Origin of the sequence: Solibacillus silvestris (genome assembly GCF_051967575.1) — a bacterium.
Classification (GTDB): Bacteria; Bacillota; Bacilli; order Bacillales_A; family Planococcaceae; genus Solibacillus; species Solibacillus silvestris_B.
Window position 1 is genome coordinate 1 of the sequence record NZ_JBQCJW010000028.1, and the last position, 46,304, is coordinate 46,304.

The 46,304-nt window shown below is 39.5% G+C and carries 44 protein-coding genes, 3 tRNA genes and 1 other annotated feature; of the genes, 31 read left to right on the forward strand and 16 right to left on the reverse strand.

The features are described 5' to 3' along the window. Positions 1 to 81 precede the first annotated feature (81 nt). The 3 genes from ACTHOQ_RS14655 (at position 82) to ACTHOQ_RS14665 (ending at position 366) form a co-directional block, all read left to right on the forward strand. Positions 82 to 156 (forward strand) — tRNA-Gly (locus ACTHOQ_RS14655). A gap of 5 nt (positions 157 to 161) precedes the next feature. Beyond that, positions 162 to 235: transfer RNA gene (locus tag ACTHOQ_RS14660), tRNA-Cys, on the forward strand. Positions 236 to 284: 49 nt separating this feature from the next. Continuing rightward, a tRNA-Leu gene (locus ACTHOQ_RS14665) sits at positions 285 to 366 on the forward strand. A gap of 344 nt (positions 367 to 710) precedes the next feature. On the opposite strand, the gene ACTHOQ_RS14670 is transcribed toward ACTHOQ_RS14665, so the two are convergent. Next, positions 711 to 2,375 (reverse strand): ABC transporter substrate-binding protein, encoded by a 1,665-nt coding sequence (locus tag ACTHOQ_RS14670; RefSeq protein ID WP_440496893.1) that lies wholly within the window; start codon positions 2,373 to 2,375, stop codon positions 711 to 713. Positions 2,376 to 2,467: 92 nt separating this feature from the next. On the opposite strand from ACTHOQ_RS14670, the gene ACTHOQ_RS14675 reads away from it, so the two are divergent. The 3 genes from ACTHOQ_RS14675 (at position 2,468) to ACTHOQ_RS14685 (ending at position 5,568) form a co-directional block, all read left to right on the forward strand. After that, positions 2,468 to 3,658 carry an MFS transporter gene (locus tag ACTHOQ_RS14675; RefSeq protein WP_440496894.1) on the forward strand — a complete coding sequence of 397 codons (1,191 nt, stop codon included), beginning with the start codon at positions 2,468 to 2,470 and terminating at the stop codon, positions 3,656 to 3,658. A 178-nt stretch (positions 3,659 to 3,836) separates the two neighbouring features. Beyond that, the gene (nagB, locus tag ACTHOQ_RS14680) at positions 3,837 to 4,568 is read left to right on the forward strand and encodes a glucosamine-6-phosphate deaminase (RefSeq protein WP_440496895.1); all 732 of its coding nucleotides are present in this window, start codon (positions 3,837 to 3,839) and stop codon (positions 4,566 to 4,568) included. 88 nt (positions 4,569 to 4,656) lie between these two features. After that, entirely contained in the window at positions 4,657 to 5,568 is a 912-nt protein-coding gene (locus ACTHOQ_RS14685; RefSeq protein WP_440496896.1) for a S66 peptidase family protein, read from the forward strand. A gap of 259 nt (positions 5,569 to 5,827) precedes the next feature. Here ACTHOQ_RS14685 and ACTHOQ_RS14690 read toward each other — a convergent pair whose 3' ends face one another. Together ACTHOQ_RS14690 and ACTHOQ_RS14695 are read right to left on the reverse strand one after the other, a co-directional pair. Further along, positions 5,828 to 6,337, reverse strand: a complete 510-nt coding sequence (locus ACTHOQ_RS14690) for a hypothetical protein (protein WP_440496897.1) — start codon at positions 6,335 to 6,337, stop codon at positions 5,828 to 5,830. A gap of 11 nt (positions 6,338 to 6,348) precedes the next feature. After that, entirely contained in the window at positions 6,349 to 7,038 is a 690-nt protein-coding gene (locus tag ACTHOQ_RS14695; protein ID WP_440496898.1) for a B3/B4 domain-containing protein, read from the reverse strand. An 89-nt stretch (positions 7,039 to 7,127) separates the two neighbouring features. Here ACTHOQ_RS14695 and queG point away from each other — a divergent pair, with 89 nt between their 5' ends. Together queG and trmL are read left to right on the forward strand one after the other, a co-directional pair. Next, positions 7,128 to 8,258 (forward strand): tRNA epoxyqueuosine(34) reductase QueG, encoded by a 1,131-nt coding sequence (queG, locus tag ACTHOQ_RS14700; protein ID WP_440496899.1) that lies wholly within the window; start codon positions 7,128 to 7,130, stop codon positions 8,256 to 8,258. 20 nt (positions 8,259 to 8,278) lie between these two features. Then, the gene (trmL, locus tag ACTHOQ_RS14705) at positions 8,279 to 8,752 is read left to right on the forward strand and encodes a tRNA (uridine(34)/cytosine(34)/5-carboxymethylaminomethyluridine(34)-2'-O)-methyltransferase TrmL (RefSeq protein WP_440496900.1); all 474 of its coding nucleotides are present in this window, start codon (positions 8,279 to 8,281) and stop codon (positions 8,750 to 8,752) included. A 41-nt stretch (positions 8,753 to 8,793) separates the two neighbouring features. Here trmL and ACTHOQ_RS14710 read toward each other — a convergent pair whose 3' ends face one another. Together ACTHOQ_RS14710 and ACTHOQ_RS14715 are read right to left on the reverse strand one after the other, a co-directional pair. Further along, entirely contained in the window at positions 8,794 to 9,561 is a 768-nt protein-coding gene (locus tag ACTHOQ_RS14710; RefSeq protein ID WP_440496901.1) for a sporulation protein, read from the reverse strand. Positions 9,562 to 9,670: 109 nt separating this feature from the next. Further along, entirely contained in the window at positions 9,671 to 10,558 is an 888-nt protein-coding gene (locus tag ACTHOQ_RS14715; RefSeq protein WP_440496902.1) for a VOC family protein, read from the reverse strand. A 369-nt stretch (positions 10,559 to 10,927) separates the two neighbouring features. On the opposite strand from ACTHOQ_RS14715, the gene ACTHOQ_RS14720 reads away from it, so the two are divergent. Continuing rightward, a complete protein-coding gene (locus ACTHOQ_RS14720; protein ID WP_440496903.1) occupies positions 10,928 to 11,104 on the forward strand; it encodes a multidrug ABC transporter ATPase in 177 nt (58 codons plus the stop codon). A 56-nt stretch (positions 11,105 to 11,160) separates the two neighbouring features. Here ACTHOQ_RS14720 and ACTHOQ_RS14725 read toward each other — a convergent pair whose 3' ends face one another. Next, positions 11,161 to 12,777: a long-chain fatty acid--CoA ligase gene (locus ACTHOQ_RS14725; RefSeq protein ID WP_440496904.1), complete on the reverse strand. Its 1,617-nt coding sequence runs from the start codon at positions 12,775 to 12,777 to the stop codon at positions 11,161 to 11,163. 339 nt (positions 12,778 to 13,116) lie between these two features. Between ACTHOQ_RS14725 and ACTHOQ_RS14730 the strand changes: the two genes are divergently transcribed. Further along, a complete protein-coding gene (locus tag ACTHOQ_RS14730) occupies positions 13,117 to 13,947 on the forward strand; it encodes an aldo/keto reductase (RefSeq protein WP_440496905.1) in 831 nt (276 codons plus the stop codon). 28 nt (positions 13,948 to 13,975) lie between these two features. Then, the gene (locus tag ACTHOQ_RS14735) at positions 13,976 to 14,527 is read left to right on the forward strand and encodes an acyl dehydratase (protein WP_440496906.1); all 552 of its coding nucleotides are present in this window, start codon (positions 13,976 to 13,978) and stop codon (positions 14,525 to 14,527) included. A 651-nt stretch (positions 14,528 to 15,178) separates the two neighbouring features. Here the strand turns inward: ACTHOQ_RS14735 and ACTHOQ_RS14740 are convergent. The 3 genes from ACTHOQ_RS14740 to ACTHOQ_RS14750 are packed head-to-tail and all read right to left on the reverse strand — an operon-like array spanning position 15,179 to position 16,965. Beyond that, positions 15,179 to 16,009 (reverse strand): RluA family pseudouridine synthase, encoded by an 831-nt coding sequence (locus tag ACTHOQ_RS14740; protein ID WP_440496907.1) that lies wholly within the window; start codon positions 16,007 to 16,009, stop codon positions 15,179 to 15,181. Between the two features lie 58 nt (positions 16,010 to 16,067). Next, positions 16,068 to 16,538, reverse strand: a complete 471-nt coding sequence (locus ACTHOQ_RS14745; protein ID WP_440496908.1) for a thioredoxin family protein — start codon at positions 16,536 to 16,538, stop codon at positions 16,068 to 16,070. Position 16,539: 1 nt separating this feature from the next. Beyond that, complete coding sequence (locus ACTHOQ_RS14750) at positions 16,540 to 16,965, reverse strand: disulfide oxidoreductase (RefSeq protein ID WP_440496909.1); 426 nt, start codon at positions 16,963 to 16,965, stop codon at positions 16,540 to 16,542. Between the two features lie 124 nt (positions 16,966 to 17,089). Here ACTHOQ_RS14750 and ACTHOQ_RS14755 point away from each other — a divergent pair, with 124 nt between their 5' ends. The 5 genes from ACTHOQ_RS14755 to ACTHOQ_RS14775 all read left to right on the forward strand — a co-directional run bounded on the left by ACTHOQ_RS14755 (position 17,090) and on the right by ACTHOQ_RS14775 (position 22,410). Continuing rightward, positions 17,090 to 18,631, forward strand: coding sequence for a GNAT family N-acetyltransferase (locus ACTHOQ_RS14755; protein ID WP_440496910.1), 1,542 nt, complete (start codon positions 17,090 to 17,092; stop codon positions 18,629 to 18,631). Positions 18,632 to 18,730: 99 nt separating this feature from the next. Beyond that, positions 18,731 to 19,234, forward strand: coding sequence for a sigma-70 family RNA polymerase sigma factor (locus ACTHOQ_RS14760; RefSeq protein ID WP_440496911.1), 504 nt, complete (start codon positions 18,731 to 18,733; stop codon positions 19,232 to 19,234). Beyond that, entirely contained in the window at positions 19,234 to 20,514 is a 1,281-nt protein-coding gene (locus ACTHOQ_RS14765; protein WP_440496912.1) for a DUF4179 domain-containing protein, read from the forward strand. Before ACTHOQ_RS14760 ends, ACTHOQ_RS14765 begins: the two co-directional genes overlap by 1 nt. 124 nt (positions 20,515 to 20,638) lie before the next feature. After that, complete coding sequence (locus ACTHOQ_RS14770) at positions 20,639 to 21,751, forward strand: GAF domain-containing sensor histidine kinase (protein WP_440496913.1); 1,113 nt, start codon at positions 20,639 to 20,641, stop codon at positions 21,749 to 21,751. Between the two features lie 11 nt (positions 21,752 to 21,762). Continuing rightward, the gene (locus tag ACTHOQ_RS14775) at positions 21,763 to 22,410 is read left to right on the forward strand and encodes a response regulator (protein WP_440496914.1); all 648 of its coding nucleotides are present in this window, start codon (positions 21,763 to 21,765) and stop codon (positions 22,408 to 22,410) included. Between the two features lie 51 nt (positions 22,411 to 22,461). On the opposite strand, the gene ACTHOQ_RS14780 is transcribed toward ACTHOQ_RS14775, so the two are convergent. Both ACTHOQ_RS14780 and ACTHOQ_RS14785 read right to left on the reverse strand, forming a co-directional pair. Beyond that, positions 22,462 to 23,769, reverse strand: a complete 1,308-nt coding sequence (locus tag ACTHOQ_RS14780) for a hemolysin family protein (protein ID WP_440496936.1) — start codon at positions 23,767 to 23,769, stop codon at positions 22,462 to 22,464. A gap of 522 nt (positions 23,770 to 24,291) precedes the next feature. After that, a complete protein-coding gene (locus ACTHOQ_RS14785; protein ID WP_440496915.1) occupies positions 24,292 to 24,501 on the reverse strand; it encodes a YheE family protein in 210 nt (69 codons plus the stop codon). A 108-nt stretch (positions 24,502 to 24,609) separates the two neighbouring features. Here ACTHOQ_RS14785 and ACTHOQ_RS14790 point away from each other — a divergent pair, with 108 nt between their 5' ends. Both ACTHOQ_RS14790 and ACTHOQ_RS14795 read left to right on the forward strand, forming a co-directional pair. Beyond that, positions 24,610 to 25,755 (forward strand): DUF445 family protein, encoded by a 1,146-nt coding sequence (locus ACTHOQ_RS14790; protein WP_440496916.1) that lies wholly within the window; start codon positions 24,610 to 24,612, stop codon positions 25,753 to 25,755. 22 nt (positions 25,756 to 25,777) lie between these two features. Beyond that, positions 25,778 to 26,122 carry a YlbF family regulator gene (locus tag ACTHOQ_RS14795; protein WP_440496917.1) on the forward strand — a complete coding sequence of 115 codons (345 nt, stop codon included), beginning with the start codon at positions 25,778 to 25,780 and terminating at the stop codon, positions 26,120 to 26,122. 103 nt (positions 26,123 to 26,225) lie between these two features. Here ACTHOQ_RS14795 and ACTHOQ_RS14800 read toward each other — a convergent pair whose 3' ends face one another. Further along, entirely contained in the window at positions 26,226 to 26,597 is a 372-nt protein-coding gene (locus tag ACTHOQ_RS14800; RefSeq protein WP_440496918.1) for a hypothetical protein, read from the reverse strand. A gap of 282 nt (positions 26,598 to 26,879) precedes the next feature. On the opposite strand from ACTHOQ_RS14800, the gene ACTHOQ_RS14805 reads away from it, so the two are divergent. The 9 genes from ACTHOQ_RS14805 to ACTHOQ_RS14845 all read left to right on the forward strand — a co-directional run bounded on the left by ACTHOQ_RS14805 (position 26,880) and on the right by ACTHOQ_RS14845 (position 35,506). Beyond that, on the forward strand, positions 26,880 to 28,382 hold the full coding sequence (locus tag ACTHOQ_RS14805) for a coproporphyrinogen III oxidase (protein ID WP_440496919.1): 1,503 nt from the start codon (positions 26,880 to 26,882) through the stop codon (positions 28,380 to 28,382). A gap of 180 nt (positions 28,383 to 28,562) precedes the next feature. Beyond that, on the forward strand, positions 28,563 to 29,975 hold the full coding sequence (locus ACTHOQ_RS14810; RefSeq protein ID WP_440496920.1) for a diguanylate cyclase domain-containing protein: 1,413 nt from the start codon (positions 28,563 to 28,565) through the stop codon (positions 29,973 to 29,975). An 18-nt stretch (positions 29,976 to 29,993) separates the two neighbouring features. Continuing rightward, positions 29,994 to 31,415 carry a tetratricopeptide repeat-containing diguanylate cyclase gene (locus ACTHOQ_RS14815; protein ID WP_440496921.1) on the forward strand — a complete coding sequence of 474 codons (1,422 nt, stop codon included), beginning with the start codon at positions 29,994 to 29,996 and terminating at the stop codon, positions 31,413 to 31,415. Positions 31,416 to 31,535: 120 nt separating this feature from the next. After that, complete coding sequence (locus ACTHOQ_RS14820) at positions 31,536 to 32,744, forward strand: MBL fold metallo-hydrolase (protein WP_440496922.1); 1,209 nt, start codon at positions 31,536 to 31,538, stop codon at positions 32,742 to 32,744. Next, positions 32,731 to 32,976, forward strand: a complete 246-nt coding sequence (locus ACTHOQ_RS14825) for a DUF3006 domain-containing protein (protein WP_440496923.1) — start codon at positions 32,731 to 32,733, stop codon at positions 32,974 to 32,976. Before ACTHOQ_RS14820 ends, ACTHOQ_RS14825 begins: the two co-directional genes overlap by 14 nt. Before the next feature lie 235 nt (positions 32,977 to 33,211). Beyond that, positions 33,212 to 34,000, forward strand: a complete 789-nt coding sequence (locus tag ACTHOQ_RS14830; protein ID WP_440496924.1) for an HAD family hydrolase — start codon at positions 33,212 to 33,214, stop codon at positions 33,998 to 34,000. A gap of 191 nt (positions 34,001 to 34,191) precedes the next feature. After that, complete coding sequence (locus ACTHOQ_RS14835; protein WP_440496925.1) at positions 34,192 to 34,407, forward strand: hypothetical protein; 216 nt, start codon at positions 34,192 to 34,194, stop codon at positions 34,405 to 34,407. 66 nt (positions 34,408 to 34,473) lie between these two features. Next, positions 34,474 to 34,914: an NUDIX hydrolase gene (locus tag ACTHOQ_RS14840; RefSeq protein WP_440496926.1), complete on the forward strand. Its 441-nt coding sequence runs from the start codon at positions 34,474 to 34,476 to the stop codon at positions 34,912 to 34,914. Between the two features lie 217 nt (positions 34,915 to 35,131). After that, positions 35,132 to 35,506, forward strand: a complete 375-nt coding sequence (locus ACTHOQ_RS14845; protein WP_440496927.1) for a DNA polymerase III subunit delta — start codon at positions 35,132 to 35,134, stop codon at positions 35,504 to 35,506. A 317-nt stretch (positions 35,507 to 35,823) separates the two neighbouring features. Here the strand turns inward: ACTHOQ_RS14845 and ACTHOQ_RS14850 are convergent, their stop codons facing one another. Beyond that, positions 35,824 to 37,083: a polysaccharide deacetylase family protein gene (locus tag ACTHOQ_RS14850; RefSeq protein ID WP_440496928.1), complete on the reverse strand. Its 1,260-nt coding sequence runs from the start codon at positions 37,081 to 37,083 to the stop codon at positions 35,824 to 35,826. A gap of 227 nt (positions 37,084 to 37,310) precedes the next feature. Next, the gene (gene serA, locus ACTHOQ_RS14855; protein WP_440496929.1) at positions 37,311 to 38,933 is read right to left on the reverse strand and encodes a phosphoglycerate dehydrogenase; all 1,623 of its coding nucleotides are present in this window, start codon (positions 38,931 to 38,933) and stop codon (positions 37,311 to 37,313) included. Positions 38,934 to 39,049: 116 nt separating this feature from the next. After that, positions 39,050 to 39,296 (reverse strand) — a binding site (T-box leader). A 376-nt stretch (positions 39,297 to 39,672) separates the two neighbouring features. On the opposite strand from serA, the gene ACTHOQ_RS14860 reads away from it, so the two are divergent. The 3 genes from ACTHOQ_RS14860 (at position 39,673) to ACTHOQ_RS14870 (ending at position 43,463) form a co-directional block, all read left to right on the forward strand. Next, complete coding sequence (locus tag ACTHOQ_RS14860; protein WP_440496930.1) at positions 39,673 to 41,319, forward strand: FAD-binding dehydrogenase; 1,647 nt, start codon at positions 39,673 to 39,675, stop codon at positions 41,317 to 41,319. 60 nt (positions 41,320 to 41,379) lie between these two features. Further along, positions 41,380 to 42,162, forward strand: coding sequence for an enoyl-CoA hydratase (locus ACTHOQ_RS14865; RefSeq protein WP_440496931.1), 783 nt, complete (start codon positions 41,380 to 41,382; stop codon positions 42,160 to 42,162). Between the two features lie 131 nt (positions 42,163 to 42,293). Then, positions 42,294 to 43,463, forward strand: a complete 1,170-nt coding sequence (locus ACTHOQ_RS14870; RefSeq protein ID WP_440496932.1) for a hypothetical protein — start codon at positions 42,294 to 42,296, stop codon at positions 43,461 to 43,463. A 51-nt stretch (positions 43,464 to 43,514) separates the two neighbouring features. On the opposite strand, the gene ACTHOQ_RS14875 is transcribed toward ACTHOQ_RS14870, so the two are convergent. After that, positions 43,515 to 43,700 carry a YhzD family protein gene (locus ACTHOQ_RS14875; RefSeq protein ID WP_440496933.1) on the reverse strand — a complete coding sequence of 62 codons (186 nt, stop codon included), beginning with the start codon at positions 43,698 to 43,700 and terminating at the stop codon, positions 43,515 to 43,517. A 196-nt stretch (positions 43,701 to 43,896) separates the two neighbouring features. Between ACTHOQ_RS14875 and yhaM the strand changes: the two genes are divergently transcribed. After that, entirely contained in the window at positions 43,897 to 44,832 is a 936-nt protein-coding gene (gene yhaM, locus ACTHOQ_RS14880; RefSeq protein WP_440496934.1) for a 3'-5' exoribonuclease YhaM, read from the forward strand. Between the two features lie 44 nt (positions 44,833 to 44,876). Here the strand turns inward: yhaM and serC are convergent, their stop codons facing one another. Then, positions 44,877 to 45,974 carry a 3-phosphoserine/phosphohydroxythreonine transaminase gene (gene serC, locus ACTHOQ_RS14885; RefSeq protein ID WP_440496935.1) on the reverse strand — a complete coding sequence of 366 codons (1,098 nt, stop codon included), beginning with the start codon at positions 45,972 to 45,974 and terminating at the stop codon, positions 44,877 to 44,879. Between the last annotated feature and the right edge of the window lie 330 nt (positions 45,975 to 46,304).

The window sequence follows — 46,304 nt, forward strand, 5'->3', positions numbered from 1 at the left end:
GGTATAGCCAAGCGGTAAGGCAACGGATTTTGATTCCGTCATGCCTAGGTTCGAATCCTAGTACCCCAGCCATTTTTATATGCGGAAGTAGTTCAGTGGTAGAACACCACCTTGCCAAGGTGGGGGTCGCGAGTTCGAACCTCGTCTTCCGCTCCAAATATGGCGGCATAGCCAAGTGGTAAGGCACAGGTCTGCAACACCTTTACCACCGGTTCAAATCCGGTTGCCGCCTCCATATATTATAGTAAATCGGTAAATCCGGTTTTTTTTATCCCTTTTGTTATGCCGGTATGGCGGAATTGGCAGACGCGCCGGACTCAAAATCCGGTTCCTTCGGGAGTACCAGTTCGACCCTGGTTACCGGTATCGTTAGGCTCTAACTAGACAAGTTTAGAGCTTGGAAAGAAAGCTTGAAACCTTTTTAAATCAACGGTTTCAAGCTTTTTTATTTTTGGGGGAGTTTTTTGGAAAGATTCAATTCGAAAATTGTGTGCATGGAAATTTTGCTTAAAAAACGCAATTTTATATTGGGCCAACCTATGAAATATACCGATTGTGTTTCTTTCATCCTCTTTGCGCAATTCTTTTATGAAATGCGTATAGGGGCTCAATATCTTCATGGGTCAATATACGAAGTGCTGCCATACTTAAACCTCACACCGATTAAGCTAAAAGGATGCGAGATTTCTTTAGTAGCAGTTCAAACATATTTAATTCACCTCTATATTCTCATTCAACAAATACATACTCCGATAATCAAGACGGCCGTTATGATCAAACTGGACGTGTTTATAAGGCGTGCCCTCCCGAATATAAAAATTATGTTGACGATGGCTTAAAAACTTTAAATTATATGTTGACTGCATATAAATTTCGATTTCTTTAAAAGCATCAAGTTTCACATATTGCTCCGAAAGAGATTGTAATTTTTGCAAAACAGCTTTTTTATCATCGGTCGATAAGAAGCTAAGCAATATACTAGGTTCGGATAAATAAATGCTTAACAGTGAGAGAAGTATATTTTTCCCTAGCGCAATTCCCCCAACAAATAAATCGATCTCTTCGTTTAACTTATTATGTGGCTCATTAAAATTAATGCACTTCAATGAGGCTTGAATACCGGCTTCCGACAGTTGCCTTTGCAATATGAGTGCTTCGCGTTCATGGTTGACTCCTTTTCGGATTTGTTGGTATCCGATGACGAGCGGTGGAATACTAATTGGAATTGGTTCGGCTTGTTTGAATATTAATTGTTCACCATTGAGCAGCCAACTATATGCGACGATTTCATTTGAATGCTCTTCTATAAATTGCTCTGGCGTGATTGCATGCCAAATCGCAGCCCGTGTCCGTTCATCGGCCAATACAGGGCTATGGCTATTTAAAGCGACATATTCAGCCCCTATTTCCTGATTGATGATTTTAAGGCTCGGGATGTGCGCTGGAAAAGGTTCATAGCGGATCCATTCATTTTGGAAGTGATCTGTATAGACGATCTCGACTAAATCAATCCAAGGGCGCGCTTTAAAATATTGTGGAAAAGTTTGAAGTTTCATCCGTTCATCATTATGCTCCAATAAAGAAAAAGGGCCACAGCCGATATTTTCTTTCCGATCTAGGGGCATAATAGCAAATCTTGCGCTCGCCAAGAAATGGGGAAGTAATGTAAACGGCTTATTTAGTGTTACGTGAATTTCATAGCGATCGATTTCGGCCAGTTTTTCAAATTCGAAAGACAGTTTGTAAAATGGAGCTGCTTTTCGTAATGAGACGACTACATCTGCAGCCGTGACTTCCTGTAAATTATGGAACAATATCCCTTTGCGCAAAATAAATTGCCAATGCTGAAAGTCTTTTGTCGATGAATGAAAAACAAGGTTTTCTTTCGGTTGACCATCTTCTCCGATTATAAATAATGATTCGTGTATTTGTTCGATGATGTGCATATCATGGCGGGAAAGCGCACGTAAAGGATCTAAACAAAGCTCGACAAAATACATCGGCTGTTTAAAAATATGAAGATTATGCTCCACTTGCAAACCGAATCGAACATTTAGCCATTGCCGGATTTGAGGGTGTGTCAATAATGACAACTGTTCGGCAAGGCGCATCGTTTCTTCGTATTTCCCTTTGGCCCAAAGTTTTTGCATTACATCAACGAGCACATCGATTTTATTGCGCAAAAGTGTAATGGACGGTTTTTTACCGCGACCCCTTAATGTTTCCCAATGGACGACGCCACACTTATCCAACAATTGAATTTGATTTTTAGCATGGCGGGTTGAACATTGCCAAATTGTCGCAAGTTCCTCAATTGTTGTTTTAGTTTTGCTGTTTTGTTCGAAGTGTTTATATAATGTTAATTCGTATAACATAATCATCCCCCTAAAAGGTGAAGCGAATTTTACGATGCTTCACTTTTTGTTCTCCTTTTATTATTTTACACTTGAAAGAGGGAGTGAGGAACATGAATTTATATGAAAATCGGACATTTCAAAAGCTTTACATGCTCAATCTTTTAAATAATATTTCAATGACGGTTTTTTCGTTTATATTGCCAATTGTATTATATGAGTATACGAAGTCAGCATTGGCGATGAGCACGATGAGAATCATGGATTTTTTGCCGAACGTATTGCTCGGTATGCTGATCGGGGTATTTGTCGATCGGCTGAACAGAAGAACGGTCATTGTATATGGAACGTTGTTTAGAACGCTTGTTGCTATTATTTTTGTTTGTATATTGACGATGACTGAGTTTACACTGTGGCATCTATATATACTGGGGTTTGTTATGTCCTCGGCGGGATATATGATAGGAAGCGCAAGCAATGCCATTATGCCGCAGTTTTTTGATAAATCGCTTATGACGGATATCCAGGCTAAGTTCGCGCTTGTGTCGACGATTGTCGCGATCATTGGTCCTGGGTTACTAGGCATGCTGCTATTATGGATTTCCAATGATTTATTTTTATGGGGCTATGTCATTATATTAATATTATCAACGCTTCTTTCGGTATTTATTGAAAAAGTACCGACACCTAGCCGACCTCAGCAAAATTCAATCATAACAGAGTTAAAAGAGGGGATTGTCGCGTTGTTTGGGAATCATTCATTGCTTCTGCAAACATGGACGATTTTCTTTTCAAATTTCGCTTCAAGCCTAATTATAGGGGTGCTTACATTTTATGCGCTGGACCAGCTGCATTTTACGAAAGAACAGTTAGGTTTGATGTTCACAATATCGGCAGCGGGCGGGCTCGTCGGTGCAAAAATCATTGGGCCATTGCGAGTCCATTATACACGCGGGAAAATCTATACATATAGCATGATTGTTGAAGTCGTTGTGCTTATTCTTTTTTATTTTGCTTCAAGTTGGGTTATGCTAGGGCTATTACTGGCAGTTCGCACAGCAATTTCGACAATGACAAATATAGTTTATTTAGCTTTGCGCCAGGAAACGACACCGAATCATTTATTAGGTCGTGTTGCTGGGACATCCTCGATGATTATGAAACTTGCATTGCCGGTTGGATTATTTATTGGCGGGATTTGGGCAGAATATTTGGCTGTAGCGCCAATTTTTCCAATAAGTGCTATAATTGTCTTATTTAATGTCGTTTTGTTATTGAAATTCAAGTTTCAGCTTGTAAAATAAAGATTTGTGAATAAATAAAGTTAAATTATACGTTTTACAAAGAAAATCTGCATTGGTTTTTATGGCGCATCGAAAAAAATTGCTATAAAATTAATAGAGTGGTGCAGCTAATTTAAATCGGAAAAGTTTTATTTAAATCATATAGGTCATGTATTTTACATGGAAAGTAGGGAAAAGAATGAATGTTTTAGCAAATTTAAAATGGATTGAAGCGAAAAGCTATGAAGAAATGTGTAAAAATGCGGCGGATATTTTTAAAGAACAGTTAAAGAAGGATCATGCGACTGTATTTGGGATGGCAACAGGAGGTACACCTGAAGGCTTTTATAAAGAGCTGGTAACGGCTTATAAAGCTGGGGAGATTTCTTTTGCGCATGCAAAATCTTTCAATTTGGATGAATATATCGGCATCAACCCTTCAAACGAAGCAAGCTATCATTATTATATGGATCATAACTTATTCAACCATATTGATATGAATCGCGAAAATATTCACGTACCAGCAGGCGATACTGCGAATTTGGAAAAAGCTGCGAAAGAGTACGATGCGGAAATTGAAGCAGCAGGGAATATTGATATCCAGCTTTTGGGCATCGGTGTAAATGGACATATCGGCTTCAATGAACCTGGGACGCCATTTACGTTGGGGACAAATGTAGTGGAACTTACACAATCTACACGTGAAGCGAATAAAGTATATTTCGATTCAATTGATGATGTACCTACACATGCCATTACAATGGGGATCAACACAATTATGAATTCGAAAAAGGTCGTCCTGTTAATATCAGGGGAATCAAAGCAGGAAGCATTTAATCGTTTGCGAAGCGGTATCATAACAGAGGATTTCCCTGCAAGCGCATTACACAATCATCCGGATGTAACGGTAATCTATACTGGCGTTAAATAAATGGAAGGGGTGCAAATGGCTGCACTCCTTTTCGTTTTCTTTAGGGTGCTATGATACAATAACGACAGAAGTGAAGGAGGTCATTATTATGAAAATTCGACCAGCAAGATTACAGCATGGCGATACCGTTGGGCTTGTTAATTTAAGCAGCCCGCTCAACATGGATATGTTGGGCGATAAATTAGCGATATTGAATGAGCTTGGATTAAAATATAAGCTTGGCGCTACAATTCAAGCATATGACGGTTATTTGGCAGGCACAGATGAAGAACGTTTAGATGATTTTCATCAGATGATCCGCGACCCAGAAATTAAGGCCGTCTTTTTAGTAAAGGGAGGATACGGCATTACAAGAATTATCGATAAAATCAGCTATCCTTTAATTGAGGACACTCCAAAAATTATATGGGGCTTTTCCGATGTGACAGCACTACATATACAAGTGAATGAGTTTTCAAATATCGTTACATTCCATGGTCCAATGCTATCAAGCCCAAGCGGCGAACTGGATGCATTATCGAAAAAAATGTTCCAGCAATTATTCCAGCCGATTGAAATACAATATACAGAAGAAATCTCCCCGCTGCGCACAATCGTGCCGGGTATGGTGCGCGGCGAGCTGACAGGCGGCAATTTGAACCGGATTGTCAGTACACTTGGGACAAAATTTGAAATCGATGTACGCGATAAAATCGTCTTGCTGGAAGATATAGGAGAATCGATTGAGCAAATCGATTTAATGCTAAATCAACTGCGTCTATCGAGAAAGCTTGAATTGGCTGCAGGCTTTGCCATTGGCGATTTTAATATGCCGGATGACAAATATTGCTATGACGATGTATTGAATGTTATAGAAGGTTATTTAAAGCCATTAAACAAACCTGTTTTGGCAGGCTTTAAAATCGGCCATTGTGAGCCGAATATCGCAATTCCGTTAGGTGTGGATGTCATTTTGGACGCCGACGAAAAAACACTGAGAATTTTGCCGGGTGTGGAATAAACGTTAATTAAATCACTATACAAGGCCGATAGGTAAGTAATATAAAAACAAAGGCACCTTTTCACATAATGTGAGCGGGTGCCTTTTAATAACGAGCGAACGAAAATCCTGAAATTACTGTAGTTGTCAGCTTTTACAATAGTTGGTCATTAGTTAAAGGTAACATTGTAACGAGTAAAAGGTCAGTAGTTTTGTGTAGTTGTCTGCCTATGCAAAATCGCTCGTTATTACCTAGTTTGGAGTCTCACCGCCCTAGGGTTCAGAAGTAATTGCTGTCATCGAATTCGATTTGTACTTGATAGTTTTTCGCGTTAATTAAATTGGAGAGTCGGTGTGCTTCCTTTTCAATTTCATTCGCGCGATTACGGTATGTCATCGGATCATACAAAGCGACACGGTAGAGCATTGTCTCACCGGAATTGTGAAAGAATGCCTCTTTTTCCTCTGTGCCCAAGCTTTTGCAAAATGAGGCTTCCGCACGTAGCTGGCTGGCCAGCTCGATTGCTTCAACAATCGGCATTTCCTCATCTTTAAAAAGTATTGTATTTTCGATATTTGCCCTATAAATGAATGCATCGAGCTTGCGGGAGTCGTAGCGTAATTGTTTTAACTCCGCTTCAAGCATTTCGAGTGTATAATCGGATTTTTTCGGTTGCTCTCCTTTTTCGACAATGGCATGTGTGAGCGAATGGATATTCGATGTACGTTCCTGGATCTTTTTTGTAATAATGCTTTTAAGTTTTACGGCTTCCGCTAAATTGATGCTCAAAATGACTCCTCCTAAAAATGGATTGATTTATTCGCCGCTGTAAGAAGATGCACTTCATATTCGCCGCCGCTTATTTGCGTAAACATTTTACCGGCGCTACTTAATAATTCGAGTGCTTCTTTACTGTCCATAGATGGACGTAAATAAAAGATCTGCAATGCATTTGACGTCTCTTCTGTTACCGCAGTCCGCTTCGAATCAACAAAAGGGCTGCCGAATGGACTGGATGCATCTTTCGAATGGACAATATTCTCCAAAGAATTATAGCGACCATTTAGACCTTCATAGCCTGTCGATGCATTGCCGATATGAATTTCGATACTTTTCCGGATATTATCCAAATCGTAAATGCCGATTGGAATTTCGTATTGCAATGAAAAGAAATTATTTAAATCGACGGCTGTATGGAACGGTGTTAAATATTGCTGTTTTGCAATTCTCCGCATTAAGCTTTCTGCAGAATGACGATAGCGGTTCGGGTCAGCACCGAAAGCCTTCCAAAGCTGTCTCCATTCTTTAATGCCAGCACGCTCCGTGACAGGCACCTCCTGCAATTCCAGAAATAAATTTTCCTGATAAAGTTGTATACGTCCTTTAATCATTTGAGGAGATTCATCTACAGTAATTTTGCTATAATGGATAAGGCCAATTTTAAATTGTTCATTTACTGAAAAAATTGCATCATCAATCGAAATGTTCACACAGATCACCTACTAAGTATTTTTAAGAGAAAAGTTTATATAGAAACAATGATTTATGTTCATTGTATCATTGGAAAGGAGTATGTGAAATGGAAGTACATCAACTTCAGGAAGATTTAATTAAATATGCTGCATCCATTGGTGTTGATAAAATCGGATTTACGACCGCTGCTCCGTTTCATGAACTGAAAAACCGTCTACGTCGTCAGCAGCAATTAGGCTATCAGTCAGGCTTTGAAGAATCGGATATCGAGCTGCGTACAGAGCCGTTAAAATTATTGGACAATGCAGAGAGTATCATTGCGATCGCACTTGCGTATCCTTCCCGAATGCAGGACGCGCCACAAGGGAAAAAAGGGGAGCGCAGGGGGATTTTCTGCCGCGCTTCCTGGGGGATTGATTATCATGCGGCGGTTCGTGAACGTCTACAGCTTATTGAGGCATGGCTGCAGCAACGCGTGCCGAATGTGAAGATGAAATCAATGGTCGATACAGGAGAGCTTGTGGACCGTGCTGTTGCAGAACGCGCCGGAATCGGCTGGAGCGGGAAGAACTGCTCCATTATTACACCCGAATTCGGTTCGTACGTATATTTAGGCGAGATAATGACGAATATTCCATTTGCCCCGGATACACCGATGGAAGATGAATGCGGGGATTGCAACTTATGTATCGACGTATGTCCTACAGGTGCAATTGTTGCCCCTGGACAATTAAATTCACAACGGTGCATCGCATTTTTAACGCAAACAAAAGGCTTTTTGCCAGACGAGTTTCGTGCAAAAATCGGAAATCGTTTGTATGGCTGTGATACATGCCAAACAGTTTGTCCGAAAAACAAAGGAAAATTAAATTGGATTCATGAAGAATTTAAGCCGGATCCAGAAATCGCCAAGCCTTTGCTTCAGCCGCTTTTATCAATATCCAATAAAGAGTTTAAAGGAAAATTCGGTCATGTATCAGGTTCTTGGCGCGGGAAAAAACCGATTCAGCGCAATGCCATTTTAGCGTTGGCCCATTTTAAGGAAGATGCGGCAATGCCTGATTTAGTGCAGGTGCTGCAAAAAGATGAGCGTCCAGTGCTAAGAGGAACGGCTGCATGGGCAATCGGGAAAATCGGGACAGATGAAGCCAAGGGGATTTTATTGGCGGCAAAAAAAATAGAGCAGGATACAGAAGTGCTGGCGGAAATAGAAAAAGGGCTAGCATTGTTAAATTAATAAGAGAGAAGGATTATTAAGTGCCAAACCATATTGTTTTATATCAACCCGAGATTCCAGCGAATACAGGGAATATTGCCCGTACTTGCGCTGGTACGAATACATCATTGCATTTGATTCGTCCGCTGGGCTTTTCAACGGATGACAAAATGCTGAAGCGTGCAGGATTGGATTATTGGGAGCATGTTAATGTTATTTATCATGATTCTTTGGAAAGTTTTATAGAGTACAGTAAAGATGGCGACGTTTATTTAATCGAGACATATAGCGACGAACCTTTTACGACACATGATTTTAGCGATATATCGCGTGATATATACTTCATGTTCGGCCGGGAAACGACCGGCTTGCCGAAAGACTTTGCAAAGGAACGGGCGAATATGTGCCTGCGTATCCCTCAAAGTGACCATATTCGTTCCCTCAATTTATCAAACACAGCGGCAATTGTCATTTATGAAGCACTGCGCCAGCAAAATTATCCCGGCTTAAAATAAATAGGGCGAGAAGCATACATCCTGCTTCTTGCCCTATTTTTTTACTTCATTTTCGCCTCGATTGCTTGGGCGAGTTTTGCTGAAATATTATCGTTTTCGAATAGTGTAATGCGAATGAAGCTTTCATCCATATCGAATGCTTCTGATAAAAATCCGCCAAGTCCGCGTGCACGACGATCGACTTGCAATAAAATTTCGATGGAGTTTGATGATTGGTCTAAAAAGACGACTTCAAGCTCATCTAGATGCCGGCGATATGTGCTGCTTGTCGGTTTAAATTCGAATTCTTGGACAATCGGTATGCGACGGCGCAAATAGGAAGGTGCCTGCTCATTGTCCACTTTACGCAAACGGAAGCCCAGATTTTGAATCGCTGTCAATACGCTGCTGGCTAAACGTGTCGGCTGAATCTCGATAAAGTCTTTATCTTTAGGGTCCACTGCATTTTTAATATCCAAGCCTGTTTGAATCCATACACGCGAGTTGCCAGTTGTTACTGGAACAACAGAAGGCAATGCGAAGGAAAATGGAACTTGACGTTTTTCGTTTGCTTGAATCATGAATGGCTCATTTAATTTGTATTCGTGCAGCATTGCTTGATCATTAATCTTTTTATCATCAATTTCGCGGATAAAGTTTGTATGAAGCGACAGATAGATTGCATCAATTTGCTGTTCTGTGCTGCCACCGGTAATTTCGACAACCCCTGTAATATTTTCATTCAAAATATATGTTGACTTGTGCAATTTTGTATCGACCTTTGCAGCACCGATACCGACAGTCGCTAAAACTTTATTAAATAGTGACAAATGAATTCCTCCGTTAAAGTTAATTAATTATTTATACGCGGGACGGAAAAGAAAGTTTCAAAAAGAGCCCGAAAAGTTTCCGGGCTCTTACTTAAGAGGGGCATTTATTTTATTCACCATCTAATGTAAATAAGATGCGTAAACCGTTTGGATCTACTGTTGAGAATAGCTGTGCACCGCCGTATGCTGGTGCTTCAGCAAAGTTTTCAACGATGAAGCCATTTGCATTTAAGCTTTGTTTCACTTCTTCAGCGTAGTGTTCGTCTTTTAGAACGATGGTAACTGATTTTAAGCCGACCATATTTTCCTCTGGAGCTTGGCCGTTATTGCTATTCCAAGTATTTAAACCGAAATGATGGTGGTATTTGCCTGTAGAGACAAAGAGCGCTTGTGTACCATATCGTGTCACAACATTATAGTCCAATACATTAGTATAAAATTGCTCTGATTTGTCTAGATTTGCTACAGATAAGTGTACATGGCCCATGACAGTTTCAGCAGGCAAACCAGTCCAATTTCCATCGGCTGCAGTCAAAATCGGCTGGAAATTAAGTTGCTCTGTCACCATATTCACTTGACCGTCATCAAACCATGTCCATTCTGATTCGTCACGGTCGATGTAAATTTCAATGCCATTGCCATCTGGATCATTTAAGTAAAGCGCTTCCGAAACATCATGATCCGCAGCGCCGAGACGTATATTTAAATTGACAAAATGCTGAACAATGTTTCCTAAGTCCTTACGAGAGGGTAATAGTAATGCTAAGTGGTATAAACCTGCAAATCCACGTTGCAGGGGCTGGGCATTCTGTATTTCGATTAAAGATACTAAAATTGTTTGCCCATCTGCTGTTAAATATGCTTCCGAACCTGTCCGCTGCAATACTTTAAAGCCTATAATTGTTGTGTAGTATTCGATTGAACGTGCCAAGTCCGAAACTTTTAGTTGTACATGAGCTGGATATAAATTAGGTTTTTTATGAAAATGTGTTGCCATCGTATATGAACTCCCTTTATGGTTATTTTTTATAATCAACTTACTTTATGTAACCAATATAGTTTATATAAGATAAAAAGTCAAATTAAAAAGACAATCGCAAAAACTGCGACTGTCTTTCAATGAAAAGCTAATTAAATTAGTTTTCTTTTGAGAATGGTTTGCCATCATAGCCAGCAGTGAAAATTGCTGTTAGAAAAGCGATGCAAACACCAAGAATTAAAATTAATTTCATGGAAGTATCCTCCTCATGTTTTTAATTATCTCTTTTTTTAGTATAGCATAAATAATGTTGATGAATACTTTATTTTATGTCAGAAATCGTTCAAAATTGGAAAAAAATAATATGGAAATATGGAGGGATTTAACATGAAAAGAGAAGAAATTGTAAACGGAAATATGGCAAATTCCATGGATGAACTAAAAATACTCGGAAAGCAAATGGAAAACCTGCGAGATGAGCAACAATTGGAGGAGACCAATCGAATTGCGGATCCGCAGCAATTTGATGAGGAAGAGGAAGTGAAGCAAGAAGGGGAAAAATAAGAGAAGGAAAATAAAAGGTGTGCACGGAATAAAAATTTCGCGCACACCTTTTGTCTCTAGCTTGATTGAACTTCGTAATCTTTCAATTCTTCGCGCAGTTTTGCTTTTAAAAATTTACCGACCGAAGTTTTTGGGATTTCATTCAAAAATACGACATCGTCAGGGAGCCACCATTTTGCAAAGTCATTTTCAATCGAATGAATAAGCTCTTCTTTTGACGCAGCTGCATCTTGTTTTAGAACGACACAGGCTAATGGACGTTCCTGCCATTTTGGGTGCGGCACTGCGATTACCGCCGCTTCGAACACTGCCGGATGTGACATTAATGCATTTTCCAAATCAACGGATGAAATCCATTCACCGCCCGATTTAATGAGATCTTTCGTACGGTCGGTAATTTTAATATAGCCTTCCTTTGTCAAAACGGCTATATCGCCTGTATAAAGCCATCCATCACGGAATGCTTCGTTTGTCCGTTCATCATTATAGTATTCAGATGCAATCCATGGTCCACGAACCCGTAATTCGCCCATTGTTTCGCCATCCCAAGGTACATGACCTTTCTCGTTTACAACTTCAGTCTCAATCAGGGAAACTGTTAGCCCTTGTGTAACTCGAATATTTAAAAGTTCCTCATCGGTATAACTGCTCATCTCTGTTGTAGGGTGCGACATACTTACAAGTGGCGATGTTTCGGTCATTCCATAGGCATTTACATATGGTACGCCAAGCTTTTCGTTGTATGCCTGTATTAACCCTTTTGGAGAAGCAGATCCACCGGAAATAATTAAGCGAGTGGAAGATAGATCACGCGGCTGCTTTTCCTGCTCTGCAAGGGCACCAAGCCAAATCGTTGGAACACCCGCTGTAATTGTTACTTTCTCCTGTTCCATTAAATCCAATATGAGACTTGGTGTCATCATCGGACCCGGCAATACGATATTTGCGCCAAAGTTAAGTGCGGCGAATGGGAAGCCCCAGGCATTTACATGGAACATCGGCACAACCGGCAATGCAGTATCGCTTTCCTTTATGCCAAATGACTCCGCCAAACCAAGCGCCAAGCTATGCAAAACGATGCTCCGATGTGTATAAATGACACCTTTTGGCATGCCGGTTGTGGCAGATGTATAGCACATCCCTGCCTGCATATTTTCATCCAAATCTGCGGGAAACTCGAAATTTTCATCGGCTTCCTGAAGCAGCTGTTCATAGCTGTGCACATTGGGGAAGCTTGATTGCGGAGCGACTGGATCATCGCTCATAACGATAATATGTTTCACTGTTTTTAAATGGCCAAGTGCGGGTTCTACGAGAGGGAATAGGTCACCATCGATCAATAGTATTTCATCTTGTGCATGATTAATAATATAAATAATATGCTCGGGGGCTAACCGGATGTTGATCGTATGCAAAATTGCGCCACTGCACGGAATCGCAAAGTAAGCTTCAAGATGGCGGTGATGATTCCATGCGAACGTGCCGACTTTCGTACCGCGCGTCATACCAAGTTTTGTTAGCGCATCAGCTAAACGGTGCGTTCTTTTTGCATAATCCTTGAATGAAATACGATGTGTCATAGTGGGGCTTGTACGCGAGATAATTTGTTTGTTCGGGAAATACCTTTGTGCGCGCTTTAAAAATCCATTCAAAACTAATTGTGTGTCCATCATAGTTTTCAGCTCCTAAACGAAAATGTAATATTAACGTTTTCTCTTGATGTTGAAAGAATTTTCTGTAAATAGAATTATACTAAACAATAAATAAACTATCTACTTTTATTTCCTTATTTTTGAAACAAAACAGCTACACTATACGTATAACAAATAATAACAATTGGATTATTCCATAAGCCTTACCGAAACAATTTTTTTTGCGGCGAGAAGTGCGGCGTTTTTTTTGTGATCGCTTGAGGGGAATTGCTGTTATATGGAGCATGGCTGTAAATAATCTGGCTTTTAATACAGCCCCAAATGCTATAATAAAAATAATATATAACCGAGGTGATGAAGATGAATCTGCAATCGAAAAAAACATTGGCAAATGGAGTGGATATGCCTTTATTAGGGTTGGGCGTTTATAAAATGACTGACCGTGACGAAACACTTCAAGCAATAACGACTGCCCTTGAGGTGGGCTATCGCGCGGTTGACACAGCTTCACTCTATTATAATGAGGAAGAGGTAGGGGAAGCGATTCGCCATTCTTCTGTACGACGTGAAGACATTTTCGTGACGACAAAAGTATGGAACAGCGACCAAGGCTATGACAGCACATTACGCGCTTTTGAAACATCCTTAAAAAAACTGGGGATGGATTATGTGGACCTGTATTTAACCCATTGGCCGGTTGAAGGGAAATACGCCGATACGTATCGTGCAATTGAACGCTTGTACGAGGAAAAGCTGATTCGTGTGCCTGGCGTATCAAATCATCATGAGCATCATTTAAAAGGACTATTGAAGAATTGTAATATCGCCCCGATGGTAAATCAGGTGGAAGTGCATCCTTATTTAAGTCAAGAGCCTTTGCGTGCGTTCTGTGCAGAGCAGCAAATTGCAGTAACGGCATGGTCGCCGCTTGGACGGGGAAATGTTTTAAATGATGATGTCATTACCCGTATCGCCAACGAGTATAAAGTATCGCCGGCACAAATCATTTTACGCTGGCATTTGCAAAATGATGTCATCGCAATTCCGAAATCAGTCACAAATTCACGCATTAAAGAAAATAGCGAACTGTACCATTTTGAATTAACGAAAGAGTCGATGCAGGAACTTAATGCATTGAATCGCAATGAACGCTTCGGACAAAATCCGGATAATTTCAAGTTTGATTTTTAACAGATTGATTACTTAGGGGAGTGAGACAATGTTTAAAAATTTTTCGCTAAGTTTATTTTTTTCAATGGCGGCAGTGACGGTTGTCATCTTCGCACCGTTTCTTATGATGTTCCACCCAATTTTCCATATGGAGTTTTTTTCCTATGATGAAGTGACGTCTTTGTTTATTCCAAACCCTGTGAATTTGCGGCTTGTATTAATCGCTTGTTTAGTTTTAGTCGTAATGCTGGGGATTCTCGCATATAAGCGCGATAAAATAATGTATGCAACGAGTGCGCTGCTATTAGTAGCAACTATTGGAATTGCATATTTGTCGACACAGAATTATTTGATGATTAGCCAGGAACAAATTGAAAGACATCATTTTTTCAATGAGCAGCAATATCGGTGGGACGAATTGGATGAAGTTGTTTTTGAATATGTTGTAGGAAGCAATAAAGGGGATTACACATTTACAGCGAAAACGGGAGAGCGTTTTGTCATTGACGAAAAGGAAGTTCATTCAACAGGGAAAAGCCAGATTTATCATTTAGCAAGGGAAAATGACATAAGCTATACTGAGCGGGAAAAGAGTAAATGAAAGAATGCGTCCAGCAACATAGTGCGGACGCATTTTTTTATTGTTAAGGAAATTTTAGATTTTGGCATGGGGGATAGCTTTGTAAGAAAGTGTTGCCCCTATCCAGGCAAACACTGTCAACTCCTCGAGCAATGAGATCGCTCCGTGCAAAAGAAGGGCGCTGAAAAACTATGGTTATTAAAAATCCAATTTCATTTTTAATAAAAGCCCCTTTCATACACATTTACTGATATAGATTTTGGCTCTTAATTAAATGATGAAGAAATAGGCGGAGTTTTTCCGGCTATTTGTGCAACGGGGCTCGTTTCGGAGTAAATAAGCGGAGATTTTCCGGTTAACCGAAGAAAAAACCCTTAAATTCAAGCTTTTCAGGTTAATAGGCGGAATTTCTCCGTTTATTTAGAACGTTTTTTCTTGCATTTTCTAAATAGGGGGAATTTTTCCGACTATTTATCAGAGTGGGCACTTGAAGTCCTTAATAAAGAAGACAGATTTTCAGTGCCCTATGCAAAAGTGATGGAACGTTTACTTTTGCGTAGGGTCCTCCAATACTTGCGGCTCACACGATGTAAGTCATTGGGTCACATCATATCATAGGGATTTCGTATTTATCACCCTTCGGAGCTGGGGAGACGCTTAAGTGCTTTTATTCTAGTCTTTTACAACAATTTGCTTATTTAAAAATGGATGCATGAATGCAAGCTGAATGGCGTGCAGGGCATAATCGCCCGATGCTGTTTCCCGTGCTCCGTACATTGTATCCCCGACAATTGGGTGACCTATATGAGCCATATGCACGCGAATTTGATGTGTGCGCCCAGTTTCCAAAACAACATGAACAATGCAAGTCCCTTTATAGCGGTTTACGACTTCGTAATGTGTGACAGCATGCTGGCCATTTGGCGCAACGACACGGCGCGTATTATGATGGCGGTCTTTGCCGATCGCTGCATTTATCGTACCGCTGTCTGTCCGCAGATTTCCCTGCACTTCAGCGGCATATGTTCGAATAATGGACTTTTCTTCAATCATCCTGTCAAAAATGGATTTCGCGATCGGGTGTTTCGCGACAAGCAATAAGCCGTTTGTGCCTTGATCCAAACGGTGCACATGCTCTGCGTAATGCCCGCCATTGTCCGCTATATGACGCATCACATGATTCATGCATGTATCGCGGTCTGTCGCCTCATTCGGATGTGTCGCCATTCCTTTAGGCTTTGATGCGATTAAGCAATGCTCATCCTCATAGCGGATTTTAATTTCACAACTATCCGTTGAGATATAATTCGAAGCCGGAATATCAAATTTAAATTCAATTTGTGTTCCTTTTTCGAATGGTTCTTTCCACAAAACCGGTTCCCCGTTTAATGTAACTGCCTTTGCCATGCGCAATTCATGGACAAGTTTTTTGCCTAATCGCCACTTATCACGCAACAATGCTTCTACGGTTTGTCCATTTTCGTTTATTGTATAGGTGAACATCAATTTTCCTCCAAATGAAAAATCGTGCTCCTCAAGAACACGATTTTATTGATAAATATTATTTTAACACAACATCGTTAAAGAATTGACGTGTTGTTTCTTCTGGTGCAGCGCCTTCCAAACGCGCGACCTCTTCGCCATTTTCAAAGTAAATCATTGTTGGAGTAGCAGTAATGCCATAAGCATCCCCGGTATCTCCAAATTCCAAAACGTTCAATTGATTTACTTGAATACCTAATTCATCGGCGATTGGCATCATTTTCGGAGTGTAGCTTTTGCAGTGCATACATTCAGGGCTGAAGAAATAGCCGACAACGCCTTCCCCGGATTCAATCTTTTCTGCCAATGCATCTGGCAAAATGATGTTTTGATAGTTTTCGTCTTTTAATAAATCAATTGTAGATTGGTTTAAGTCGTTTGTACCATAAGGGTTATCTTTTAGTTTTTCGCTGTTTTTCATATTTGTAAGTGCAATAATAGCAGCGAATAATAAAACAATTACGGCACCTACAATCGCTAGTTTCTTCATCTTATTTTTCCTCCTTTAAAACTTTCAGCATATAAAAACTAACTGCCGCAATAATGACGAAAGCAGTAAGCGCCAAAAATGGAATCGTAATAAAGCCAAGCCAGTTAATATACTGCCCTGTGCATGCCACGCGCCCGCAGGCAGGTGCTGCGTCTTGCAGAAAAATCATTTTTTGAAGACTGTAATGATATAAAGATGTTGCAGCCCCGATCGTGGAGAAAACAGCCGTTGTTAATGCAATTTTCGCATTCTTTTGGATATAGGCTACAGTGGCAATGAGAACGATTGGATACATGATGATGCGCTGATACCAGCATAGCGTACATGGTTCATAGCCGAGTATTTCAGAAAAATACAAGGAGCCGAGAGTAGCAGTTAACGATACGACCCAAATGATGAGTAGGGCATTTTCAAGTTTCTTGGACATATACTTACCTCGATATCGGATTATTTAATCTCAATTGATTATAGTTTGAATTCGAGAAAAAGTAAATTACTACGTTTATTGAGTGCTGGTAAAAGGAAAGTCTATATAGGAAGGGGGAGTTCGTATGACAGATGCATTGGACATTTCCAAATTTGAAAAACCGATGATTATACGAAATATGACGACGGAGGATATTGAAGCAATATTGGAAATACAGCGCATATCCTTTCCGGGAATGGAGCCTTGGGAGCGGGCGCATTTATATAGTCATTTGACAATTTTCCCGGAAGGACAAATTGTCGCGGAGCTTGATGGGAAGGTGATCGGCTCTTGTTCAAGCCTGCGCATTAACTTTGATGAATATGATGACCGCCACACATGGAATGATATTACAGATAATGGATTTATAACGAATCATGATCCAAACGGCTATAATTTATATGGAATTGAGGTAATGGTGCATCCCGAGTTTCGCCGCATGAAAGTTGGGCAAAGGCTTTATGAGGCGCGGAAAGATTTGGCGCGTTCGCTCAATTTAAAGTCCATAATAATTGGGGGACGGATACCGAATTACCACGTGCATTCAGATGAAATGAGTCCGCGCGACTATGTTGACGCGGTGAGCCGCCATAAAATATATGACCCTGTGCTGACATTCCAAATGATGAACGGCTTTATTCTGATGCGGATTAATCCGAATTATTTAACAGATGATGTTGCTTCAGGAAAGTATGCGACATTAATGGAATGGCATAATGTCGATTATCGTCCGCTTTCGAAGCGCCATTTTAAAACAAGCTACCCGGTGCGTATTTGTGTTGTGCAATATATGATGCGCGCGATAGATTCTTTTGAAGATTTTGCAAAGCAATGTGAATACTTTATCGATGTTGGTTCTGATGCGGGTTCGGACTTTGTCGTATTCCCGGAAATATTCACGACACAGCTGATGAGTTTTTTAAATGACAAATCGCCATCGCAATCAATTCGTAAATTGACAAAGTATACGCCTGAGTACATCGAATTGTTTACGAGCCTAGCTGTGCGCTACAATGTCAACATTATCGGTGGTTCGCATTTCGTTGAGGAAGAGGATGAGGAAATCTACAATATCTCCTATTTATTCAGACGTGATGGGACGATTGAAAAGCAGTATAAAATTCACATTACACCAAATGAGCGAAAATGGTGGGGCATCAGCAGCGGCGATAAAGTCGAAGTGTTTGATACCGATTGCGGGAAAATCGCCATTCAAATTTGCTATGATATCGAGTTCCCGGAGCTTGCACGAATCGCAACGGATATGGGCGCAAATATTATTTTCACACCGTTTTGTACAGAAGATCGTCACGGATATTTGCGTGTGCGTTATTGTGCCCAAGCACGTGCGATTGAAAATCAAATATATACCGTTATTTCAGGAACGGTCGGGAACCTGCCCGAAACGGAAAATATGGACATTCAATATGCGCAGTCCGGAATTTTCGCGCCGAGCGATTTCGAATTTGCACGTGACGGGATTGTCGGCGAAACGAGCCCTAACCTGGAAATGGTGCTTATTGGTGATGTGGATTTGGAAATTTTGCGTCGCCAGCGCCAAGACGGTACAGTAAAGCATTTAAAGGATAGACGCCATGATGTATATCGGGTTGAATATTTAAAATAAATGTTGAGGGAAATTCTGCTATTGTAAAAGATGGCAGGATTTTTTTTATTTGAACGAAATGGGTTTTATCCATGTCTAATAGGTAAGGGGGTAGCTTCAATGAATGAACAGCAATTAATAAAAAGCGCAATTGCGGGAAATGAGCAAGCGATTGTCAAGCTTTTGGAAAGCTACGAAGAAGGCTTATATAAAATAGCTTTTGCATATTTAAATAATGAGCATGATGCAGTTGATGCGATTCAGGAAATGACGTACCGCTGTCTAAAAAAGATACATACGGTCAAACAGCCCGAATATTTCCAGACATGGCTCATCCGCATTTTAATCAATATTTGCCTCGATATGAAAAACAAGCAAGCACGATATGAATTGAAAGAGGAGATAGAAATTCCAAATGATGCGGCACATCCTTTGGAGCTTGCAGATGTTATTGCCAAGCTTCCGGTCGAGCAGCAGGAACTCATTTATTTACGTTATTCTAAGGACTTGAAAATGAAGGAAATTGCCGAAATTCAGAGCGTGTCAGAAGGAACGATTAAATCTCGCCTGCATCATAAGCTACGAAAGCTTCGAAGTATTTTAGCTGAAAGAGGTGAACGATAATGGAAGACAAGCTAAAAAAATATTTAAGCACGCTTCATACTCCACATGAAGCATTAACAGCAGCAAGAGCGCGTGCACTAACGAAAAAAAGAGCAGAGCAAAAAAGACAGAGACGCTTTGTGGCATCTTTTGTGGCAGCAGCAGTTATTTGTCTTTTTATATTATCGATCCGTTTTTCGCCGACAATCGCATATGCAGTCGCTAAAGTACCGGGCCTTGATACGATTGTGGAACTCATTACCCGTAATAAAGGATTAGAAGATGTGCTGGAGCAGGGGTATAATGAAAAAATTTATGCTTCTTCTGAACAATCAGGCATCAAAGCAGTAATTGAAGAAGTAATAGCAGACGAAACAGGGATGTTCATAATGTACCGGTTAAGCAGTGAACAGGATTTGAATAAGTTTAAAGATATGCAAATTGAAGTGCTTCAAAATGGAGAGCCAGTTAAAGCAGGGGTGGCCTATAGTAATTATATTGATGAGGGAATGTATGAATTTGCAAATTCAATTGAAATTGCTTCAGACGAGGGAATGGATTATTGCGAACGGAACTTCGAAGTACGATTCATTTTAAAGGACGAAACGATCAGCGTTCCTTTCGAATTGAAAAATGAAATCAAGAAAACGAAAGTATATACAATTAATGAACAGCTGGAAATAGAAGGGCAGCGATTCACTGTAAAAGAGCTCCGCATTTCACCGCTTCGTGCAGGTGTAGTAATTGCAGTCGACCCAACAAATGACAAGCGTATATTAAGTTTTAACTCGATTGTACTACTGGATGAAAACAATGAAGTGTGGGGGAAAATATCCGGTGGAATTGTTGGATTGGGGTCGGGAGATGAGAATACGATGACCCATTATTTGCAAAGTAATTATTTTAGAGAGCCTAAGTCGCTCACGTTAAAAATAGCTGAGGTGGAAGCTTTACCTAAAGGACAGGATTATATAGAAGTTGACTTTGAGAAGCAGGAAGTCCTGTTTGCACCTGATTTTGTTGATTTATCTAAAGTGGAGATTTCACCGCTTCAATTCAAAATGCAATACAAACCAGTGAATATGGGGCATTATCGTCAGTTGTTCGGTGATGCAACGGACGCTGATGGAGAGTATATAAACGAAAAAAGCTCATCCATCTCGGGAATGGATGATTCTTATCATGAGGGGACAGTTCGCTATAACTTGCAAGGTGTACAAAACCCGATAAAAATCTATTTCAACAGCTACCCCATATTTTTGAAAGGAACGGCACAAGTGAACATTCCATTACATGATTAACCCAATTCCCGATGTATTCTGCATCGGGATTTTTCATCCAAAAGTATGAGGTATATAGCAATGCGCATTGATTTATGCTCATGTTATGATAAAGGAAAGAGTAGGATGTAAAGGACGAATGCCAATGACAAAAGACCATTCCAATATTGCGATACTAAAAGAAATTGCCGAACTATTAAATGAGGAAACCGAAATGGTTCCGATGCTGAATGGCGCGCTTTCCAAGTTTTTAAGCGGGACGAAATTCGAAACAGGCTGGATTTTCTTTATCGATGAGAAGGGGAAATCGGAGCTTGTCGTGAAGCAGAATTTGCCGGAAGCGCTCAGCTATAATGATTGCCAGCATTTAAAGCGTGGGGGCTGCTGGTGTGTGTCGCGTTTCCGCAATGATGAGCTAAATAAAGCTTCGAATATAATAGAATGCCAGCGAATAGAAGGTGCGATCGAAGCAGAAGTTGGTGATCATAACGAAATTACGCATCATGCAACGGTTCCATTGCAATCGGGTCAAGAACGCTTCGGGCTGCTCAATGTTGCATCGAAAAATACGGTCCGTTTCACCGATGAGGAGCTGGATTTACTTGAATCAGTCGCGTTTCAAATGGGCTCAGCGATTAAACGCATTTATTTAACAAATGAACAGCAGGAAATTGCCCTCGTCCAAGAGCGGAATCGGCTGGCACGGGATTTGCATGACTCCGTAAACCAGTTGCTGTTCTCTGTGACGCTAACGGCCCGTGCAGGCATCGAAATGAGTGAACAGCAGCATATTAAAGCCACATTTAAGGATATCCAGCAGCTTACACAAGAAGCATTGACGGAAATGCGCGCCCTCATATGGCAGCTGCGGCCTAAAGGGTTGGAAAGCGGGTTAATCGAAGCGATAAAAGTATATGCGGAAATGTTAAATCTAAAGCTTGCAGTCAATGTTTCAGGCGTTATTCAGTTTCCTTCCAGAATAGAAGAAACCCTTTTTCGAATTACACAGGAGGCATTAAATAATGTGCGGAAACATGCAGGCATGACAAATGTGGAAATTTACATTAACGTAACGGCTACTGATGTATTGCTCGTCGTCAAAGATGAAGGACGGGGCTTCAATATGGAGGCCCATCGCCATATTCCATCAATTGGCATGCAATCAATCATTGACAGGGCACATGCAGTAGGAGGAACAGCGGACTGGGTAAGTGAAATTGGAAAAGGAACGGAATTATTAATTCGTTTACCATATTAGGGGGGAATTCGATGATACGGGTATTAATCGCAGATGATCATCATGTAGTGAGACGGGGGCTGTTATTTTTCTTGAAAACCCAAAAGGATATTGAAGTTGTAGGCGAGGCTAAAAATGGGTTGGAGGCAGTCGAGCTTGTTGAACGGCTATCTCCGAATATTGTGCTGATGGATCTAGTCATGCCTGAAATGGATGGCATTCAAGCAACGAAAAAAATTAAAAAGAAGTGGCCGAATATAAAGGTGCTCATGCTGACAAGTTTTTCGGATAAAGATCATGTATTGCCGGCGATGGAGGCAGGCGCATCAGGTTATCAATTAAAGGATATTGAACCGGACGATTTAGTTGCATCAATACGCCAAATAATGCGCGGCGAAAATACGATCCACCCGGAAGCTACAACACAGTTAGAGGAAGGACTGCGCGAGGATGAAAAGAAGCCCCACATTTTAAATCCGCTTACACCACGCGAGCAAGATGTATTGGCAGAGCTTACAAAAGGCAAAAGCAACAGGGAAATAGCCTCTTCACTATACGTAACAGAAAAAACTGTCAAAACACATATATCCAATATTTTCACTAAGCTCCAAGTACAAGATCGCACACAGGCAGCGCTTTACGCAGTCAAGCATAATTTAACAGAAACGAATGAAGGATAACTAAAAAGAACGCCGCCTTTTAAATGGAAAAGGCAGCGTTCTTTTTGAATATTACATGTCCTCGTCCAATGCTTCAGAGACAGGGAGCTTTGTTACTTCCAAATATAAAATATGATGACCGTCCAACTCAGTCACTTTGAATCGATACCCTTCCATTTCAATCGTATCGCCTTCCTGCACATCAAAACGTTGTGTCATGAACCACCCGCCGATTGTATCGATATCTTCATCTTCAATCGTTGTCCCTAAAATATCATTCATATCTTGAATTAACATTTTAGCATCGAAAATATAATGGTCCTCAGCGATTTCTTGAATTTCAGGAATTTCATCTTCATCAAACTCATCTTGAATATCGCCGATGATTTCTTCGATAATATCCTCAATTGTCACTAAACCAGAAGTGCCGCCGTATTCATCCATTAAAATAGCCATGTGAATACGTTCATTTTGAATTTTTAATAATAAATCACTAATTGGTATTGTTTCAATAACACGAATAACAGGCTGCATATATTCTTCGACAAGCTTATCTCCATTCGCAGAGTCTTTAATATAAGCTGTCAATAAATGCTTCATGTTTACGAGACCGATTACATGGTCTTTGTCGCCATCAGTAATTGGATAACGCGTGTATTGCTCAATCCCCATTACTTCAAATACTTCGCGAATCGTTTGACCTCTTTCAATACTTATAATTTCAGTTCGAGGTACCATTATCTCCTTCGCTATCCGATCGGAAAACTCAAAAATACTATTTACGTATTCATACTCAGAGTGGTTAATTTCTCCACCTTTGAAGCTGTCCGATAAAATCATGCGAAGCTCTTCTTCAGAGTGCGCTTCTTCAGATTCAGAAACCATTTTTAAACCGAAAATCCCAGTTAATGCACGTGCCGATCCGTTTAAAGCACGGATGAAAGGGTACATGACATTATGGAAGAGAATTAATACTCCTGATAGATTCAATGTTACGGCTTCTGCTTTTTGAATAGCTAGAGTTTTTGGTGCTAATTCCCCTACGACAACGTGTAAAAACGTTACGAGTGAGAAGGCAACAATAAATGAAAGAACAGATGTGATATTACCACTTAGGCCGAAGAACTCAAATATAGGATGAAGAATAATTTCGAAAGTTGGTTCTCCAAGCCATCCAAGTCCTAATGCAGTAATCGTAATTCCAAGCTGACAAGCGGATAAATATTCATCCAAGTTGGAAATTACTTTTTTTGCCCGTATTGCGGATTTATTTCCTTCCGCCACGAGCTGGTCAATTCTTGTCGTTCTTACTTTAACTATTGCAAACTCAGTTGCAACGAAAAATGCCGTAGCAGCAATTAAGATAGCAAATGCTATCAACCTAATGGTTAGTTCGATTCCTATGTCTACGTCCAAATATATTCCCTATTTGCGGCGCAAATGAGCGTGGCAAATAAAGAGTACACCTCCTAAAAAAATTTTAATACTACAATCATAAAATATTTGCGCAAAAAAAACAAATTATGAATTTGAAAAATGAGGAAAAAAATCATTGAATAAATAAAATGGACAGTATACATAAATATGCCTTTTTATAAGTTTAAATAAACGATGTTTTTTGAGAAATTCTTTAGATTTTTTACTTAAGTTAAGGATAATAAAATTAAATCAAACCTAGTTTATGGTGAAGCATCAATTATTTAAGTTAATTTCAAGAAAATTGAAATATTAATTTAAATATGCTACTGTTAAATAGTAGATAGTGATAATTTAATAGACGGGAATGAGTAGGAAAAGCCAGCAACTATAATTTCCCTTAGCCAGCTATTGAATTATGATTAGCTCGAATCGCGCATAAAAAGGGGTGTCCGAAAATTCTTTTTCGGGCGCCCCTCTTTCCTTTTATTCATAAACATGAAAGAGCATTAATTCATGAATCATTTTTTCAATTGTCGTTTTTTGTGCATCTGAAGGACATAGACCTGTGAATTCGATGCTTCCATCTTTATAATATTCCGCTGAATAACGCTTTTGCTCATAGAAGAAACTAATGGACCAACCAGGAATTTGACTGTTTTCAAATAGTGGCTTATAGCTAAAATGTTGAATCATGAAACTTCCCTCCCCATTTAATCGTACAAGAAAGTAGCACATTGTTGCAATTTTTCTTTTATGAAATTAATAATAGAACATATACATGATGAAGAAAGAGTGAGCAAAATGGGAGAATTTATTTCGCTATTATTCCTGCTAGGTGTTGTCGGGGCGGTCGTCGGGGCTGCGACAAACTATATGGCGATTAAAATGCTATTTAGACCGTATAAACCAATTTACCTAAAAAAATGGAAGCTGCCGTTGACGCCAGGTCTTATCCCAAAGCGCCGCGGAGATTTAGCCATTCAGTTAGGAAAAACAGTTTCCGAATATTTATTGACACCGGAAACGATTAAAAAGAAATTTTTATCAGAAGAAATCCGCACAAATGTATTAACCTTTGCACAAAATAAAGTGGCAGAAGAAGTATTTACAAATGAAAAAACGATGAATGATTGGATACGATTGGCGGGTTTCACACAATTACCACAAACAGTGGAAGGGAAAGTGGATGAACTTATCCACACTCAATTTGCTTCAGTAAAAAACACATTATCAACGAAGTCAATCCGCGAACTGCTGCCAATGGATTTAGAGCCTATATTAGATCAGAAAATAGAGGAGGCAGTCGTACAGATTTTGCAAAAGGGCGAAGAATATTTTCTGTCGCCGGAAGGTACGATGACAATCAAAAATATGCTGGATGACTTCTTATCGACAAAAGGTTCATTTGGCGGCATGATTCAAATGTTTTTAGGGGACTCTTCATCATTTGTTGATAAAGTGCAGCGTGAACTTGTAAAATTTTTACAAGCACCAGGTACAGCAGCACTTCTACACCGGATTTTTACAGCTGAATGGGAGAAAATTAAAAATCGACCAGCAATGGACTTTATGAATGATGTAAACTTTGATACGATTGAAGCGAGTATCCAAAGCTATGCAAAAAATGCACTTGCTCTGGAAGCGCGCCTTGATAAAACGATTAATGACTATTGGCCACAAGGGAAAGAGTGGGCTGCAAATGACCTGCTTCCTAAATTGATGGATAAAATATTCATTGCAGCGGAAGGAAAAATCGAAGACGTACTAAAACGACTGAATTTGGCTGAAGTTGTACGCGAGCAAGTAGACTCCTTCCCAATTGCCAAATTAGAAGAGCTCGTGCTGGGCATTATTAGCAAAGAGCTGAAATTGATTACATGGCTAGGCGGTATTATTGGTGGTCTTGTCGGGATCATACAAGCTTTAATCGTCTTTATGACGAACTAAAATTAGAAAGTAGGACAATTATATGATTAATATTTATGAAGATATCAATAAGCTGCAGGCAACATTCCGCAAGACAGACGAATTTGTGAATTTACAAAAAGCAGTGGAATTAGTGCGTGAAGATGAAGAAGCAAAAGTGTTATTTACGAACTTCCGTGATGTTCAATTAAAGCTGCAAAATAAACAAAATGCCGGTGAAGAAATTTCTGAGGAAGAGTATGTATTTTTACAGAAAACAGCACAGCTAGCACAGCAAAATGTGAAAATTCTGGAAATGTTGGAAGCGGAAATGGCATTAAGCGCCGTTATTCAAGAAGTAAACCGCATTATTACACAGCCAATCCAATCTTTATACGACGGACTATAAAATAAAGGGGCCCACACTTTTGTGTGTCCCTTTTTTAGTAGTAAAAAATATAGTATTCAAGGAAATCTACGTAAGGAAAATGTATTTTTGCGGAATGTAATTTTTATAATCGGATAGTATGTTTAGGATATTTTTGTGAATAAATGCGAATGCGCTGTGAAAATTGAGGATGTGTTGTAATAATTTTGGCAATCTGCATTTCATCTGTGTACAACAACTGATATCGAAAATGCTGCATGAAAAAACGCTGGACATTTTCGTATAAATTATTTAGTGAAATAGCTCCAAATAATTCATCGCGATCGATTAGGAAAATTAGGTCACAAATAGTCGAATCATCCATATATTTAACTTCAATCGTAATGTAAAACGTCCGCTCATCACAGCGATCCAAGTCAAATTGATGAATGCTAAGAGATAGATGATCAATAATATTAGCAAAATTCGTTTTAGGCTTTATTTGGGAAAGTATCATTTTGTCACCTCCGTAAATTATTCAATTACTTAAAGTATAAAATATACTGATAACAAAGTCTAATAATAATATCCAAAAAATGTCATGTTACTACCGTTTCTATAGTGAAAACTACTCATAATCACGTATAATACACATTAATTATAATCTTCATACGTTAAAATTAGGTTAAAAGTGTGCAAAGTTTTAGCAGGATAAAACATCGGTTGTTCCTTATAAAGCATTTTTTGTTACAATGAGAGAGATTTTGCATTTATTTATATAAGAAAGTAGAGAAACAGCATGAAAACGATTCATATTAATGAGCAATTCAAAGAAGACTGGACACGTGTTCTTAATCATATAGCCAATTTATTTTACGAGGATTCCGTTATTCAGATTGGACAGGACGGTTCGGATATGTCGATTGAATTTAAGAAGGCAATCGATGAAAATTTTACGATTTCCACTTATGCCAAACTTTTAGTGGATGGTCAAGAATATACGAGTGATTATTCGATTCAGTATACGACTGAAGGCACAGAAAAAGAGCAAAACATCCGGATGAAGCGAGCACTGTCACATGTCATGCTGGATGTTCTTGAACAATATTCGGGTATGACACAGCAGTGGGGGATTTTAACAGGTGTCCGCCCGACAAAGCTTTATCATAAATATCGTAAGGCCGGCATGAATGATGAGCAGATTGCAGCGGTACTGAAAGAGGACTACCGAATTTCAGATCAAAAGATTGCATTGATGAAAGCGATTGTTGAGCGCCAACTTACAGTTATACCGGATTTGGACGAACTTGGAAAGGAAATCTCAATTTATATTGGCGTTCCGTTTTGTCCGACAATGTGTGCTTATTGTACATTCCCGGCTTATGCGATTCAATCAAATCGTAAGGCAGGTCGTGTAGAAAAGTTTATTGATGGTCTTCACATCGAGCTGCGTGAAATGGGTAAATGGCTGACAGAAAAAAATATGCGGATTACTTCTATTTATTGGGGCGGGGGAACACCTACATCTATTGAAGCACATGAAATGGACGCCTTATATAAAACAATGTTTGACGCTTTTCCAAATACGGAACTGATTCGCGAAATAACAGTGGAGGCAGGGCGTCCGGATACGATTACACCGGAGAAGATTGAAGTTTTGAAAAAATGGGGCATTGACCGGATTTCCGTCAATCCGCAAAGCTATACACAAGAAACATTAAAAGCGATCGGCCGCCATCATACTGTGGAAGAAACTGTGGAAAAGTTTTGGCTATCGCGCAATTCGGGCATGAACAATATTAATATGGATTTAATCATTGGTTTACCGAACGAAGGTATTGAAGAATTTCAGCATTCCTTGGATGAATCAGCGAAAATGCAACCTGAAAGTTTAACGGTGCATACACTTAGCTTTAAACGTGCATCAGAAATGACGCGCAATAAGGATAAATATAAAGTAGCCGATCGTGATACAGTTGGAAGAATGATGCAGATGGCAACAGATTGGACAGCTGAAAATGGCTATGTCCCTTATTATTTATATCGCCAAAAAAACATTTTAGGGAATCTGGAAAATGTCGGATATTGCAAACCGGCCGAAGAATCGATTTACAATATTGTCATTATGGAGGAAGTGCAAACGATTTTAGGCATTGGTTGCGGAGCTTCCTCAAAATTTGTGCACCCACAAACAGGGAAGATCACACAATTCCACAATCCAAAAGATCCGGCAGCCTATATTATGACGTTCGAAGAGGCGATCGCAAAGAAAATCGCAATTTTGGAAGAGCTATATTCTTAAAGTGAAGCTCCAATTAGCGGGGTCTCATCCCTTATGGATTGCTGCTCTTCAACAATCGGGTTATTGACAATTGTCTACCATCTATGCTGCATAGTTTTCCAAAGCTTGAAGATGGGAGTTTTACAGTCCGTTAATCGGGGATAAATATTGAAAAGGATAGTTTACTTTGGAGTGGATGAAATGGAGCGCGTCGAAGAATTAGAAAAAACATTGGAAGGTTTATTGCAAAAATCCCATTATCAAGATTTTTTTGTTTTAATAGATCCCGCAATTAAAATTTGTGAAATGCATGGTGCAAAAAAACAGCTTATTAATTTATTGATATTTAAGGCAAATGCATATATACGAACAGGTCAAGTTCAATCTGGATTCGAGCTTTTAACAAGTCAGGCAGTGTTCATCAATAAATACGGCACGATTATGCAAATTTTAAATTTCAAAAATGTTCGTTCTTCGCTATTAATAGCTGCTGGCTATTATGAAAGCGCAGTCGAATCATTGCTGGAAATGATTCCTTTGGCGGAACAGCTTGACCATATTAATTTACTTACGGAAATATCGAATAATTTATGCTACAGTTACTTATCTTTGGGCAATTACGAGCCTGCACTGCAATATGCGGAGCAATCGATCAAATATTTAAACAAGCATAAGCGGAAATATCGCTTTCCCTCATCATTGACGATGAGTGTCCAAAATAATTTGGCGAATATTTATTTGCATTATAATCGTTTGGAAGAGGTAGAAGAGTTAATACGCATTTTAAGTGAAAGCAACAAAAAAAATTCAAATCGCCGCCATCATCTAAATTTGCAAATTATTATTGCAAAATTTTTTGCGAAAAAAGGAGAGTATTCTGTTGCAATTAAAATGCTGGAGAAGCTTCAGAGAAAGCTTGTAGATACCGAGGATTTAGCGCTATTAAAGGATGTCCAGAAAAACCTGATAAAATATAGCAAGCAAATTGGTGATGAACAGCTCATCATCCAGAAGCAGCAAATGTTTATTAAAACATTGCTGCTTCAGCAAAAGAAAAATGTTCTGCAGCAGGCAATGCATATGGAATATACGATGCGCAAAACGGAAGTGTTCGATAGCACAAACCGCGATGCCTTAACGAATTTATACAATCGCCGCTATATGGAAGTTCAAAGCGGCAAATTACTGGAAACTGTTCCGGACAATCGTTTTATAGCGTATTTGGTTTTTGATATTGATTATTTTAAACATATAAATGATGAGCACGGACATTTAGTTGGCGATGAAGTGTTAAAAATATTAGCCGCAGAAGTTCAATTGTTTATAAAGGATACACCTGCGATATTCAGCCGCTACGGCGGGGATGAGTTCGTCATGTTTCTGCATGCGGGAACACCAGGGGAGCTGGAAGATTTTACGAAGCAATTCCATGAGTTTTCACGCAGCCTGCATTTCGAGGCAAATAATTTACTTTATCCGATCAGTATAAGTATAGGGCTTAGTATGGAACGAAAAAAAGACATTAAGAATCTTGAGCAATTATTCCATGAAGCCGATCAAGCATTGTATGAATCAAAAAATAATGGGAGAAACCAATTTACTATTTTCACATAAAAATATAGGTGATAAATTATGATAATGGTCGAATTAGAAGAACTGTTAACGACATTAAAAACGCTAAAAAGGGAAAAGCAGTTTGATGATTTTTTTGAGCTTCTCGAAAAAGCGATTGAAATTGCCAAAGAAATGAATTCCCCGCGGTATCTGATCGAGCTTAATTTAGAAAAAAGCAATGCCTATTATAGCTTGGGGAATCTGGAGTTTGCATTAAGTACATTGATGGATTATCAGAACCTCATTCAAGAAAGCAATAATCGTTTTCACTTAATGCGATTATATCAAGGGCTGGCGGAGATTCATAGTTCGCTGCAGGAGCAAGAGGAGTTTTACTTTTATTTGAATAAAGCGAAGGATTTGGCGGAGGAGGCTGCAGATCATGAAGTGCTTGCAACCCTTCACAATCATTTTGTCGTCTATTATGATCGGAAAAAGCAATACGAACTGGCATTAAAGCATGGGAAAAAGAGCTTGGAATACATCGGACAGCTTGAAAATTCCCAATCTACGGAAATTTACTTCCGCTTGCATTTAAATATAACGCAAGTATATATCAAACTGAAGAAATTGGATGAGGCCAATGAGCTGTTATACGCATTGTCCAAGCTTGTCGAAGGAAAAGCTGTCACGCGGAATTTGAGCGAATTGTATACAACAAGGGCAAAATGGTATATTGCGATGAAATATTATGAGGAAGCATATACATTACTGCAAAAAGTAAAGGCTTTGGCAATAGCAAACGAAGACTATAATTTTTTGCAGGAAGTGAACCGCAATATTGTGGAAACGGCCAATTTATTAAAAGATAACAAAAAAATTATTGAATCAAATGATGAATACATCGATTCCATCCAATTGGCGCAGCAAAAAAATTATAAAGTAAAAATCCAACAAGTCGAACTACTGCTGAGTAAAAGGAAATTTAAAGATCAAATTTATTTGGATCCATTGACAAATATCCGGAACCGAAGATATTTCGAAAAGTTTTCGCAGCAATGGCTGGACAGTGAAGAAAATCCAAAGCAGTATTATATGTATTTTATTTTCGATGCTGACCATTTCAAGCAAGTAAATGATGTGCACGGACATTTAGTAGGAGATGAAGTGATCAAAAAGCTTGCTCAAACAGGAAAAGAAATTTTATCCAATAGTGCGACGATTTTCTCCCGTTTTGGGGGAGATGAATTTGTAGGGATGGCAAAATTGCAGGATGTCCGGCAAATGGAAGAGATTATTGCCCCGCTTCATGAGGCGCTTTCTGAAATAAAGTATGAAGTGAACGGGAAAAATTATGCCATTACAGTAAGTATAGGGGCGGCTGCAATGCAATTTAAACAATTCACTTCAATCGATCAGCTAATGAAACAAGCCGATGATGCGCTGTATCATTCAAAAAGAAATGGACGCAATCAATATACGCTGAGAACCAATTTTTAACAGGCGGATTTACAAAGGCTCTTCTAATGCGAAGGAGCCTTTTTTTGAGCAAGGGATATTTTTATAATCAAGCAAACTTGTGTAAACTAATAAGAGAGAACAAGAAAAGGATTTGTCATAATGAAGAAATTTATATTGCTATTAATGACAGCTTTAATGTTAATGGCTGGATGTGAGGAAATAACAGAGCGGCCCGAACAACCGAGTGAAGGACAGAGCAAGGAGATGACTGTGCATTTTATTGATGTCGGTCAAGGGGACTCGATTTTCATACAAGCACCAGACGGAAAGACGATGCTCATTGACGGGGGCGTAAAAGGCGCAGGAAAAGAACTCGTCAATTATTTGAAAGCGAATGGAGTAGAGCGACTGGATTATGTAGTAGCTACACATCCTGATGCGGATCATATTGGCGGGCTCATTGCCGTATTGAATTCGATTTCCATAAAGGAGTTTATCGATTCGGGAAAAGTACATACGTCGCAAACTTATGAGGAAATGCTACGCTTAATCCAGGATAAAAATATTCGTTTTACCGTTCCGAAAGCGGGAGATCAGCTTACACTCGATGATGAGCTCGATATAGAAGTGATTGGGGCTGATGAAACGGCTTCCGATAACAATGATGCCTCAATTGTTTTGCGCGTTGTCTATCGCAATATTTCTTTTTTATTGATGGGGGATGCAGATCATGGGATTGAACGCGAGCTTCTGCGAAAAGGAATAGATGTGCAGGCAACCATTTTAAAAGCGGGGCACCACGGATCGAATACGAGCAGTTCGCTTGAATTTGTAAAGGAAGTAAGCCCGCTTGCAACTATACTAAGCTATGGACAGGACAATAAATACGGTCATCCACATGCTGAAGTGATTGATGTTTTACAACAGACAGGCAGCGAAATTTACAGCACTGCAGAAGCGGGGACGATCGTCGTAAAAACGGATGGTGCAACATATGGTATTGATGCACAAGAGTGGACCGGCATTGGTGCCACAAGTTCTGTTACATTGCCGAATGCAAAGAAGACAGAAGGGAAAGTGGAGCTCATAAGCAAAGACCTTCATGCCGAAATTGTAGCAATCCAAAATAATAGCAGTGAAGCGGTCAATCTACAAGGCTGGCAACTTGTTTCGATGGAAGGTAATCAAGTTTTTGACTTCCCTAATATAATCCTTGCACAAGGGGAAACAATTAATATTACAAGTGGGCCAAATGCAAAAACGAGTGCGGATTCAATTGAGTGGACGAAAAGGCAAATTTGGCTAAATAGCGGCGATGCAGCCCAATTAAAAAATGCGAAGGGGGAAATTGTAAGTGAACTACAATAAATATACGCTAGACCGGTTTGAGGGAGAGTACGCAATTTTTTTGAAACATCCTGAAGAAACGGAGCAGCTCCTCATTCACCGTACAGAAATCTCAACAGAGCTGAAAGAGGGTGATGTCGTTCACATTCAAGATGACGGCTTCGCTTATCAAATTGAGGTGCTGCACGAAGAAACAGCTAAACAAAAACAAAATGTAAATGATTTATTGCAGCAGTTGAAAAACAGGGAATAAGTTTATAATGAAAGGGTGTGTTAAAGGTTTTTTGACTTTTAACATACCCTTTTTCAATTTTTGTGGATAGGAAAGTATAAGCTGAACTATTATTATGTGCTATTTTTTTCGGCTGAAAGGCCTTATATAATCTATTCTGACTATAAAAATTCGGAAAAATCAAAAAGCAACAAAAACAATATGCTTTAGTATGGTAAAATATATATGTACATATATTAATTTTAGGAGCGTAACAATGGCAATCAAAACAATCATTTTCGATTTAGATGACACTTTATTATTCGACCAGAAATCCGTAAAAACAGCATTTGAAAAAACATGCGAATATGCAGCAGCTAAAAGAAACGTGGACCCTGGCGAACTGGAAGAAGCAGTACGTTCAGCGGCGCGTGTATTGTATGAAAGTTATCCAACATATGATTATACCGTGTTGATCGGCATTAACCCATTTGAAGGACTTTGGGGAACATTTGATGATCCTACACCACAGTTTTTGCAAATGAAAGAAATTGTGCCAGCCTATCGTGCACAAGCTTGGACAGATGGATTGGCTGCTGTAGGGGTTGAAGATGCCGATTTAGGGGCGGAACTAGGGGAGCGTTTCGTTGAAGAACGTAAAAAGTCGCCATTTTTCTATGACGATACATTTGCGGTATTGGATGAATTAAAGGGGAAGTACCAGCTCGTTCTGCTAACGAATGGTGCACCAAGCTTACAAAATTTGAAGTTGGAGATCACACCGGAAATTGTGCCGTATTTTGACCATATCGTCATTTCAGGCGACTTTGGCAAAGGGAAACCGGATGCATCCATCTTTGAATTCGTCATGGACAAAGCACAGGTGACAAAAGATGAAGCGATTATGGTCGGCGATAATTTAATGACCGATATTTTAGGTTCTTCTCGTGTCGGTATGCAAAATGTTTGGATTAACCGTGAAGACAAACGTAAAAATCCGGACATTGCACCAACTTATGAAGTGACATCATTAACAGAGTTTTTGCAGCTATTGAAAGCATTATAGTGTTAAAAATACACTACGGTAGTTTTGTGAAACAGATTAATCATGGATTTATCTTAGGATAACGACATTCAAACATATGTAAATAAAGAGTTCAAACATATTTTATATAGCAAATATGTTTGAACTGTTTTGTTGCTTTCGTATTATTAAATAAACTATATAAAATTATGTAAGAAAAGAGGTGATAAAGAATGAATAAGAAAGAGATTTCTAATCTTAAAAAATGGCGAGAAAATTATGCTGCATTAATTGTTGCCATGTCTTGTTTATACAGTGCTGTTGAAAGTTGGGGAGATAATTGGTTTATGGCAGCATTGTTATCAGCAGGGGTAATAATTTGTGGGACGATAGCCTTTTTTGATATAAAACGTATTTTAAATTTAAAGAAATTAAAATGTAATATATAAAATATACAGATGACTAAATGGCAAAAAGATCCCATACAACGCTTTGGGAATTTCAGGGGGGATTTTATGTTTGTAGTAAATGTAGAAGGGGCAATTCGTCGCAATGAGAAATGGCTTTTAATCCGCAGAAGTGAAAAGGAGGAGCATGCTGGTGGAGGTCTCTCATTAGTAGGCGGAAAGTGTGAAATTGAAGGTGATTCATCTGATATCCTGGAAAGAACATTAAAACGAGAAGTTTTTGAAGAAGTAGGTAGCGAAATTACAGGCATTAAATATGTAAATAGCTCCTCCTTCGTGACGGAATCAGGAATAAATGTAATCGATATAGTTTTCCTATGTCATCATAAATCTGGAGAACCTTACGCTAAAAGTTCTGAAGAAGTGGATGATGTTATTTGGATGACTACATCAGAGATTCTTGCACATACGGAACTACCTTTATTTCTAAAAGAAAACATTAAACTTGCAGAAAAAGTACTACAAGATAATTTGCATGTGAAATATTAGTTATACTTCATCAATTTTGATCGATCATTTTTCAGGATGGGGCTTTTGTAGTTGCTGTTAAATAAGGAATGAAGGATATTTTTTAATCAATCTTTATTCCAATGCAGAAACATTGTTAGTTTGTGCGTTTTTTACATCGGATGTCTCCAAAATAAACAATTTTCAGAAAATTTGTGATATAATGCAATATATGAAAGAAATGAAAGAGGTTTTTTGGATGGTAAATTATAATGCATGCTGCTGTGAAAATTGTGGGCGTAAAAGTGAAACAATTCAAGTGAATCCGGTGACATTAAATCATCATACGGCATATCTCTGCGTAACTTGTACACATGTATTCGCTTTACCTAAAAACAAGGACCGGTTCTTTCAGCTCGTACGCGGCAAAAAGGCGAAAAGTTCGAATAGGGAGATGCAAAAGGCCCATCAGATTTTATCGGCATTCATCGCGGCAGGGGCACTGTTTTTAGTTGCCGTTGCTGCAGCGGGAGTAGCGCAAAACTATGATTTCACGACGATTGTATTCAATGAAATACGGCTGACACCACTTAATGAACAATTGTCTTTTTTGCATTTAAAGTCATTTAATTAAAAACGGGGACTGTTGAAATTAACTTTTCAACAGTCCCTTACATCTTTATTAGGAAAGGAAATTTTAGATATTGACAGGCAAGTACAAAAGTAACAAAGCTTTGCTGCACAAATAAAATAGTGCAGCAAAACTTCTATTGCGATAAATAAATCATTTTACTTCATAAAAGGGAAGGTCTTTTGCGAGTATGCACGGCGCCTACCACGTTCCTTTATTGCTGTTGTGCGGCTTCCGCCAATAAAACACCGCAACTTAATATTTATCTAATTCTGAAGTATTTTTAAAATATATAATAAGTAATAATTAATTATCGGACACTAGCGTTTTTGTACTTCCAGTAATTCCGAAGCGGTTACAAATTCATAGCCTTGTTTTTGTAAGGCAGAAAGGATCGTATCCAAAGCATCCGCCGTTGTTTGGTGGATATCATGCATTAAAATGATACTGCCGTTTTTTGCTTGTTCATTCACCGCAAGCACGGTTTTTTCTGGATCGCGATGCTTCCAATCGAGCGTATCGATTGTCCACATAACGATCGGAACATTCAATTGATTGACGATTGTTTTATTATACGCACCATAAGGCGGACGAAAAACCGTTGCATTTTGACCGATTGCCGCGTTAATCACAGCATCTGTGGATTGAATTTGACCCTTCATTTGCTTTAATGATAACGTTGTGAGTTTTGTATGATTGAATGTATGGTTGCCGATTTCATGACCTGCTTCATACACCGTTTTTAAAATTTCAGGATACTTTTTCGCCTCTTGACCAATAACGAAAAATGTTGCCTTTGCATCATATTTTTCAAGGGTTTTTAAAATTTGCATCGTCACTTTCGGATGTGGGCCATCATCAAATGTTAAGGCGATTTTTTTCCCGCTTTTAGGCTTGGGCGGCTTTGGTGCTTCGGCTTTTTTGTCAGGAGATTTCAGTCCGCTTGCAAGCACATAGCCAGAAAGCTCATCGGTTGCGACAAACGCCCATCCTTTTAAATTTGTAAGCATTGTGACATTCGCATTTTTACGTAAAACCCCAATTTCGCCACTGGATGGGCTGGCGGCAGATCGGACGACTAAATCTGCAGAACTTTTTACTGTCATCGCTTTTGCTGTAGGCTGCACGAGTGCATGCTTATTTACAAAGCCTGCCGTATTGCCGTATTTTACGAAAACGAAGTCAGTAGAAGCAGAACCGTACACTTCTACAATACTATTTATATAAAGTTTCCCTATTATATCGCTTTGTTGTGTGTTCGTTACGCGTACAAGCGGCTCATTTTTAGCATTTACGAGCATATATTGAGGGGATGCAGATTTTAAAATTTCGCTTTTAATATAGCCGGTCGTTGTTTTGTATTGAACTTTTGTCCAATCATCCTTTTCTGAGAGAACGATGAGCGGTGTTGCTTTTGAGAGGGAAATGATCTTTTCCTGTAAAGTTTCATTGAATATGTCTGTTTCTGCCGTTGTTGTTTTTATTGTGATAGGAGTATGTGCATGAGCGCTATGCGGGCAAACTAAGAAAATAATAGCAATACATAGAATGGTAAACAATGAGGAAAATATTTTTTTCATATAGAAAACTCCCTTTAGGTAAAATTGAACGGTATAGTAAAATATTAATTAATATACCTAGTATACAATCCCATTCGCCAAACATAAATAAACGGTTCCTTAAATACTGATTTTGAACTACAAGAGAAAAGATAGTCTATTAAACTTATGCATTTCAAAAGAAAATATGTTGAAAAAATCAAAAAACACTGATGGATGGTCTTCCCATTCACCAGTGTCAGAAAAAGTTATAGAGTAATAGCTTTCACTTCATCAATATTTTCAAGCTGCGCTACGTAAATCAAATCTTCGGTCGTCACTTCATTATCCACTGCCAGCATCATAACGGCAGAGCCGCCAACTTGATCACGGCCTACTTGCATTGTCGCGATGTTAATGTCTTTTTCCGCCAATTTAGTAGCTACGCGACCGATGGAACCTGGTTTGTCCTGGTTTTTAATGTATAGAAGGTTGCCAGCCGGGATGACATCGACTACAAAGCCTTCCACTTTCACGATACGGGCACCAAGACCATTTAATAATGTGCCGGCTACTGTATGCTTTTCCGTTTCGGTTACGATTTCAACTGTAATTAAGTTTGTGAAGCCTTTTGCAGTTGTTGTTTTATGCTCGTTGATTTGCATTCCAATGCGCTCTGCCAAATAACGCGCGTTCACATCATTTACGTGAGAGCCGTGGTTTGTAGATAGTAAACCTTTAATCGCATTTGCCGTTAATGGACGCACATCGAAATTTGCCACTTCACCAGCATAAGAAATATTTAATTGCTGAATGCTTTCTTCGGTTACTTGAATAAGGAATTTGCCAAGCTTTTCTGCCAAAGCGAAGAATGGCTCCACCTGTGCCAGTTTCTCTTTCGGAATTGATGGCATATTCACGGGATTTGTTACTGTTCCCGTTTTAAAAAATTTAATAATATCGTTTGATACGTCAACTGCAACAGATTCCTGGGCTTCAACTGTAGATGCGCCTAAGTGGGGTGTTGCAATGACTTGCGGCAATGTCAGCAATTTATGATCGGTTGCCGGTTCCTGCACGAATACATCAAGCGCCGCGCCTGCAACTTTGCCATCAACGATCGCCTCATATAGATCGTCCTCGTTAATAATACCGCCGCGCGCGCAGTTAATAATGCGAACGCCTTCTTTCATAAGGGCAAAACGTTCCTTGTTGATGATGTTGCGTGTTTCAGGCAATAGTGGTGTATGGACTGTAATGAAGTCAGCTTCGGCACATACTTCGTCAACCGTCCCTTTTTTTACTCCTAGCTCTTTTGCGCGTTCTTCAGTTAAAAATGGATCATATGCGATAACATTCATGCGCTGGCCTTTTGCCCGATAAGCTACTTCAACACCGATTCGTCCCATACCGATAACACCTAATGTTTTGTTTTTTAGCTCGACACCAACATAAGATTTGCGGTCCCACTTTCCATTTTTCAATGTGTTGAAAGCTTGCGGGATAAAACGAGCGAGTGAAGTCATCATCGCAATTGTATGCTCGGCAGCAGAGTTCGTGTTTCCGTCTGGCGCGTTTACTACGATAATGCCGTGTTCGGTTGCGGCGTTTAAGTCGATATTATCAACGCCTACTCCGGCACGTCCGATTAACTTCAAGTTTTTGGCTGCTTCAATTACTTCGCGTGTGACAGTCGTCTGAGAACGGACAAGCAATACATCGACATCTTTAATTTTCGCCATTAATTCTTCAGGAGCCAAGCCTGTCTCAACAACAATATTTAAATCCAATTCTTTTTCTTGACGCAACGGGAAAATACCGTCATCACTTAATGGATCTGCAATAAATACGTTAATAGTTTTTGTCGCTTTTTCGATAACTTCTGTTGTCATAGTAAAATTCTCTCCCTTTATTTCACTTTTTTTGCTTTTTCTCGGGGCAATTTGCTGAAAAAATCTTTGGCATCCGCCAATACATAATAAAAAGCCTTCCGTCCCTTACGTAAAACGTAAGGGGCGAAAGGCATTAATTTAACAAATCGCGGTACCACCCTTTTTCGTTGACATATTTTTTCGGGAAAAATATGTTCAACCTTATCCATATGCGTAACGTGCATGTGACGGAATAGCTTACTTTAGATTTTCGGCTACTCTATTCAAGAGTGGAACTTATTTAGCGTATATACTGGTTCACACCAACCACCAGCTCTCTTTGCTATACGAAACTAAACAGCATGTCTCTATCCTTATAGTTTGTCGTGATTAAATTTGATAACATCATAAACTTGATTGTTCACCTTTGTCAACGCAATTTTCATTACTAATTAAAAAAAATTTTGCTTAATTCATATTTGGAAGGCTTTAAACGAACTATATATTATATTTCTCATGAAAACGTTCGTGTATAGGAGATTGTATGTAAGCGCTAACGATGTTGAGGTAATGCGATTTAATTGAATTTACAGAAATCTCAATCGCTGAATACTATACTGGAAAATGGAATTCCCCTAAATTGACATAATTTTGTCACAAACAGTAATTCCCCGGTATTAAGGCAAGGAAAAAAATAGAAGGGGAAATTAAAAATAAAACGAAATTGTAATACATATGTACATATAAGGGGGAGTGGAATATGCAATATGATGTAATCGTTATCGGTGCAGGGTTGGCTGGACTAACAGCGGCTTGCCAGCTTATCGATGCGAAAAAGAAGGTGCTGCTTGTCGATCAGGAACCGGCAAATTCAATCGGTGGTCAAGCGTTCTGGTCATTCGGGGGACTGTTTTTAGTCGATTCTCCGGAACAAAGAAGGTTAGGAATTAAAGATAATAAAGAGCTTGCTTGGCAAGATTGGCGCGGTTCTGCAAATTTTGACCGTTTAGAGGACGAGGATTACTGGGCATATGAATGGGCCAAAGCATATGTCGATTTTGCTGCTGGGGAAAAATATAACTGGCTAAAAAAGCATGGCATTAAATTTTTTCCGGTAGTCGGCTGGGCGGAGCGGGGCGGTTCATTGGCGGGGGGGCATGGCAACTCGGTCCCGCGCTTTCATATTGTGTGGGGAACAGGTCCTGCATTAGTGGAACCTTTCGCCAAGAAAGTGCTGCAAGCGTCCGAAAATGGGCAAATTGACTATTTGCCCCGTCATCAAGTGACAGAACTGATTGTTGCAAATAATGCGATCACAGGCATTTGCGGCAATATTTTAGAAAATAGCATCATTCGCCGTGGTGAGAAAAGCTCAAGGGAAGCAGTCGGAACATTCGAATATACAGCAGATGCAGTAATTGTAGCGAGCGGTGGGATTGGGGCAAACATAGATCTTGTAAAGAAAAATTGGCCATCAAGACTAGGTGCGCCCCCGAAAAACATGGTTGCTGGGGTTCCGGCATATGTAGACGGAAAAATGCTGGAAATTACAGAACGAGCAGGCGGGCGTATCGTCAACCGCGATCGTATGTGGCACTATACTGAAGGATTAAAAAACTGGGATCCGATTTGGGAAAATCACGGGATTCGAATTTTGCCGGGACCGTCATCGATGTGGTTTGATGCATTGGGAAATCGATTCATAGCACCGAATTTTCCGGGATTCGATACGTTAAGCACACTAGAAGCAATTCAAAAGACTGGCCATGATTATTCCTGGTTTATTTTAACGGAAAAAATTATTGAAAAGGAATTTGCATTATCAGGCTCAGAACAAAATCCGGATTTGACGAATAAAAGTATAAAAGACGTGCTAAAACGTGTTTTGCCAGGACCGCCAGCTGCAGTGCAAGCCTTTAAAGACAATGGAGAAGATTTTGTCATTGCACATAGCTTAAAGGAATTAGTGGAAGGAATGAACAGGCTTTCCGGGAGTGACTTGCTCGACTTCATGCATATTAAAGAGCAGATTTTGGCGCGTGATCGTGAAATTGAAAATGTATTTTCAAAAGATGCGCAAATTACGGCTTTGCACGGTGCGAGAAATTATATAGGAGACAAATTGATTCGTGCAGCAAAGCCTCATAAAATTTTAGACCCGTCTGCAGGTCCTTTAATAGCAGTGCGCTTAAATATTTTGACGCGAAAAACATTGGGCGGGCTGCAGACGAATTTAAATGGGCAAGTGTTAAATGACGATGGTCAACCAGTCACAGGGCTTTTTGCTGCCGGGGAAGTAAGCGGATTTGGAGGCGGAGGCATTCACGGCTATCGCTCATTGGAAGGCACATTTGTAGGGGGCTGCTTATTTACCGGGTTACAAGTTGGAAAATATTTAAGCAAATAAAGGACTTTAATCATTGTATGTCGAAATGAATGAATATTCATTTATAAGGGGTGTATAAAATTGAACTATGAAACAATCAAATTGGAAATTGCAGAACGAAAAGCGACACTAACATTAAATCGTCCGAATGCGATGAATGCCATGGACTTTACGATGATGCGGGAATTGGCGGATTGCTTTGAAGCGCTACATAACGAAGAGGATGTCCAAATTCTCATTATAAAAGGAGAGGGCAAAGTATTTTCTGCTGGCGGAGATGTGAAGATGATGGTCTCCTCAGATGAGTTTTCGGATTTTGGAGCAATTATGGGCGATATATCGCGATTGGTGAAAGCTTACTACACACTACCGATGATCACGATCGCACAAATTCATGGAGCTTCAGCCGGTTTAGGGTTCAGCTTAGCTTTAGGCAGTGACATCATTGTCGCAGAACAATCGAGTAAATTGGCGATGAATTTTATCGGAATCGGCTTAATACCAGACGGAGCAGGACACTTCTTTATGAAAGAGCGCCTCGGCACGGCTAAAGCAAAGCAAATGATTTGGGAAGGAAAAGTTTTGAACGGCGAAGAAGCATTGGCATTAGGCTTGATCGATTATAATGTTCCAGATGGCGCTGCATTAGTAACAGTTGATCAGCTTGTTGGAAAGCTGCTTGCATCTCCAATTTCGGCGATGATAGAAACAAAGCAAATTTTGCATTCGGCCAATTTGCAGCAGCTTGAGCAGATTTTGCAAGGCGAGTCTAAAGGTCAAGTGAAGATGCGGCAAACAAAGGATCATTTAGAAGGCATACAAGCATTTGTCGAAAAACGCATGCCGCAATTTGAAGGGAAATAACTGCATAGGAGAAGGAGGCGTGCTTGTGAATGACCATTCGCGCCTCCTTTTTATTGTTCTTTAAAATAATTGCTGTACAACAATCCAGAATGCTTATATGATAGTGAAAGACTAAAAATGGAGGTAGCTTCGTGGAACAAAATAGGCTATCAAAAAAAGGGCGACAACTATTGCATAACATATATTGTCCAAATACATCCGAAACGATTGCAATGTGTGAAGCAGAGTTGAAACAGCTCTCTCAACAGCAAATCAATTATTTGGAAGTGCCTTTTGAGCAGTTTGAGAAAGTGCATGCCCATTTCGGTAATAGCGAGTTTATAAAACAAGGTGCTTTCACATATGAACAAGTACGCCATATTACAGAGGCGGGGAATATCCGTCATTTAATAATGGATGAGACGGGCCGCATAGATTTTATGGAAGAGGCAATCGGCATGAGTACTGCGATTTCTTTTGCCCAAAGCAAGTGGAATGGCGCAGAACGTGGAGAAGCGATTGAAAATGCTGTATTCACAGGTCTTTCTGTAGTAGGTGAATCCTTTGCAGAGGAGATAATCGAGGAACAAATACACCGTGTAAATGTTGTCGACCATATTCAGCTGGATGTAGGCGTCATTAGTGCGGTCAAGAAAAATGGTGCGAAAGCTGTTGTGAAGAAAATGGCAAGCTCTGCTACAAAAAAGGCGATGTACAGTTCGGCTGCTGCAAAAAAAGCGGTTATCCTATTAAACGCCAATGTTGTCACAGGAGCCATCGTTACAGGAGTCATGTCGAGTGTTGATATTGTTCGAACGATTAAAGGGCAAATGTCTCCGGGGCAGCTGTTTAAAAATATATCAAAGACGGCAGCAAGTGTAGCGGGCAGTCTTATCGGTTTAATTGTCGGCGGGGGGATAGGCTTTACAATTCCGAATGTAAGCACAACAGTCATCAGCTTGATCGGCGGGATAATCGGGTTGATTTTAGGGAGTGTATTGACGACGAAAATAGTAAAAAAGGTGCTAGATTTATTTATTAAAGATGACTCCTTGAAAATGCTGGAGATTTTTAACGGCGAGCTTGCGATTTTAGTGGAACAGTATTTATTAAATGAAAAGGAACTCCAGCAAGTTTTGCACGATTTTAACGAAATGCATAATATGCAGGAGGAGCTGCGCAATATGTATGCAGCAGAGGACCGTGTCGCATATGCAAAAGCAATGATTGAAAAGGAGTTAAGTCGCATTGTCCGTCTGCGTATGTATTTGCAAGTGCCGACCAACGTGGAACTTTATAAAACAATAGAGCGTTTAACATAAATAAAAGGTGCCCTGAATTTCAGGACACCTTCAAATTTATGTACGGTTAATTTACACGTGGAATAAAATTAGTTTGCCAGATGCGTTTACTAATCGATGCGTTTTTTCAGCAATGCCTTTTTCTTCGATTTGCTTTTGGCCTTCGATTTTTGCAGCGTCATCGTTTGCAAAAGACCATACTTCATCGAATAAAGTTTCCCCCGTTTTTTCAAATGCAGTAAAACGATAATTCTCCATTTAAACCACCCTTTATAAGCAAGATAATTTAATTATACAAGAAATTTTCCGATAATTCACGAAGCAAACTCCATTATTGCAGAAATATTTGAAATTTATGGCATGTTCATGAACAGGTATTTAGTCTTTTGATCGATAAGTAATGCATATACATGTTACAATAAATTGTAATAGAGTTATAAAGGGGCGATTGCTTGTGAATGGAATTACAAAACTCCAACCTGGTGACCAAGTAGATCAATATTTGTTGATTAAAGAAGCTAAAAAAGGAGTAACGACTGTCGGTAAGCCATTTATGTCACTCATCCTGCAAGATCGAAGTGGCGATATTGAGGCAAAGCTTTGGGATACAAATGAAGAACATGAAAACTTGTATCGTGCGCAAGTGATTGTGAAGGTTGGTGGAGAGATTCACGATTATCGTGGAAAAAACCAGCTGCGCGTCAAACAAATCCGACCAGCACGTGAAGAAGAAGGTGTTCAAATAAGCGATTTATTGCCGACATCTGCTGTGCCGAAAGAACAATTATTTGAAGAATTAAATCAATATTTCTTCCAAATACAAAATCCGAATATTTCACGTATTACACGCTTCCTCGTGAAGAAATATCAAGAACGTTTAATCATTTTCCCTGCTGCGACAAAAAATCATCATGACTATGCTTCAGGCTTAATCGATCATGTCGTGTCAATGTTGAAATTAAGCGATGCCATTTGTGATCTGTATCCTACATTAAACCGCGATTTATTGTATGCTGGCGTCATTTTGCATGATATTGGGAAAGTGATCGAGTTAAGCGGTCCTGTCGGTACAATGTATACTGTGGAAGGCAATTTGCTCGGACATATTTCCATTATGGTCAACGAAATTGGCCAAGCTGCCAATGAATTGAAAATTGATGGAGAAGAAGTGATGCTGCTGCAGCATTTAGTGTTGTCGCATCATGGAAAAGAGGAATGGGGAAGCCCGAAAAAGCCTATGATTCAAGAAGCGGAAATTTTGCATTATATCGACAATATTGATGCAAAGATGAATATGCTTACACGCGCCCTCGATAAAACAAAGCCCGGCGAATTTACAGAGCGTCTATTCCCATTGGATAACCGCTCATTTTATAAGCCGACAATTTAAAAATAAGCATGAGTCATCTAGGCGGCTCATGCTTATTTTCATTGCTATTGATTATGCTGCTGGAATTTCACCATGAAGTCAGCAAGCGCCTTGCATGTTTCCATCGGTACGGCATTGTATGTGGAAGCACGGCAACCTCCTACAGAGCGGTGACCGTTCAGACCAACGAAACCTGCTTCTTTTGCTTCTGCCAAAAACTTCTTCTCAAGCTCTTCATTGGCAACCCGGAATGTAATATTCATCAATGAGCGTGAATCTTCCGTTGCGTGTCCATAGTAAAAGCCGTCTGAATGATCGATGGCATCGTAAATATATTTCGCCTTTTCCTCATTGCGTTTTTCTATTGCTTCCAATCCGCCTTGCGCTTCTACCCATCTTAAAACTTCCCCTAGCATATAAATTCCAAAAGTAGGAGGTGTGTTGTATAAAGAATTGTTTTTTGAATGTGTAGCATATTTCAACATTGTTGGGACATTGCTGTTTGCCTTTTCCATGAAGTCTTTGCGAATGATAACGACTGTCACACCTGAAGGACCTAAATTTTTCTGCGCTCCCGCATAGATCATCGCAAAATTCGAAACGTCTATTTTCTTCGATAAAATATCTGATGACATATCGGCAATTAATGGAATCTCTCCTGTTTCAGGAAATACTTTCCACTGTGTACCGAAAATTGTATTGTTTGATGTTAAATGCATATAAGCAGCTTCCACATCAATTTGAATTTCCGGAAGTGCAGGGATATTCTTATAGTTGTTTTCCTTTGTGCTGGCAGCTTCAACAGGTGCACCAAATAATAATGCTTCTTCAAATGCTTTTTCCGACCAAGCCCCTGTTTGAATATAGCTCGCTTTTTGCCCTTCTTTTAAGAAATTCATCGGAATCATGGAAAATTGCAAGCTTGCTCCGCCTTGCAAAAAGAGCACTTCGTAGTTTTCAGGAATATTATACAGCTTGCGTAAACGTGCGATAGCTTCGTTATGAACCTCTTCAAATGTAGCACTACGATGACTTAATTCCATCACCGACATGCCTGTCCCTTTAAAATCTACCAATTCTGCCTGTGCTTTTTCCAAAACCTCAAGCGGTAATGCTGATGGACCAGCATTAAAGTTAAATGCGCGTTTTGTAGTTACTTTCAACGGAAACACTCCTTGTGTCAATTAAAATAATTTATAGATTGATAATATACTCTTTTTCTGTAAAAATGTGAAAATTCGCGGAATTATTTTTTGGGAAAACATAAAAGAGAAGAATTAGCGACAAATTTACGGATTTTTGTATTAAATGATATTTGAATGTTCGTGTTTTAATATATTTGAGTGGAGTATATTATCGGGAAATTATAGAAAATGGATAGAGGAATATTCTTAATTATGCGAATACAGTTCGACTATCCCCCTCTGTTAGGATAGATGTCGTACCGAGCTAACGTGATATGATTAAGTAAAATACACGGAGGTCGAGACGAA

Coding starts and splice junctions, on each gene's coding strand:
- ACTHOQ_RS14670 (WP_440496893.1), bottom strand. CDS start 2,375: ATGTTATACGAATTAACATTATATAAACACTTCGAACAAAACAGCAAA.
- ACTHOQ_RS14675 (WP_440496894.1), top strand. CDS start 2,468: ATGAATTTATATGAAAATCGGACATTTCAAAAGCTTTACATGCTCAAT.
- nagB (WP_440496895.1), top strand. CDS start 3,837: ATGAATGTTTTAGCAAATTTAAAATGGATTGAAGCGAAAAGCTATGAA.
- ACTHOQ_RS14685 (WP_440496896.1), top strand. CDS start 4,657: ATGAAAATTCGACCAGCAAGATTACAGCATGGCGATACCGTTGGGCTT.
- queG (WP_440496899.1), top strand. CDS start 7,128: ATGGAAGTACATCAACTTCAGGAAGATTTAATTAAATATGCTGCATCC.
- ACTHOQ_RS14715 (WP_440496902.1), bottom strand. CDS start 10,558: ATGGCAACACATTTTCATAAAAAACCTAATTTATATCCAGCTCATGTA.
- ACTHOQ_RS14720 (WP_440496903.1), top strand. CDS start 10,928: ATGAAAAGAGAAGAAATTGTAAACGGAAATATGGCAAATTCCATGGAT.
- ACTHOQ_RS14725 (WP_440496904.1), bottom strand. CDS start 12,777: ATGATGGACACACAATTAGTTTTGAATGGATTTTTAAAGCGCGCACAA.
- ACTHOQ_RS14730 (WP_440496905.1), top strand. CDS start 13,117: ATGAATCTGCAATCGAAAAAAACATTGGCAAATGGAGTGGATATGCCT.
- ACTHOQ_RS14735 (WP_440496906.1), top strand. CDS start 13,976: ATGTTTAAAAATTTTTCGCTAAGTTTATTTTTTTCAATGGCGGCAGTG.
- ACTHOQ_RS14740 (WP_440496907.1), bottom strand. CDS start 16,009: ATGTTCACCTATACAATAAACGAAAATGGACAAACCGTAGAAGCATTG.
- ACTHOQ_RS14745 (WP_440496908.1), bottom strand. CDS start 16,538: ATGAAGAAACTAGCGATTGTAGGTGCCGTAATTGTTTTATTATTCGCT.
- ACTHOQ_RS14750 (WP_440496909.1), bottom strand. CDS start 16,965: ATGTCCAAGAAACTTGAAAATGCCCTACTCATCATTTGGGTCGTATCG.
- ACTHOQ_RS14755 (WP_440496910.1), top strand. CDS start 17,090: ATGACAGATGCATTGGACATTTCCAAATTTGAAAAACCGATGATTATA.
- ACTHOQ_RS14760 (WP_440496911.1), top strand. CDS start 18,731: ATGAATGAACAGCAATTAATAAAAAGCGCAATTGCGGGAAATGAGCAA.
- ACTHOQ_RS14765 (WP_440496912.1), top strand. CDS start 19,234: ATGGAAGACAAGCTAAAAAAATATTTAAGCACGCTTCATACTCCACAT.
- ACTHOQ_RS14770 (WP_440496913.1), top strand. CDS start 20,639: ATGACAAAAGACCATTCCAATATTGCGATACTAAAAGAAATTGCCGAA.
- ACTHOQ_RS14775 (WP_440496914.1), top strand. CDS start 21,763: ATGATACGGGTATTAATCGCAGATGATCATCATGTAGTGAGACGGGGG.
- ACTHOQ_RS14785 (WP_440496915.1), bottom strand. CDS start 24,501: ATGATTCAACATTTTAGCTATAAGCCACTATTTGAAAACAGTCAAATT.
- ACTHOQ_RS14790 (WP_440496916.1), top strand. CDS start 24,610: ATGGGAGAATTTATTTCGCTATTATTCCTGCTAGGTGTTGTCGGGGCG.
- ACTHOQ_RS14795 (WP_440496917.1), top strand. CDS start 25,778: ATGATTAATATTTATGAAGATATCAATAAGCTGCAGGCAACATTCCGC.
- ACTHOQ_RS14800 (WP_440496918.1), bottom strand. CDS start 26,597: ATGATACTTTCCCAAATAAAGCCTAAAACGAATTTTGCTAATATTATT.
- ACTHOQ_RS14805 (WP_440496919.1), top strand. CDS start 26,880: ATGAAAACGATTCATATTAATGAGCAATTCAAAGAAGACTGGACACGT.
- ACTHOQ_RS14810 (WP_440496920.1), top strand. CDS start 28,563: ATGGAGCGCGTCGAAGAATTAGAAAAAACATTGGAAGGTTTATTGCAA.
- ACTHOQ_RS14815 (WP_440496921.1), top strand. CDS start 29,994: ATGATAATGGTCGAATTAGAAGAACTGTTAACGACATTAAAAACGCTA.
- ACTHOQ_RS14820 (WP_440496922.1), top strand. CDS start 31,536: ATGAAGAAATTTATATTGCTATTAATGACAGCTTTAATGTTAATGGCT.
- ACTHOQ_RS14830 (WP_440496924.1), top strand. CDS start 33,212: ATGGCAATCAAAACAATCATTTTCGATTTAGATGACACTTTATTATTC.
- ACTHOQ_RS14835 (WP_440496925.1), top strand. CDS start 34,192: ATGAATAAGAAAGAGATTTCTAATCTTAAAAAATGGCGAGAAAATTAT.
- ACTHOQ_RS14840 (WP_440496926.1), top strand. CDS start 34,474: ATGTTTGTAGTAAATGTAGAAGGGGCAATTCGTCGCAATGAGAAATGG.
- ACTHOQ_RS14845 (WP_440496927.1), top strand. CDS start 35,132: ATGGTAAATTATAATGCATGCTGCTGTGAAAATTGTGGGCGTAAAAGT.
- ACTHOQ_RS14850 (WP_440496928.1), bottom strand. CDS start 37,083: ATGAAAAAAATATTTTCCTCATTGTTTACCATTCTATGTATTGCTATT.
- serA (WP_440496929.1), bottom strand. CDS start 38,933: ATGACAACAGAAGTTATCGAAAAAGCGACAAAAACTATTAACGTATTT.
- ACTHOQ_RS14860 (WP_440496930.1), top strand. CDS start 39,673: ATGCAATATGATGTAATCGTTATCGGTGCAGGGTTGGCTGGACTAACA.
- ACTHOQ_RS14875 (WP_440496933.1), bottom strand. CDS start 43,700: ATGGAGAATTATCGTTTTACTGCATTTGAAAAAACGGGGGAAACTTTA.